Here is a 57,671-nt window from a genome sequence, read left to right on the forward strand (position 1 = left end):
TTTTAATTTTAGCGGATCCCGAAGGAAAACTAGTTGAAATTATAGATGACTCTGATTTGAGTATTGCAGTTAAAACTAATTTAAATGCATTTGTTGCAGATCTTATTAACAGACAGCAAGATGACTATGATGAGGTCTACGAACATATTGTATCCTATGAAGCTGCAGTTGTAGTTGATTCAATTTTGGAAGAAGATGAAAAAGATACAATTCTAAAAGTTTCTTCTATTTCAAGATACTCCTTATATGCAGAAGCTAGACAACGTGATCCTGATTGGCAGACTTCTGTAACAAACAGACCATCAGCTTCTTTCTTGAAAAAGAGCCAGATGACTTTTGTTAATCTCGCAGTTCTTTTAAACGCAATCAAATAAAATTTCTAAGATTTTTAAAATCCTATAAAATGAAACTGCGAAGCATTTTATTTACACTTCTGATTTTAATAAATCTGACAGGTCTCTATTTCATCATAGGTCTTTTTACCTATGATGGGATGGAAGCCGAAAATCATAGTGCGCTGATTTTAAGAAGCAATCTTAGAATCTCTGCGTATGTACTTTATATAACAACTCTCTCCAATCTTTATTTCTTTTTTTTTCTCATTATTCGAAGAAAATTTAAAGATTGAATATTAGGGTGCATATTAAAAATGTTAAGAGTAAAATAATGATAAAGAATTTAATCAATACAAAACTGGAAAACCGTCCTATTGAGGGATTTGATATTCATCTTATTAAAAAGTATGAAGCGGTTACTAGTGGAGAAGATGAATTTAGATCTGAAAATTTAGCAATATTGCTAATTAGGTCAGGTAGTTTTAAATTAAAACTTGAAGATGTTATTCAAGATTTGTCTGCACGAGATTTAATTATAATTCCTAAAGACTCTGATTGTAATATTCTTGAAATTCGAGATAGACTGCAGCTTTACCTAGTTACATTCTCTTCAGAATTTGCAGTTAAAAACTGTCTGAAGAAAGAGCTTATTGATTCGTTTTATTTTTTTATCAGAAAAGAAATGATGAAAGCTTCTCTGGATGAAAACGAATACTCAGTTTTATCTCTTATTTATAGGCTTGTATATTATGTAAATCTGGATGCAAATAGTGGAGGATGTGAAAGTGAACTTCGTCGCATAAGTTTAAATTTATTCCTTTACGAACTTCAAGTTATTTATACGAAGCATCTAGGGAATTCAATAGCTAGCTTCACAAGAAAAGAAAATATTGTTATGGAGTTTTTGACAATATTATCAATTCATTATAAAAAGCAACATCATGTTCAATTTTATGCTGGTGCTCTTTTTATCACTCCAATTTACTTAAACAGAGTAGTTAAAGAAGTAACTGGTAAGAGCGTCAAACTTTTAATAATAGAGGCAATTGTAAGCGAGGCTAAAATTCTTCTTGAGGATATTCAGCTGAGTTTGGTAGAAATAGCAGAGGAATTGGGATTCGATAATCTGTCAATTTTTAGGATATTCTTTAAAAAGTACACTTTATTATCGCCTTCTGACTATCGATCTAATTTTTTTGACAAATTGAACGGAAGCTAATTGTTGACGCAATTATAGAAAAAAAACTATGCTATGATGAATACTATATATCCACTAGAATGGTTTGATTCTTTGATACTGCAGACTTTTGATCCATTAAGCATTAATGTTGATAGTTTAACCGATAATGATATAGCAGCTATTACAGAAAATATTTCCAAAGAATCTATTAAAGTACAAGTACATCTAAAAAATGAAGTCTTCTCACTAAAAAAGAAAAGACATATTCGTGTCACAGTCAGACAATATCATTCAACACTAGTTTTTCTGCTGGACAGTATTATTGAGAATCGAACAGAAAGAGTCATCCAATCAGAGAAAATAATGCGGCTAGCGGATCTTCTCATTTCAAGCCTGGATTATCTGATTTCTTTTATCGAGGATAGGTTCTCTTATTATCTTAGTCTAGATGAGAGAGTTCCAATTACCTATCTTATGGTATGCAGAAAAGAACTAGCATTAAAACTGCAAAGAATCAGTAAAAGGAATTTAAACACTGAGTCTGATAAATTAACGATGAAGCGAGTTATAAAAATACTGCAGAATGCTATTGAAGCTGATAATGGAAAAAAACTTACTTATCGTCGGATCCTTTATTTCCGGGAGCTTTTAAAGCAACTTGAAGAACATAATGACGATCTGGAAAATCCTTCCATTTTCACTCCTCTTGATGAACTTCTAATTGATCATAACTTTAATTCGGTGCAATACATTTCGATACTTACGGAGAGAATGACTGAACATATTTACAATGCTGAAAAACAATCAGCCAAATTAAACCTGCTTTTGTTCTATTTCAAGGATTTCAAACAGCTTCACTCTAACGTAAAAATAACATTTGATGCCAGCCACCAGAACGTTAAGGATGTTTTGGAGAACTGGTTTATATCAGAGATTAGTTTCCTCCAAAACCGGGAAGAAGCTGTAGGATCAGATATTTTATCTTATAAAAGAAAAGCAAATAATTCACATTTAACTGATGAAAACAAGATCCAGTGCACCCTTTCCTCTGATCAAATGGGGCTTATTTTGAGAGCAACCGATGAAACAAGAATATTGAAAGCAAGATCAATGAGTCTGATTTTTAAAACGATTGTTCCTTATCTGTCCACGCCTTTTAAACGAAATTTATCTTATCAATCCGTCAGAAGCAAGTCCTATAATCCTGAGGAAAAAGATAAAGAATTTGTGATTAAAACCTTAGAGAAAATTATTAAGCATATAAAAGAATATTAATTTAATTTTTGAGATTATGAAAACATTATTAAAAATAGTGCCAGTGCTTCTGCTTCTTTTTATTTCATGCCAGAAAAAAGAACTGGATCCTAAGACTGCTGAAAATATGATTATTAATAAATATAAATATCCCTCAGTTATTGATTTTGAAGTTTTCCGGAATGATCCTGCCCATGCAAAAAGAATGCTGGATGCGGGACTGGAAGAAAAAGGCCTCGTGCAGATAAGGAAAGTAAGGGAATTTAAAGATCGTGACAAACCTTTGGTAGAATTTACTGATTTATCGAAACCTTTTCTGCTTGAAAGGACATCAGAGGATAAAGAATATAAAATTCAGAAGTTGAAGATAGGAACGAAAAGGTTCAGTAAAATCATTAAAGTGACTGCGGAAACAAGTAATAAAAAGATTGTGTACGTTGAGTATATTGTTAAATATGAAATGAATGATTTTGGAGTATTATGGCCTGGCCTTCCTGCTGAAAAAAAAGAAAAAGCATATTTTATTTATTCTGAAGATGGCTGGCAGATCATTGACAAATCAGATTTGTATTTATGAAAAAAGCAATTTAACATGAATAAAAATGTAGGAAAAATAATTAATGTACGAAGCAAATCAATATAAGATAATTCTTAAAAATTAATAAGGGTGTTTTATCGTTATTTTAATTGTTTTTTTTTACACTTGTAAAAGTTTTATTATTAATTAACCCATAAATCAATTATTATGATTAAGAAATTTATTTTAATTAAAATTTTTACTTTTTTTTTAGTTCTTATTTCTATCATTTCATGCAGCAGCGATAACACTGCAGAAGAAAATGTTAGTTCTGAAAAGAAAGATATAACAGCATTGGAAGCAAAAAGCTTTTTAAATGCTTATACATCTGCAAAATCAGAAGACAAAGAATTACTAGTCAGTAATTTTAGCAAAAAGAATAAAATTGATGTTAACGAATCAGAAACATTAACAGCTGCTGCTCTGGATACTTACAGCCCGGAAGAAATGGCAGCGATTATTCCTACTCCGGGAGGTGCCCAGCCAGGAGAATTAAGGACAGATGATATGGGGGGAAGTCTTTTTTACAGAAGGGTAGAATGGAAAGTGGCAGAAAATCCATACGGAATGTGGCGAATTAAATCCTTTGAAGATGTTGTACATAATATGTATCAGGTCTTACAGGTATCCCATTTCGGTACAAGGTTTGAAGGACTTACATTTGGTGTAATATCATGGCAGGAGTTTAATAGTGCGGGAAATGTACGAATAGTGGGGACACAAAATCAGATTTTGTCACAGGTTCAGGGCACCCTGCATGTAACAGGCTGGTATGACACGCCAATTGATAATTATTGTATTTTTACAATTTACCCATAAATCATCTTATCTATGTTATATAAATTTTGCTTTTTTATTTTTCTGCTTTTTGTTAATTTTTCGTGCTCACAAAAACGAGATGATTTATCCGGTTACATTACTTTACAGAGTGAAATTTCATCCAGTAAAGGCAGCGAATCTTTGACTCCTGTTTCAATTTTAACTATAGATAATAATAAAAATGTTTTAGAATTTAACGTTAAATTAAAAAGATTTAATGGAGAATTCGCAGGGGCAGATACCTTAAATGTCTTTTTTATAAACACACAGAAAGGGATTTATTCTGCTTATAAAAAAATCGGGATCGATGAAAAACCTTATTTAAGCGAGAGTATAGAAAACAAGAAAGAAGGATTAAGCTTTTTAAAAAGAGATGTTGACTTTTTTGCAGATGTGAAGGATATTAAAATTAAGGATACAATTCTAAATGGCAATAACTATAAGCTTGCCATTGGTTTTAAGAAAGCAGATAATTCAGAACTAAAATATGAGGCTTACATAAGCAAAACTCCAAGGTATTTTCCTGTTCAGATTAGTAAAATTGTATCTAAAGAGACAGATGGAGGATTTGTTGAGAAAGTCAGGATTATAGATAAAGCAAATGATCGAATTATAACTTTTAAAAGTTCTTATGAAAAGAAAGAGCTGCCAAAAAGTATTGATAAAATAATGAAAGCCTGGAGCAGGAATTAATTATTTACGGCTTATAAAACTTAGTTTTTAATTTAAGGGATGAACATGAGTTCATCCCTTTTTTTGTTTTAAAATATTTTATATGCTGATACCTCGATTTTATTGAAAGGGACAGGGGTACAGCTGGGGTACAGAAAAAGTTGTACTTGTAGAAGTTTTATTTTGGAAGTTACTTTGGAATGTAAAATAAACCATAATTGTTCTTCGTGGTTTATTCATAGTATGAGATGATGTTGAATGAAAAATGAAAAATGCTATGTTAAATTCTATTTCATGGAACAGTTACCTAGTGACTGTTGTTATTCTATTAGTTTTGTGGTATCTGTATATAGGCGTCCGCTATTATTCTTCTGAAATAAAGCAGATTCTCTCAGGCAGAAAGAAAATCGGTTTTCCGTCATTAGGAAAAAAAACAATAAATGATTCCTTGTCTTCTTCTGACCAGGAAGATGGTAATCCTACAAATCTCAATGAAGCATTTCAAGAATCTTTTGCTACCCTTGATGAGGTTAAAGAACTGTCAGCACTACTGACTGGAGCAGTTTCAGAAAGCGCCGAACTGCGCCGTCCAAAACAGGAGTTCAATAATTACATTAGATTAATACTCTCTGAATACCCTTATGTGAAGATCTCTTCTTTACGCAGCAATGTGAATAATCTGCTTGCTTACGAAACGAAAAAGCACCCCGAACTGCTTCTCACTTCTATTGAGGCAGACGAACTATGGGAGGAAAATAATTAAATGACAGCAGAGGAACTTTCCCCGTCCGCTCTAGTGCGGTATGGTAAAATGTGACAAGGAGAATAGATGATGCGACGGCGCTGTTCCTCTGCTTTTTGAATTAGTATTAATCTTTAAAATGATGTAAGATGTTGGATGATGGAATAAAGTTAAAGCGTTTTTTTAAAACTAACAAGGCATTAATAAGCACTATTCTTTTGGTTATGATAATTAATGGGAATGGATATGCCCAAGACGGTGTTGCCGGAATAAATGAAGCCAACCAAAAGGTGAGAAGCTATTTTGATGCAGGCACAGAACTTATGTATGCAGTAGGAGCAATACTCGGACTAATAGGAGCGGTGAAAGTATATCAGAAATGGAATGCAGGAGATCCCGACACAGGTAAAGTGGCAGCAGCATGGTTTGGCAGCTGCGTGTTTCTGGTAGTAGTTGCCACTGTGATCAAATCTTTCTTTGGAGTATAAGCAGCTTTAAAATGAGCAGTGTTTATCAGATTAACAAAGGGATCAATCAGTCAATGGAATTTAAAGGCCTAAAAGCTCAGTACATATGGTATCTGGGCGGAGGTGTCGTGGGACTGATGATTGTTTTTGCAGTGCTTTTCATAGTCGGCATTCCATCACTTGTCTGTGTAGCTTTAATTGGTACGGCAGGAACTGTGATGGTGATTAAGATCTATAAAATGAGCGGGCAGTATGGTGAATTCGGCATGATGAAGGCTTTAGCAGCCAGGCAGATTCCTAAATGTGTTAAAGTGCGGAGCAGGGCAGTTTTTATTAAGTGATAGTTATAGAACGTTGTTTAGATGAAGGTGAATTATGAAGGTCTTAAACTTATATGCCGGGCTTGGCGGAAATAGAAAAAACTGGGATGAGGTATCAGTTACGGCAGTTGAGCTGGATCCTGCACTGGCAGCTTTGTACGCGCAGAACTTTCCAGATGATAAAGTTATTGTAGGGGATGCACATCAGTATCTTTTGGATCATTATAAAGAATTTGATTTTATCTGGTCATCACCGCCGTGCCAGTCACATTCCTCTTTCAGGCAGAATATCTGTGTGAGATTCCGAGGCACACCTGCTGTATTTCCCGACATGAGGCTGTATCAGGAAATTCTATTTCTGCAGTATAATGCCGATTGTTTATGGGCTGTTGAAAATGTCAAGCCTTATTACAGTCCACTCATTGAACCTGATGCTGCTCTGCAACGTCATCTTTTCTGGTCCAATTTTCAGATTACAGAATCGGAATTAAAGGCAGTGATTAAAATACGTCACGCTCAGATTCCTGAACTGGAAGAATCTTTAGGTTTCAGTTTAAAGGAATCTAATATTTCAAACAAAAGGCAGGTTCTTCGAAACTGTGTGGATCCAAATCTTGGGCTCCATATTTTAAATTCGGCCAGAAGTATCATTATGAATAAAGTGAAAATTAGTAAAACTAGAAAAAATGCAAAAGGAGTTAGATGATGTTTTACCGATTATGGATGTGCAGCATGACTGCATTTTATCAAAGCAGGGTGATATAACAGTGGTTTTTAAGGCGGATCTGCCGGAAATTTTCACAATGTCTGACCAGGAATACGAGGCTTTTCACCAGTCATGGATCAAGGCTGTAAAAATACTTCCGAAGTTCACAGTTTTTCATAAACAGGATTGGTTTTTAGAAAGCAGTTATAAAGCAGATTTTGAGAATGAAGACAGCAGTTTTTTGACCAGAAGCAGTGAGCGCTTTTTTAATGAAAGACCATTTCTTGACCACTGCTGTTATATAATGATTACCAAGAAACCAGCAGGGAGAAAAAATTCCAGTTCGTTATTTTCTAATCTTATAAGGAATAATCTTGTGCCTGACGAAACTCTCAATTTGCAGTTTCTCCAAGATTTCATTGACAGCACGGGACAGTTTAAAAGAATCATGGAGGACAGCGGATTCATAAGGCTGAAAAGACTTCGCAACAATGAGCTGAAAAGTCAGAGCAGAAAAACGGGGCTCATAGAAAAGTACTGCTTTTTATCTGAAAAAGAAAATTCGTTCGTGTACAATGATCTCAAGTTTGCAGATGGGATGCAGATTGGGGATAGACACACCCAGCTGTATACATTGGGTGATGCAGCAGATCTGCCGGCACTCTGCGGTTCAAGGATCAATTTTGACAGATATTCAACCGATAAGACAAAGTTCAGCATTGGATTTGCCTCAACACTCGGCCAGCTGCTGTCCTGCAATCATATATACAACCAGTATATATTCATTGAAGACGCGCAGAAAACAATCCAGAAGCTGGAGAGTAAAAGATTGCGGCTTCAGTCACTTTCAGCCTACAGCCGGGAAAATATGATTGCAAGGGATGCCACAAATGATTTTCTCAATGAAGCGATTGCACAGCAGCGCCTGCCAGTAAAAGCACATTTTAATGTACTTGCCTGGACATCTGAAAAGGAAGAACTCAAAGACATAAAAAACAAAGTGTCATCTGCTTTAGCGCAGATGGATGCGGCGGCTAAACAGGAGACAGTTGGAGCTCCGCAGATTTACTGGGCGGGAATTCCTGGCAATGCGGCTGATTTTCCGATGAATGATGCCTTTGACACTTTTACCGAGCAGGCTGTCTGTTTTCTGAATATGGAGACCGGTTACCGATCCTCACTGAGTCCCTGCGGAATACGTCTTGGAGACCGTCTGACTGGCAAGCCCGTTCACGTGGATATAAGCGACGAGCCGGTGAAGATGGGAATCTGCACTAACCGAAACAAGTTTGTCTTGGGGCCTTCTGGAAGCGGAAAATCCTTCTTTACCAATCATATGGTCAGAAGCTATTACGAACAGGGAACTCATATTGTCTTGGTGGATGTTGGTCACAGCTACAAAGGCTTATGCGATATGGTAAACGGCTATTATTTTACCTATGACGAGAAGAATCCGATTCGTTTCAATCCATTTTATATTGGGGAAGGAGACAGTCTTGATACCGAGAAAAAGGAAAGCATCAAAACGCTTTTGCTGGCTTTGTGGAAGAAAGATGATGAAACATTTAACAGAAGCGAATACGTGGCGCTTTCCAATGCCCTGCAGCTGTATTTCGATAAATTGGATAAGGATGAATCCATCTTTCCCTGTTTCAATACTTTTTATGAGTTTTTAAAACAGGAATTTGTAACAATTCTTGAAGGTGATAATGTAAAAGATAAGGATTTTGATGTGAATAATTTCCTTTATGTGCTTCGCCCTTATTACAGCGGAGGAGAGTTCGACTATCTGCTCAATGCTACTGAAAATCTGGATCTTCTAAAAGAGCGCTTTATTGTATTTGAACTGGACAACATCAAAGACCATCCGATTCTTTTTCCGGTAGTGACCATAATAATCATGGAAGTTTTCATCAGTAAGATGAGAAAGCTGAAGGGTATACGAAAAATGATCCTTATTGAGGAAGCATGGAAAGCTATTGCAAAGGAAGGAATGTCAGAATATATCAAGTATCTTTTTAAAACTGTGCGTAAGTTCTTTGGCGAGGCGATAGTAGTGACGCAGGAGGTTGAAGATATTATCTCTTCACCCGTGGTAAAGCAGGCAATCATTAATAACAGCGACTGCAAAATTCTTCTGGACCAGAGCAAATACCAGAATAAGTTTGACCAGATTCAGGAACTGCTTGGGCTGACCGATAAGGAAAAGGCTCTGGTGCTTTCGGTAAACAAAGCAAATGATCCTTCCAAGAAATACAAGGAGGTTTTTATCTCACTTGGAGGAATGCTGTCTAAGGTATACAGGACAGAAGTATCTCTGGAAGAATATCTTGCCTACACTACAGAGGAAAGCGAGAAAGTAAAAATGAATGCCTACGCCCAAAAATTTGGAGGAGACATCAAAAAAGGAATTGCCGCTATGGCTAAGGAATTAAGAAGCGGAACTTAAATTAGTGTAAAAATGAAAACGAAAATTAAAGCTGTCACATTTTTAATGTGCTTCTTTTTAGTAAGCATGCCTGCAAGACCTGTAGAAAAGACAGCAGCCCTGCCTATACTGGAGATTGTAAAGGCAGTTACCAAGAAAGTAATTAAGGCAATTGACCTGGGGATCCAAAGGCTTCAGAACAAGACCATCTGGCTTCAGAATGCACAAAAGCAGATTGAAAATACACTTTCGAAACTGAAACTCAATGAAATTTCTGACTGGACAAAAAAACAGCGTGATCTCTATAAGGACTATTACGACGAGCTGCAGAAGGTGAAATCTATTATTGCCTACTATCAGAGGATTAAAGAAATTTCAGCAAAACAGAACCGCCTGATTGCGGAATATGAAAGGGCCTGGAATCTTTTTAAAAGAGACGACCATTTCAAGATCTCTGAACTTGAATACATGGAAAAAGTATATGATGGAATTCTTGAAGAAAGCATGAAGAATATCGACCAGATATTTTTAATCATAGAATCTTTCACCACGCAGATGAGCGATTTGAAAAGACTCGAAATTATAAATACAGCAGCGGATAAGATAGATTCAAATTACAATGATCTGAGGCTTTTTAACCAGCAGAATGTACTGCTCAGCCTCCAAAGAGCCAAAACAGATGCTGATACAAATAAAGTGAAACAATTTTACGGAATTCAGTAATCAACTCTAAAACTAATGAAAAAGATAATAATGCTTCTTGCGGTTTTATGTTTATCTGTATGCCAGCTTCAAGCTCAGCAGGCAAAACAGAAAAGAATGCTGCTGCTTCAGATAGCAGCCCTGCGAACTTATGTGGATTATGCTGCAAAAGGCTATAAGGCCTTTAAAAACGGACTTAACTTTATATCAGATGCAAAGAAAGGAGAAGTGAATCTGCACAGCGATTATTTCATATCACTGGTATCGGTTAATCCTAAAGTAAAAAGCTATGGCAGGGTAGCTGAAATAATCACTCTTCAGATTGAAATTTTTAAGATATATAAAAATACTTTAGCAAGCCTCCCTCAGGATGATCTGTTTCACGGAAATGAACTTGAATACATTGAAAGGACTTTCAGGCGACTGGCGGACAGCTGTGATGACAATCTTGATTTGCTGCTTCTTATCACAACCAGTACTTCACTTGAAATGAAAGATGATGAACGTATTGAACGCATTGATAAGCTTTATGAAGCCGCGCGGGAAGATTATTCTTTCTGTAAAAAATTCAGCGGTGAGATTAAACTTCTGGCATTATCAAAAGCAAGAGAAAAAAATGATGTCAAACAAGCCGAAGTTCTGCTTGGCTTATAAAATAACAAATCATGAAAAAGATACTTATATTTTTTGCAATGCTATTTCTGTTTTTTATGCCTTTTACTGGAAAGGCACAGTCAGCTGAAATCCAGCAGCTTATTTTAAATATCGAAAAGCTGTCGCAGTTTAAAAAGATATTAAGCGACATGAAAAAAGGATATGATATTCTAAGCGGAGGGTATAAGGCCGTCAAAGATATGTCAGAGGGGAATTTTTCACTGCATAAGACTTTCCTGGATGCCCTGATGCAGGTCAGCCCAGTTGTAAAGAATTACAAAAGAGTCGGGGACATTATCGACTATCAGTTAACGCTCATGAGGGAAAGCAGAAAAGGGATAGACCTTATAATTAAAAATGAAAAGTTCAGCCGTCAGGAAATTCAGTATTTTGAAAAAGTGTATTCTAATTTAAGCAGGGAAAGCCTCAGAAATTTAGACGAACTGACTTCCATCGTAACAGCTGATAAACTCCGAATGAGTGATGACGAAAGGCTTGCAGCTATAGATAAGATATATGAAGATATGCAGCAGAAGGTGCTGTTTCTAAATGATTTTAACGGATCAACATCAGTGCTTGCGCTGCAGCGTTCTAAGGAAGCTAATGATGCGAATGCGATTCGGAACAGTTATCGGTTTAAAAATTAACTCTGGCCTTATGATAAATATTTTCAAATCAGCTGTATTAGTATTAATGCTCTTTATGTTCCCTGAAACAGTTTCTGCACAGGGACTCGGAGATAATATTGGCAGTCTTCATGCAGTTCTGGAACAGCTTTACGATGAGATGATGCCGCTTTGCAGCAATCTGATTGGAGTCGGGCAGGGGCTGGCGGGATTTGCTGCAATTTTCTATATCGCTTCAAGAGTCTGGCGTCATATTGCCAATGCGGAACCGATTGATTTTTATCCGCTCTTCAGGCCCTTTGTGATCGGTTTCTGCATTATGATTTTTCCTTCTGTTCTGGCGCTCATAAACGGGATCATGAAACCAACCGTTACTGCCACAGCTTCTATGGTTGAAGGGGCAAACAAAGCAATCGAAGTGCTGCTGAGAGAAAAAGAAAAAGCAGTCAAAGAAAGCGCACCCTGGAAAATGTATGTCGGAGTGCTGGGCACAGGCGACCGCGACAGATGGTATAAATACACCCATGACGGTGCAGATCCTTCAGATGAAGGACTGATGGAAGGAATCGGAAATGATGTAAAATTTGCAATGGAGAAAGCTTCATATAGTTTCAGGAATTCTGTAAAGGAATGGGTTAGCGAAATTTTGAGAATTCTCTTCGAAGCTTCTTCATTGTGTATTGATACTCTCAGAACATTTCAGCTTGTGGTGCTGTCCATCTTAGGGCCTTTGGTATTTGGTATCGCAGTCTTTGACGGATTCCAGCATACCTTGACGGTCTGGCTTGCCAGGTATATAAACATTTATCTCTGGCTTCCCGTTGCCAACATTTTCGGCAGCATTATCGGGAAGATTCAGGAACAGATGCTCAGGCTGGATATCTCTCAGATTAATACTTCGGGAGACACTTTTTTCAGCAGGACCGATATAGGATACTTAATTTTCATGATTATTGGAATTGTGGGGTACTTTACTGTGCCTTCTGTGGCCAATTATATCGTGCATGCATCAGGAGGAAGCGCATTGGGACAGAAAGTGACAAGCCTGTTTGGCGGATCGACTTCCTCAGTGATTGGAGGAGCTGCCACAGGAGCAGGAATGGTAATGGATTCAATGGGAAATGCAGCAGGCAGAATGAGCCAAAGCATGTCATCTTCAGCAGCTACTTCGCCTTATTTTGAAGAAAAGGGAAATTATATGAGTGACAGGCTCAAAGGAAATTCTAAAAGTTAAATACACTAGATTATGTTTACGAAGATGAAAAATTTAGATACGGCTTTCCGCCATGTCAGGGGATTTACTATGCTGGTCGTTCTTGCTTGCGCTGCCATAACCTGTTATGCATTATATAAAAGTTTCAGCTCTGTTGCTTTAATGCAAGACAAGGTTTACATCCTGGCAAATGGAAAAGCGCTTGAGGCATTTGCATCAGACCGTAAGGATAATGTACCTGTTGAAGCAAGGGATCATGTCAGGACATTCCATCAGTTTTTCTTCAGCCTTGACCCAGATGATAAAGTAATTAAAGTCAATGTTACCAAGGCCTTGTATCTGGCTGATAATTCTGTCAAGCGCATATACGATGATTTAAAAGAAAACGGATATTATTCGGGAATTATATCAGGAAATATAAGCCAGACTGTTATTGTAGACAGCGTCCGCATTGAAATTAATGAATATCCCTACCGCTTTAAATGCTATGCCCGGCAGAACATCATAAGGACAACAAGCATATTGAACAGAAATCTGATTACAGAAGGAACGCTGCGAAATGTTTCAAGGAGCGATAACAATCCGCATGGTTTTCTGATTGAACGCTTCAATACTCTTGAGAACAAAGATCTTGGAACAGTAAACCGAAAGCCATGAGAAGTCTGATGCGAAAACAAAGACAGAATGTAAAGTCTTCAAGGTCATATATGATAATCAGATTCTGGTGGGTAACAAAAATGAATAGGCTGACTAGAGACCTTTCAAATTCACAGCTTAAGTTTTCAGTAATCATTTTTGCTGCCCTTGGAACGATTTTATGTGTTTCTAACGCATTGAGCGGTTTTCTGTCAGAAAGTCAAAAATCAATGAACATTGATGCAGTAAAAGTGATTAAGCCTGCTTATAGTGATGAGGGAGGCCATATGCATTCTCTGGATCTGCCATTTATCAAATATGCTGAGAGATCCAATATCAGCAGATATATTGACAGTGTGATAAATGCAGCAGACTTAACCGATTTGTCTAAAAATCAAAATTCCAACGCTGAAGATTTTAGCATCAGTCCGAAACTCAAGTCAACTAATTCATCTAACTATAAAAAATAAGATTATGGAAAATAAAACACTTTCAGCCAGAGAGAAAAAGAATCGCAGTATGATGCTGGTTCTTCCACTGCTTGTTCTTCCATTTATAACCATGCTTTTCTGGGTGCTTGGAGGAGGCAAAGGAACAGAAAATCCAATTTCAGGAACTGAAAAAAAAGGATTTAATATGCTGCTTCCAAATCCAAAACTAAAGGAAGATTCCAGTTTGGATAAAATGAGCTATTATGACCAGGCATCAATTGATTCTATAAAACTGCAGGAACAAAAAAAGAAAGATCCTAATTATTCGGTTGTTGCGGAAGATAATGATAATCTTGAATCAAAACGTTTTTTTGATACGGATGAGGTTGCATGGAATGATAAACAAAACGGACTGAAAACAGACTATCTAAAACCAGAGAATGAAAAGAAGATGTACCAGAAACTTGAAGCGCTCCAGAAAGCTATTGCGGAGCCTCCAAAAGAATATCAGAGCGGTCAGGAAATGAGGGAATTTCAGTACCAGAAAATGCCTCACGGTGAATCAGCCGAGTTGAAAAATCTTGAACAGCTCATGGCAGCCATGAGTGCGCCTTCTGAGCCTGATCCTGAACTTGCTCAGCTTGGCGGCATGCTGGAAAATATTCTGGATATCCAGCACCCAGAACGTGTACAGGAAAAACTGCGTCAGAACTCAAAGCTTCAAAAAGGAAAAGTTTTTTCAGTGAACAGAAAAGCTGAAGAGCAAAACCTGAGCTCTCTTCAGACCAACAAAGTAAATTATGAGCAGTCAGCAAATTCATTTTATTCGCTTGATGGTGAAATCAACGATGAACAAAATCAGAACGCAGTTGAGGCAGCTGTTCATGAAACGCAGACGATTGTCAACGGTTCTATTGTAAAAATCAGACTTGCAAGTGACGTTTTTATCAATGGCGTACTAATTCCCAAAAACAGTTTCGTTTTTGGGACAGCGTCACTTAAGGGAGAAAGGCTTGAAATAAAGATCAATACCATAAAATACCAGAATTCCATTTTCCCGGTTGAACTATCCGTCTTTGATATAGACGGCATTAAAGGCATTTACATTCCTGGAACCATAAACAGGGATGTAGCAAAAGCATCCGCTGACAGGTCCATGCAGAGTATTGGACTGGCAGGAGTCAGTGATTCTTGGGGAGCCCAGGCAGCAGGAATGGGAGTGGAGGCAGCCAAATCACTTTTAAGCAGGAAAGTTAAGCTGATAAAAGTAGGAGTCAAGGCAGGTTACAAAGTGCTTCTCTACGATGAAAAAGAAAAGAATGAAAGATAACTTTAAACTAAAAGAAAATGAAAAATTTAGAGACACTAATTATCACATTTATTTTTCTGGCTGGTCTTTCAGTTTCTGCACAGTATGATGCTAAAGCCGAATTTAATAATATACAGCTCAGCTATACAAAAACCACCAGTATTTTATTTCCGTATGCAGTAAAAAGCCTTGATATCGGAAGCCGTGATGTTCTGGTGCAGAAAGCAAAGGGAGTGGAAAATATCCTGCTTCTTAAAGCCGGGAAACAGAATTTTCCACAGACTAACCTGACTGTTGTAACTTCCGACGGTAAACTTTACAGTTTCATTTTAAATTTTGATGATCTGTGTCCTACATTAAATGTGGATGCACGGTTAGGAATTGGTGACGATAAATCGCTGCTGTTTTCCCTTGAGAACGAAAACCAGAAAGAAATAAAAGAATATGCCCTGCTTGCTCTATCCAAGAAAAATAAGGTAAGCGGACTGGGTTCAAAAAATGCAGAAATTGAGTTTAAGGTTGACGGCATATTTATTCATCAGGACGTGATGTATTTCAGAGTGTTTTTAGGGAATGATTCCAGAATTAATTACGATGTGGACCAGCTTCGTTTTTTTATCCGAGACCAGAAAAAATCCAAAAGAACTGCAGCTCAGGAAATAGAACTGACACCGCTTTTATGCACCGGAGAATTTAGCAGGATTTCCGACAAATCAGAAACTACAGTAGTATTTGCGATATCTAAATTTACGATACCGGAAAAGAAGAAATTCACAATGCAGGTCTTTGAGAAAAATGGAGGCAGGAATCTTGAACTTAATATAAAAAACAGGCACCTGGTAAATCTTGAAATACTGGGTAACTTATAATCAGTACTAATTTTAAATGTGAATATCATGAACGAGAAAAATGTACAGTATCTGAAAGACCAGTTAAAATATACTGGATTCGGAGAAACTTTTGATGCTGAATTAAGAGAGAATATTCAGAAGGGGGATAAGGACTTTAAATTGATGCATACCGGTATTATGAACAATGGTGTCCCTAACAAAGATACAGTAACCGTTAAACTGAATTTTAAAAAGTCCGACCAGAGCGATATGTATTTTTTCAATAGCTATCAGGTTAATCTCCAGAAAGAGGATAATAAGCCCGGATTGGAACAGACTTTTTATATTAATAATGATAATACCAGCATCACTCTCAAAGAGGCGTATAATTTGATGGAGGGCAGATCGGTCAATAAGGATTTAAAGAATAAGGACGGTGAAGCCTATAATTGCTGGATTCGTATGGACTTCAAAGAAAGTGACGACCGTGGAAATTTCAAATTGCAGCATTATCATCAGAACTATGGATATGATCTGGAAGCTTCGCTGGAAAAGCATTCTATTAAAGAACTGCTGACACCGCAGTACAAGGAAGATCTGATGAACTCTCTGAAAAAAGGCAATCTGCAGTCCGTAACTTTTGTGGTAGGAGGAGAGGAGAGAAAACAGTTTGTGGAAGCTAATCCCCAGTTTAAGACTATTAAGGTTTATGATTCTTCTCTGCAGAGAATAAATGACCGAGAAAGCAAGACCGAGAAACAGTCACAGTCCAAAGGAAAGAGTGCAGACCTGGCTGACAGCGCCGATGAGACTTCTCAGAAAGAAAAAAAAAGTAATTCCCGTTCAAAAAAAGCGGGCAGATCGGTTTAACGCGCTTAAATAATTAAAAAAGTGTTATGTCTTCTGAAAACAATAGAGTAGAAAACGAGATAAAAGTCTGGATGTCCAAGGAAGAAAAATTAAAGCTTTTATTTCAAAACAGCCCTCCGATAGAACGCTCTTTTGGCTTAGAAAAACTCAAGTTTTTTAAAATGCTTCTTTTTAAATATAAAAAGACTAAAGCCGTAGACGAAAAGATAACTTTGAGATTTCTTAAGCATGAGTATAATAATTTGAGACGTCAGGTCTACCCCAATATCATTGACCGGTTTTTTAATGAAGCGCTTAAAGCTGTTGTTTTTGAAAGTGTAGATAAACGTCATTATCTTAGAGATCTGGAATTGAACAAAAAGACTTTAGAGGATCAGCTTACAAAAAGCGGTTTTCGTGATGCTTATGGCAAAGTGTTGGAGCATATGAAGGAACAGCAGTTAAATTTTGCTGTTCCCGTTTCTTATCACATCTCAGAAAATGAACGGCTTGAACATTGCCTGCAATTTGTAAAAGATGTGCAGGGGGCTTACCAGTTTGATGGATTCAGATCAATTCTTTATACAGATTCGTCGCCATCCAGCCGCTGTACACATTACTTTAAGAATGAAAAACCTGAGAGCTTCAGCGCTGCAGAAGCATACGAAATGCTTGCAGGAAGAGCAGTTCTAAAAAGCGGAACCTGGAAACAGTTTAACTTCAACGACAGGGATCTTAATGACAATTATCGGATGCATGAATTTCCAGATGCGTATGGATACAATGTGAGCAATGCTTTACGGACTGTTCCTCTTAAAAATGATGACTATGAGACATTCGAATCCCTGGCCGATTCTTTGAAAAAGGGCAGGAGGGAAGAAGTTGTTCTTATGATACAGGGGAGAGAAATGAAAGTTTTTTTGGAAGCAAATCCACGCTTTAAAACCTTGAATTTTTATAACGACAGGATGCAGAAACTTAGTTTGGTGGAAATTAAAAACGGCTGTAAAATTAGCCCGCTGAAACCGCGGCAGAATATTGAGACTCAGAACGCAAAAAAATCTCATCATATGTGATTTTTCCAACACATGTACAGTTATGGAAAACCTTAAGCTTTTATCGGGATTTTTTCAGGCAATTGAAAATGACTTCAGGATCAGCACAACTCACATTGCAATTTTTGCGGCCCTGCTTGAATTTCGCGCAAGCAGGAATTTTATAAATCCAATACAGGCATACAGTATTGAAATCCAGAATATCGCTAAGGTCGTATCTCCAAAAACTTATCATAAATGCATGCGCGAATTAGATGATTACGGTTATCTTATTTATGTCCCGACAAAGAATAAGAATAAAAGAAGCAGTGTTTATTTTTATCTGGAATAAGCTTTGCCGCAATTTTTTTGGAAACAGGAAGATCTTTTTTAAGTATCTGATTTATTTTTTTGTAACGATTTAAGCTGGTATTTTATGGAAGAATTTATAACAAAAGATGATTTAAGGCAGTTTGGACTTTTAATGACCGATACAATCCGTAATGCGGTTGCGGAAGCTTTTAATGCAGAAAATATTGTAAGGGAACCTGAGTGGCTGAAGAGTAAGGCAGTCCGCAGGATGCTCGACATTTCTGCCGGATCTGTGCAGACTCTTAGAACATCACAAAAAGTACGTTTCAAGAAAGTGCTTGGATCCTATTATTACAACAGAGAAGATATTCAAAAACTTTTTAGTGATGAAAAAGACTAAGAAATTAAAAGAAAGCAATATCATGAAATATCTTTCAGTTTATATTGCTGATCCAAAGCTTAATGTGTGGCATTTGTCAATTTTAACGGCAATATTGGGCTTGGGTTACAGACAGGGGCAGAGTAGGAGGATACAAGTCAGCCGAAGTAAGATAATGGAAATGGCGCATGTAAATACAATACCCACTTATCACAAATATTTTAAAGAGCTGCAGGATTTAGGTTATATTAAATACAGCCCGTCTTATCATCCAGGTTATAAAAGTGTAGTTAAACTATATAAAAAGAGGCTATCTCAGAATTGTTGAGATAGCCTCTTTGATTTTAATTACCATCTGAAAGCAAGTTTCAAAAAGTTATGTTGTATTTCTTTTTAATTGCCTGGATTTCTTTTTCAAGTCTTCCGAGAACCGCTAAATCTGGTTTTGAAATCTTGGAAGCGTTTTTGTTCAGCTTTTTATTGAGAATTGACATTTCGCGTCCAATTGTTTTCTGCTCTGTGATGGCATAAGCTTCAGTCTGCTTTACTGATGCATGGCCGAGCAGTTCTTTAACCACGTTTATAGGAACATTGTTGTTGAGTGTGACTGTGCTTCCAAAAGTGCGGCGTGCTATGTGGGTATTTAACGTAAAAGGGAACCCGCACAAGACTGCAACCTCTTTCAGGTACTCATTCATTTTCTGATTCGATGATACAGGAAGTACAGTTCCACGCTGTATGCAGAGCGGGTGTTCTTTGTATTTTTCAACTATCTGCAATGCTTGGGGAAGAAGAGGTACATTAGTGGTAGAATTTGTCTTCTGTCTTTCGGACATGATCCATAAATTGCCGTCAATGCCTTCTTTTATATCTGTTTTCTTCAATTGATAGGCATCGATGTAAGCCAGGCCAGTGTAGCACTGAAAAACGAATACATCCCTTACGACATTTAGCCTGTCAGTTGTGAAATAATGCCTTTCTAGTTCGTGCAATTCCTGAGTGGTGAGCGGTTTTTTTACCAGTTTTGTTTTACGTCCTTTGAAGTTCTTAAAAGGATCTTTAGTGATTAATTCCTTATCAATTGCACGGATCACAATCTTTTTGAAATTTGCAATGTATTTGAGGGTAGTGTTGTTGCTGCAGTCGCGTACTGTTCTAAGATAAAATTCAAAGTCCTTAACAAATTCGAGATTCAAATCTGCAAATTCAACATCCTCTTTTTTAAGTTTGAATCTGATAAATGCTGTTAAATGGTTTTTAGTGATTGTAAATCTGTCGAGAGTACCTTTGGCATATCCTCTTCCAAGAAGCGCCTTCATTTCATCATTATGTTTTTGAAATTCTTCCAGTACCTTAATCTTCGGCGCTGTCCTGCCGAGAACCTCGTCCATAATTTTCTCAGCGGTTATAAGTTTGCCGCTGTACATCATTTCGGTTTTGATTTCATTGATTTTTAAAGTCAGAGAATCCAAAAAGAAGTTTATTGACTTTGCATCTTCCTTTGAGCCGACTGCTCTTTCAAACCTTTGATCCCATCGCGTATTATCCCATTTTCTCTTTGTTGAGCTTTCCTTGCGGATACCGTCAACAGTTATTCTGAAATATACGATCCATTCTTTACTTTCTATTTTGGGTCTTTTTAAAAAGAATCCCAAACCAAAACTGCTTTCCAACATAATCCTACTTTTTAAATTAATAAATGTAGAATAATATTACTGCCAAATCAAGTCGTTAATCTCGTTAACCCCTGTAAAATAAGGGGTTTTTGCTGTTTCTGGTGCACTTTTCTCTGCGCCTGAAAGTGCACCGATTCTGCACCTTTAATTTTGTGAGCTTTTATAAATATTGAAAATAGGCTTAAAACGAAAAAAACCTGCAAATCCTTGAATTTGCAGGTCTTCAGACATTTTTTGTGGCTTTTTAAAAAGAATGAAAACTTTAAGTTTTCCGCCTTTTAGGCCTTTCCGTGGGGAGAGCAGGATTCGAACCTGCGAAGTTCACACAGCAGATTTACAGTCTGCCCTCGTTGGCCGCTTGAGTATCTCCCCGATCTCAGCTTGTTGTGCTTTGTTGTTCTTAGCGGTGGCAAAGATAGGAACTCTTTCTACATTTCCAAACAAAAAAATGACTTAATTTTAAGTTATTTTAAAGTTATTTTTTAATCCGCTGGAATTGAATTAAATAAAAACATGTTAATTTGAAGTTTTTTTGGGTTTAATTCAAAAAGTAAGAATAGTTTTATGGTAAATTTATGGTTTCTACTTTGGATTTTGCATTGAATAAAGATGTCAAGCACTGCTTTTATTGGTGTATTAAATAAAATTTGATGGAAAATATTTAGCTGATATTGTTTTGCAATTGGCTTTTCTAAATTTCGAAACATTACTTCAACTTAATTAATCTTTGTAAAATCTTTTTTTAGCCAAGTTTTTATTTCTTTAAGGAGTGAAATTTCATTTTTAAGTCGGATATGTCATAAAACAAAAAAATCTCCACAAGGGAGATTTTTTTGTTTTAAAGGAGGGATTATTTAGCTAGTAATTCTTGAATCTTTGCTTTCAATTCATCACCTCTCAAATCTTGTGCTACCACTTTTCCTGACGCATCAAGAAGAAAAGTTGCAGGAATAGATTCAACATTATATTGTCTTGCAATTGGCTCGTCCCAAAATTTCAAGTTAGAAACATGAGTCCAAGTTAAACCATCTTTTGCAATAGCTTCCTTCCATTTTGCTGCATCTTTGTCTAAAGATACCCCAACAATGTTTAATCCTTTTGAGTGAAGCTCTTTGTATAAAGCCACAACATGAGGATTTTCTTGTCTGCATGGTCCGCACCATGAAGCCCAGAAATCTACAATAGTTGCTTTACCTAAGCTTTCTTTAAGCGAAACTACTTTTCCTTCTGGATTAGGAGCTGAAAAATCAGCTCTTCATTTAGCGCTACCTACTGCTGGAGCTGTTGCACCAACAGATGGCATTTTTGCTTGACCAAATCTAGTTTTGATTTCTTTTCCTGGAGCAGTACTTTTTAAAGGCTCTTCTAAAGTATTGTAAAGACCTTCCAATTTTTTCATGTCTGCAGTTGGGTCATTCAATAAACTTTGAATAATTAAAACTGTAAGGAAAGATTTTGGGTGATTTTCAGCGTAAGCTAAATATTTCTTTTTGCTTCCTTCTTGAACTTCTTTTTGGATTTCCATGTATTGTTTCATCAAGCCATTGATAGTTGCTGTATCTTGAGCTTGTTGAGCTTGCTTCATTTTATCGTTGTTCTTTTTCTGGAAATCAATTAAACTTTTTTGAGTTTTGTTCATATCTTCCATGAAAGTAACGTACTCATCATTGTTGTAAGTTCCAGAAATTTTAGATTTGTGGATACTATCTTTATCAATAGCAATTTTAATTTCTCCTGTTTCAAGGATAAATGGGATAGGTCCGTTAGCACCTTGTAATATTAAAGTATGGAAAGCTGGCTCAGTAACTTTTCCTTTTATTTCAAATTTTCCGTTTTCAACTTTTACTGTATCAAGAGAAAGTGGCATTCTTGTAGCAGGGTCCTGACCTTGTAAGATAATAGTTTTTCCATTTTCAATCCCTGTAGCAGTACCAGTAATAAGGTATTCTCCATCTTTAACTTTACTGCAAGAAATGATAGCTGCAGAAGCTGTAAGTACAAAAAGTATTTTTTTCATTATAAAAAATTAATTAGTTAATTGATTTGTGCAACAAAAGTATCTAAAATTATAAAACATACAGAATTTTGCAACCTAAAATTTTGTTATAGTTTTTTTTGGTTTAAAACGCCTAAAATCAGCGTGTTTGTTGGCTTGATTTGATTTAAAACTCTTAATAGGAAACTTATTTGAGCTATCTGTGTTGAAATATTTGAATTTTAAGCATAAAAAAAGCACTCGTTTGATAGAGTGCTTTTTCGTAAAATATAGTAGTATAAAACTATTCTTGATTTGTTTTCTTTCTCCAAGTAAAAGAGTTTAAGATATGTCTTTTAGCGAATCTAGCTGGAGAATCTGCATTTACCATTTTCACGTAAGTTGCTTTTGGAACACTGATGTATTCGTAAACACTTCCGTTAGAAAAATCAATAATTAAACGACCTTCCACAAATTTATAATCTGTAATAGAACAAGTTGAGATTGTTTCTGTATACTCAGGTAAATTTAATTTGATAGTATCAGGATGAATACTTACTAAAAAGTGGTAAGCTTCGATAATCGTTTTACTTTTTTCTTCTGCTTCTTTTAAACCAGCTTCATTTCCCACAAATTTATCAGGATGAGATTCTTTCATCGCATTACGATAAATTGTCTTTAAATCTTTTAACTCTGCAGTTTTTTCTACGTTTAGTAACTTGCGGTATTCAACTATTTTTTTCATAAATAAAAGGTAACTACTTGTCTATTAGTTTGAAATCGTTTTGTTTTAGTTCAAATCGACAAATTTTTTGCAAAGGTACACTTTTTTTTAACTTTTTAGTTTTGATGCAAAAAATATTCAGGAAAGTTGGTTTATTAAAATGTTAACTTAAGATTCTTGGATGTTTTTTTAACCGCAAAGAGCGCAAAGGGCGCTAAGATTTTTTTGAGAGTCATTAAAATGAAAAGTTCGCAAAGCTCTGTGTCGACAAAGCTTTGCGAACTTAATATTTAGACATGCTTAGATTCTTAATTTTAAAAAACTTAGCGCCCTTTGCGGTTAACAAACGTCCCAACAATCAACTCGAAACAAGAAAAACCTGAAACCTGAAACAAATTACTCAGGTTTATGATTCGCTTTATCGAAGTTTCTTGATTTTTTTGGATACTGTTTGTAGCTCATGTCGCTTGGGTTTTCAATAACAGACTTTATTGTAATCCAATCACCTTCCTTAAATTTGGCTTGAACCATTTTATAGTCTAAAAGATATACGCCACAGAAATAATTATTATTTTCATCTTTTTCGATAATGCCAGTAAAAACTCCTTTTTGAGGCATTTTTTGTTCTAAATCTTTAGACATGATTTTTTTGTTTTGAATTAAAGGAGCAAAGGTAAGCAATTTAGGTTTGGTTTGGGGAGTTCGCGCTAATCTGAGTATATTTGCACATGCAGAAAAATTTTAAACCACATCCCAATTCTTTTAAAAATACGTTTTGTGCTTTTAATGAAGTACTTCCAGATTCAATTCAAGGATTAAAAAAGCAATTTGAAAGTAAAGCAGGAAGTACCTATTATTATACAGAAGAAGGTATGTATCGCGTTTCAAATCATTGGGGAAGATTGGCGAATAGCAAATGGCGCTTAATTGCTCGAAATCCAGAAACGGAATCGAAAACTAAAATTGGTTTTGCAAAATGGGATGAGTTTTACCCAGATAATGCCGAAGAAAAATTGTACTATATAAAAGCCGATTTCGAAAACAATCTTGCGAATTACGAACATAAAAATAATCCAGAATACGACGGAAAAGCAATTTTAAGAACGAGTTTTGAAACCACAAAAAGATTAAAACAAGTTCGAAATTTGCAGCAACTAACTTCTTGGGCCAAATATTTCGATTATGATGATATTGATGAATTGCGAAAAGAAATCATCAACGAATTGATTTTTACAGAAAAAACGTTAGAACAAATTAAAAGAGAGGTGTAATGGGAAGAAATAACGAAAAGAACATCAAAAAGCACAACGATAAATTGCATAAAGCTCAAGCGAAAGCCAAACAAGCTGAAATTTCACGCAAAGAAAAGTTGAAAGAAATAATGAAGAAATTCAACGAAAGTAAAAACGAAGAATAAAATATTTGTTTCAGGTTTCAAGTTTAAAGTTGCAAGTTAAAGCAACGAACCTGAAACCTGAAACTTGAAACAAAACAAACAAAAAAATGAATAGTAAATTCGAAGAATTAAAAGCAAACGTGCAGGAAATCATTGATTTGATTGCCGCGAAAAACGACAGAGAAGCAAACAATAAATTATTGGAAGTAAGTGAAACATTAGACGAAATGATTGATTTTGCTGAAGAAGACGAAGAAGTTCGCGAAATAACTCGTTATCAAGTTTTATTGAATCAGCTTCACGTTAAAATTAATGGAGAAGAACCAGTTGATGGAGAGTAAAAAATGCTTCTGCGACACGGGATTGCTTTTTGAAAATTGCTGCGGATTATATTTGAACAACAATCAAAAAGCGCCTTCAGCATTAACTTTAATGCGATCGAGATATTCGGCGTACGCCACTCATAATGCTGATTATCTAATGGAAACAACTTATATTTCTGAACGAAAATATTATTCGGAACCAGAAATTTTAAGATGGGCAATTTCTAATAAATGGCAGAAATTGGAGATTTTGAGTTCTTCTGAAAATACTGTAGAATTCAAAGCTTACTTTTTAGATTCAGATAATAAACCGCAAGTTCATTACGAATTCTCTACTTTTAAATTCGAAAATGGCGCTTGGTATTATTTGGACGGAAAGTTTGAATAATTATTATATCTAACACTGTTAGTCCCGATTTTTGGTTAAATATTTTAACTAAAAATTAATAAACGATTCGTTTTTCATAATTCTAAAAAGATGTAATTTTAGATTTATGAAAAACGAATTTAAAAAAGGCTTTTATTTTAAGACTTACGAAGCTCCTTTTCAGTCTCCGTTTGACAAACTTTTTACGATTTTTAAAGAGTTGATCACTCATACTTCGGGTGATTTTGATGAAGCAATCAACTGGCTTCGGGAACTGGATATCGAATACAAACTTACCGACGAAAATTATACTATTGACGATTTTATCGAAGATCTCAAGAAAAAAGGATACATCAGAGATGAAGTAAAAGGGGATGGAAGTAACGGTTTTGGAATAACTGCAAAGACCGAAAGAGCAATTAGACAACAAGCTTTAGATCAGATTTTCGGAAATCTGAAAAGATCTGGAAGCGGAAATCATAAAACAAAACATGCTGGAAATGGCGATGAACATACTGGCGAATTCCGTGATTTTAATTTTGGTGATAGTTTGGAAAGAATTTCGTTAACCGAAAGTCTTCGAAATGCTCAAATTAACAACGGTGTTGAAAGTTTTATGTTAACCGAAAATGATTTGGTTGTTGAAGAAGCGCAGTACAAAGCACAAATGAGTACTGTTCTGATGATCGACATTAGCCACAGTATGATTTTGTATGGCGAAGACCGAATTACTCCTGCTAAAAAAGTAGCAATGGCTTTGGCAGAATTAATCACAACAAGATACCCTAAAGATACGTTAGATATTTTAGTTTTCGGAAATGATGCTTGGACGATTCCGATCAAAGATTTACCTTATTTGCAAGTTGGACCTTATCATACGAATACGGTCGCTGGTTTGCAGTTAGCGATGGATATTCTTCGCAGAAAGCGAAATACCAACAAACAGATCTTCATGATTACCGATGGAAAACCAAGTTGCGTTCGCGAACGTGACGGTTCTTATTATATGAATAGTAATGGTTTGGATGAATATATTGTCGATAAATGTTACACGCAAGCACAACAAGCCAGAAAACTTCATATTCCGATTACGACTTTTATGATTGCTCGAGATCCGTATTTACAGCGTTTTGTGAATCAGTTTACAGAAGCAAATCAAGGAAAAGCATTTTATACTGGACTAAAAGGTTTGGGTGAAATGATTTTTGAGGATTACGAGGCGAATAGGAAGAAAAGGATTAAATAAGGTCGAAAGGCTCTGAGAACAAAGGGACAAAGGTTTCTAAACACGGTGCTCATTTCTAAAAAAAAAAACAATAAAAATTTACATTTCAATACAATGGAAATAAATACTATAAAGACTTTAGGTCAATTAAAAGCCGCTGGATATAAAAGTACAAGCATAAAAGACGAATTGCGTAATAATCTTCGTGAGAAAATCAAATCGGGGAAACCTGTTTTTGAAGGAGTTCACGGATTTGAAAATACAGTAATTCCAGAATTAGAACGTGCGATTTTATCTCGCCATAACATCAATTTGCTAGGACTTCGTGGACAAGCGAAAACTCGTTTGGCGCGCAAAATGGTGGAATTATTAGACGAATATATTCCGTTTGTGGAAGGTTCAGAAATTAATGATGATCCATTAAATCCAATTTCTCGTTTTGCGAAGGATTTAATTGCTGAAAAAGGAGACGAAACTCCAATTTCATGGTTGCACAGAAGCGAACGTTTCTTCGAAAAACTGGCAACTCCAGACGTAACCGTTGCAGATTTAATTGGAGATGTCGACCCAATTAAAGCAGCAAATTTAAAATTATCTTATGCAGACGATCGTGTAATTCACTTCGGAATGATTCCGAGAGCGAATCGCTGTATTTTTGTAATTAACGAATTACCTGATTTACAAGCTAGAATTCAAGTTGCTTTATTTAATATTTTGCAAGAAGGCGATATTCAAATTAGAGGATTCAAATTGAGAATGCCTTTAGATATGCAGTTTGTTTTCACGGCAAATCCAGAAGATTATACCAATAGAGGAAGTATTGTAACGCCTTTAAAAGATAGAATTGGTTCGCAAATTTTGACGCATTATCCTGAAAGTATTGAGATTGCGAGAACGATTACAGAACAAGAATCTAAATTAGATCAAAACCAAAGTGATGCTGTTTATGTTCCGAGTTTAGCGAGAGATATTTTAGAACAAATTAGTTTTGAAGCTCGTGAAAGCGAATACATCGACAACAAAAGTGGTGTAAGTGCGAGAATGAGTATTACAGCATTCGAAAACTTAATTAGTACAGCAGAACGTCGCGCTTTGATTTCTGGCGTTGATAAAACGTCATTACGCTTATCAGATTTTGTTGGAATCATTCCAGCAATCACAGGAAAAGTAGAATTGGTTTACGAAGGAGAGCAGGAGGGAGCTGATGTTGTAGCAGAAACTTTAATTGGTTCTGCAATTAAAACGTTATTCCCAGAATATTTCCCTAAAATTGAAAAATTGGAAAAGCCAGACGAAAAAACGCCATATTCTGATGTTGTAGAATGGTTTTTTGCGGAAAGCGGTTTCGAATTATTGGACGATGCTTCAGACAAAGAATACAAAAGTATTTTAGACGAAGTAACTCCGCTTGACGAATTATTGAAAAAATATCAGCCTCAATTGGCAAAAGAAGATATTTACTTTATGAAAGAATTCATTCTTTGGGGATTGGTTGAATATAAAAAACTGAGCAAAGACCGTTTTGCAAAAGGAAATCAGTTTAGAGATATTTACGGAAGTTACATTAGTAAATTCTAAAAAAGATAGGATTAAGGTTTAATCAATAAAAATCTGCTTTGATCTGTCTAAATCTGCGTGAAAAATCTAAGCGTAAAAGTTATTTCACGCAGATTTAGACAGATTAAATTGGATTTTTTTACTAAAAGCCTGAATATACAATCTGGTCTAGCTGGTTTTTTAAAACCGGCTGGGCTTTTTTATTTTGCAATAGTTACTTTTACAGTCCAAAAATAAATTTATGTTATTCCTTATATTAAGTATTCTTTGCAGTGTTATTGTGGGTGTTATATTCAAGATTTCTAGAAAATATAATGCTAATCCGTCACAGATTATTTCATTCAATTACATTGCCGCGATTACGCTTTGTTACTTTACTTTTACGCCAGATCTTAACGCTTTAGACAATAATGCACCTTTAGAAATTTACACTTCTGTTGGAATTTTACTTCCAATATTATTTCTTTTTCTGGCACTTTCGATAAAATATATGGGAATTGCAAAAACCGATGCAGCACAAAGATTATCATTGTTTATTCCGATTTTGGCAGCTTGGCTTTTATTTAATGAAGGATTTAATACCTATAAAGTTATTGGAGTGTTAGTTGGTTTTGCAGCACTTTTATTCATTTTAAAAAAGCCATCAGACAATACAGAAAACAAATGGGTTTATCCAGCTGCAGTTTTACTTGGTTTTGGAGTTGTCGATATTCTTTTTAAGAAAATTGCCTTATATACGGTTGTTCCTTACACAACATCTTTATTTTTCGTTTTCCTAATTGCTTTTGCAGTTTCTGTTCTATTAGTGGCTTACAAGCTATTTATAGCAAAAGAAAGTTTTGTTTTAAAAAGCATTCCTTTTGGAATATTGGTTGGAATCTTCAACTTCGGAAATATATTATTCTATTTAAAAGCGCATAAAGCATTTGCAGAAAATCCGTCAACGGTTTTTGCCGGAATGAATATGGGCGTAATTATTTTAGGAACTCTGATTGGAGCTTTTTTCTTCAAAGAGAAACTATCTAAAATCAATATTTTAGGTTTGTTTTTAGCTTTAGTTGCAGTTGTTTTTATTGTTTTATCGCAATTGTAGTAAATTTTTTTAAGGCTTAATCCTTTAGTTTACAGTAGTTTTAATAAGTGATTATGTTTTCCTTTAAAATAAACTCGACTAATTCTATAGAATTTATAAATATATTTTTGTAGATTTGTCTCAACAATGGAAAACTATAGCCGAAATATTATGACGTCTTTCAAATGCAGCTTTGCGATGTGCTGTATGATGAATCACGTTTTGAAATGGCGTTAATAGAGAAAGTACTTGTTAGTTATTTTTTTTTTTTTAGCCTTTCATTGCACCATGAAAGGCTTTTTTTTGAATCGTTAAAAAATCTAGATATGAGAACCAACAGAAATATGAAAATTTTGATGCGCAGATGCTTAATCAAGATTCCGTGTTGCAACTAAATTGAAGAATAAAGAGAAAGTATCTTCAAAAAGTGAAGATCATTAAAACATAAAAAGATAACCCAAACCAAAAAACTATATACTATGAGCTCAGAAATTATAAAACATAATCCGTTTCAATCGATGATTGATCGTTTTAATATCGCTGCAGATATTTTGAATTTAGATGATTCTATCAGACAGAAATTGCAACGCCCAGAAAAACAAATTACAGTTAACTTTTCTATTACTTTAGATAATGGAAACGTTCAGAATTTCGAAGGTTACCGCGTAATTCACAACACAGCTTTAGGACCTTCAAAAGGCGGAATTCGTTACGATACTGCTGTAAATATTGATGAAGTAAAAGCACTTGCCGCCTGGATGACCTGGAAATCTGCTGTAACTGGAATTCCCTTTGGTGGTGCAAAAGGCGGCATTATTTGCGACCCAAGAAAGCATTCTAAAACAGAATTAGAAAAAATTACAAGAGCTTACACCAAAGCTTTAGCCGATATTTTCGGACCAGAAAAAGATGTTCCCGCTCCAGATATGGGAACTGGTCCAGATGAAATGGACTGGCTGATGGATGAATTTTCGTTATTGCACGGAAGACCAATTCATGCCGTTGTAACAGGAAAACATCTTCATTCTGGAGGATCTTTGGGTAGAGTAGAAGCGACAGGAAGAGGAGTTAGCATTATTACACTTTTAGCACTTCAAAAACTAAAAATCAGACCTGCGAGAGCTACGGCAGCCATTCAAGGATTTGGAAATGTCGGATTACATTCTGCTTTATTTCTGCACGAAAAAGGAGTGAAAATTGTTGCTGTAAGTGATGTTTCAGAAGCTTTTTATAATCCAAATGGAATTAATATTCCAGAGTTGATTTTGTACTATAATTTGAATAACAAAACTATAAAAGGCTATCCAAATTCGGTTGCAATTAAACACGAAGATTTATTGCTTTTAGATGTTGATGTCTTGATTCCAGCTGCGAAAGAAGATGTGATTACACAGAAAAACGCAAAAGATATTCAGGCAAGAATTATTATTGAAGCGGCAAATGGCCCAGTTTCTTCAGATGCAGATCAGATTTTACATGATAAAAATATATTAGTTGTTCCTGATATTTTAGCCAATGCAGGCGGTGTTACCGTTTCTTATTTCGAATGGCTTCAGAACTCACTTTTGGAGTCTTGGAGAATTCACCAGATTAACAAACGTCTGGAAGATATTTTAGAGAAAGGTTTTGATACTGTTTTTAGAGTTGCAGTAAAACACGATGTAACGCCTCGTATTGCGGCTTATATTATTGCTTTGAAAAAAGTAGCCGAAACACAGTCGGTTAAAGAAGTTGCTTTGGAAGCTCCTTTATTTAAGCAGAATTAAAAATCAGGTTTACTTCGTAAAAGATCATTTTCGTTGATTACGTTTTTTGTCTCTCGCAAAAGAACGTAATTGATGGAAGTGTCTTTTTCGTTTGAGCTTTTAAATATAATTTTTAAACCGTTAGGTGATTCTAACACATAGAAACATTCCCGATGGCTATCGGGATTGCAAGTCTAGAAAAGGCGTTTCACTAATTTCAATACACATAGCTATGTGTTGAAGCTTGCTTTTTTTATAATCTCAAGCGGAAGCAAATAAAAATCTATGTCTCTATGTGTTAAAATTAAATGACTCAATATATAATTTTTTAGAATCGAAAAGTATCATACAAAATGAAAAACATCAATTTTCTAGCATTTGCCATGCCGGCCTTTTTTCTTTTTTTATTTTTAGAATATAAGCTTGCTCAACGCAGAAAAAGGCCTGAAATTTTTAATTATGAAAGTTCTGTTTCCAATATTTCCATCGGAATTGCAGAGCGTTTGATTAACTTATTTGTTGCGGCGAGTTTTTACCAATTGTATTATTTGATTTATGACGATTATAGAATATTTGATATTCCAAGTAATGCTTTAGTTTGGTTTGCATTAATCCTTGCAACCGATTTTGTTTGGTATTGGTATCATCGTTTAGGACATGAAGTCAATTTTTTCTGGGCAGCGCATATTGTACATCATCATAGCGAAGAATTTAATTTTACGGCTGCAGTCAGAATTACAACCTTTCAAGCAATTATTCGAACAGGATTTTGGTGTATTTTGCCTTTTGTTGGTTTTCATCCTACAATGGTCATTACAATGCTGATTGTTCATGGTGCTTATTCTTTCTTTACACATACACAGCTTATTGGGAAAATAAAATGGCTGGAATATGTTTTTGTAACGCCTTCTGTTCACGGAGTTCATCATGCTTCTGACGAAAAATATCTAGATAAAAATTACGGTGATATGTTCACTTTTTGGGATCGTCTTTTTGGAACTTTCCAAACTGAAGAAGAAAAACCAAAATACGGATTAACACATCCGCTAAAAAGCTATAGTTTCTTGTGGCAGCATTTTCATTATTACTTCGAAATCTACGAATTATGGAAACGCTCCAGCGGATTCAAAGCAAGATGGAATGCCATTTTCGGAAGCCCAGCCGATATGGATCAAGATATTCGTCCGATTTTAGAAAAGCGTTTTCTACAAGATAAAGCGGCTCCAAATCAACGACTTAGATTTAAAAATTACCTTTATATACAGTTGGGAATCTGTACGTTAATTTTAACCGTTTTTACTTATTATTTCGATTATTTAGAAAGCTATGACAAGATATTTGTGCTTTCGCTAGTCATTATAACCTTAATCAATTGCGGTGCTTTATTAGAACAGCGCAAATGGATTTACTATTTAGAATATGCTCGTCTCGCCTTGATTTCGACTTATTTTTTATACGAAGAAGATTTGCTAATATTTTTCTTTGTTCCAATCGCAATTATGATTTTTGTGGAGCAGTTGTTTTCGTTGAGTAAAATTTATCAGAATACAATTTTGCAATTGGAAAGTGCTGATTAAAAAATAGCCACGAATTCACGAATTTTCTTTTTTTTATCAATTCGTGTAATTATTGCGCATAAATTTCACGTATAATTTTGAATAAAATTCGTGAATTCGTGGCTAAAAAAAAATTAAATGGTTTTAATCTCCATAATCTTCTGCTCAAAAGTATCTTTAAAATCAGATTTGCTTTTAATTCTGGTTTTGTACGTGTAGATTGTAGCTACAGAAAGTTCAAGAAATTCGGCCATTTGACTGCTGTCTTGAATTCCTAATCTGTACAAAGCAAAAATTCGCAATTCCGTATTCAAAAGTTCGCCTTTTTTGACAATGCATTTATGATCATTTGGGAATAAATTATTGAAATCCGTTACAAATGTTGGAAACAGTTTCAAGAAGATTTCATCAAACTGATGGAAAAGATTTTCTCTTTCTTCCTTTACATTATATCGCTTTAAACTCGCAATAACTTCATCTGTTTTTTTAGTGATGATTTTATGCAACGTGCTTTTCTGAATATGATCTATTTTATTAATGAAAGCCGAAGTTGCTTTTATAAAATACGTAATATATTCTTCTTTAATCGCATTGGCTTCGCTTAAACTCACATTCATTTCTTGTAATTGCAAGTACGAATCGGCCATGATTTTTCGGGCTTTATTTTTCTCTTTCAATTGTTTGAAAATGATTCCGAGGAAAACGAAAATAATAACCGTAAGAATCGTCAATAGAATAATGATCTTCTCCAGTTTGTCATTTTTATCTTTTACATTATTCAGTTGCGCTTTTTCGATAATAGGAAGAATCGACGAAATTTCAATCTTTCGATGCCTTGCATTGTAAAAAGTTGCGTCGTCCATTGCGATGTTTATGTATTCGTTGGCTTTATCCAAATATCCCATTTTAAAGAGTTCGTTGGCTAAATTTCGAAGCGCAACGGTTTCTTTAGTTGCATTTTTAACATCGGCAATTGCGGCAAGCGCCAAATATTGAATGGCTTTTTTTGTGTAACCTCGCTCTGAATAAATATAACCAAGGCTCGAAGTTGCGATTCCATAATAATCTGGAGGCAGCTTGTAGTTGTTAATCCAATAACTGAAAGCAAATTCAGCACCGCGCCAATCTTGCTGTTTCAAGCGTTTTAAACTTTCTGCTGCCCAATATTCATTTGTATTCGTTTCGATTAATTGTAATGCTTTTTTCAGAAAATAATTTCCCTGCTGTATGTAATGAATATTAAACCGTTTATCGCTACTATAATCGGCTAAATCGTAATAAGCACGCGCTTTGATGCTATAGTATTCAAATCCATTTTTGATATCCAATTTGCTTTCATCAATCACATTTAAAGTATCAATTGCTTCTTTAAAAAGTCCAGAAGAAAGCAGAACAAAACCTTCTTTTATTCGACTTTTAGCTAAATACTTCGGATTTTTTAAAGCTTTTGCCTTGATTTTTGCTTCATCTAAATAATAATATGCCGAATCGTATTTAAACGATTTGTATTCATCAAATAAAGACATATAGCAATTGTAGAGCTCTTCATTATTTTGATTGAGCGTAAACTTGGATACATTTTTCTTTAAAGCTTCTATTTTTCGATATTTCTGTTTCAGGTAAACCTCTTTTTTCAAGAGAGCCTGATCTAATTCTTCTAAATAAGGATTTGTCTCTTTCGCAGTAAGAGAAAAGCCTACTAAGAAGAAAAGCAGCATCAATATTATTCGCATGATTTTGTTTTGGTTTAGGGAAAAGGTGGGTTGGTTGATATAGTTAGTTAATTCGATTTAAAATTAAGAATAAGTTTGAGATTAAGCTAAATCTGTTTTTGCGGAATCTTGTAAATAGTTTAATAACATCGCTTTAAAAGGGGATTTTCGGAGTGAAAACAAGCTGTAAATGTTAAAAATAGGTAATTTATTTGCAATTATACAATAAAAACTACTTATATATATGCATAGTGAAAAAAATATCCCTATTATTTTACATATTGTCATTTTTACCATATAGAAACAGCTAATATTTATCTAAACAGCATCTTGATTTTTTGCTTATAAGTAAAATTATAAAGTATTGACTATTAGTTTTTTATGTTTTTAATTCATTCAATTTGATCTTGATTTTTCTCAGATTTTTTTTTTAGGATTTATTTAACGTCTAGTTTCGCTGTATCCTTTTGAAGGGGATAACAAACTAACGAAAACCAAAAATTTATGAAATGTAAAAGTCTTTATTGGCTAGCTTTTATGATGTGTTTTTTTGCTATTGGATGCGATAACACAGATGACGGAAGCTACGTAGAACCAATTACCCTTTATGAAAAAGTAAATGGAAATTGGGGATTAACAAATCTGAAAATGGTTGATGAAGTTGCGAAAGCAAATAAGATCGAACCAAACGAAGAAAACTTGAGTACTTACTTTAACTACGAAGATTTTAAAATCAAATTTAACGTAGATGGAGACAACAAACCAACAAGTTATGAAGTAACGGGAGATGTTCCTCCGTTATTTGCTCCTAAGGGATATTGGGCACTTAGCTCAGAGTTTCAATCGACAACTGGTGTTGGAACAAAAATTTATCTGTATAGCGATGCTCAGAAAACGCAAAAAACAGATGAACTTAGATTGATTTCAGTTCCAGGTAAAAGCAAAGAAATGCAGATTCAATTGGCGCATTCTTCTGGCGGTGTAGATTTCGTGTCTTATGTGTTTAAATTAAATGCTATTAATTAAAAAGTAATATGAAAAAGTTTATATATACAATTTTACTTGCCTTGTTGATGGCTCCTAATTTTATTCAGGCACAGGAAACTGCTGGATCTGTGGGACCAATGTCATCATTTCCTGTTGTTTACAAATATGATGAACAAGTTACTTGGTATTTTGATATGTCGGCATCGACATTTGCTGAAACAGAAGATTTATATATCTGGATCTGGTCTCCATCTGAACCAGATGCTGGAAACTGGGAAAACTCTTCAGATTTTGCAAAACTGAAATATGAAGGAAATAAAATCTGGAGCTTTACTTTAACCCCGACACTTTATTTTTCTAAAACTCCAGAACAAATTGCAGCGAGTGACGGATTCTGGTTTCGTTTAAAAAACAAAAATGGATCTAAACAAAGTGAAGTTGCCAATATGGCTTACACTGATTTTTCGTCGTTTTATACAGCAAATGAGTTAATTAGATCTTATCCCTCAAAACCTTTAATTGATAAACCAGTAAGTATTTTATTCAATTCTAATTTGAAAGATGGTTTTGCAGGTGTTGAAAGTGTTCATTTTCATAGCGGACTAAACGATTGGGCAGTTTTACAAGAATACCAAGCTTGGCTTCCAGAAGTATCTGAAAAGACAAAATTGAAAGATCTTGGAAACGGTTTTTACAGAATGGATTTGATTCCACAGAAATACTACAATACAGAACCAGGTTTTGTTATGGAAAATATTACTTTCCTAATGGTAGCAAAAGATTGGACAGCAAATTCTGGCGATCAGGTTATTTATGCAGGAGAATTTATTCCGCCACCACCACCAAGTTTTGCTTTCTTTCCATCACAAATCAGTCAAAAAGATTTTCTTGGAATGTCAAGAAAAAATAACGAAGCAGGTGTAAACAAATTAATCTACACGATTACAGCTGGACCAAAAACAATTTCAGGTGAGTTTACTGGAGGAACTGCAGAAATTAAAGGTTTTGTCAATCTGGTTTCAGAACTTAATGGAATTCCAAGTTTAAGTGAAATCCATGTTTTGGTAAAAGACAATAAAGACAAAACGATTTCGGATACGACGATTCCGCTAAAAACTTTAGATAAATAATCACTATTAAATTAAAACACCAATTCTAATGAATAGTAAAAATACAAAAAGCGTCCTGCATCAAATGTGGACTGCTAAGGCAGCGGTATTGATGATTTTTATGCTTTTTCTTACTGCCAATTCTTTCGCGCAGACGAAAAAGATATCAGGAACTGTTTATGACAATACTGGGAATGTATTGCCAGGTACTTCTATCATTGAAGTAGGAACTAAAAACGGAACTACAACAGATTTTGATGGTAAGTTTAGCCTTCAGGTAGCCGTAGGAAGTGCAATCGAAATTTCGTTTATCGGAGCCACAACTCAAAAAGTTCAGATAACGGGTAATACGGCTAATTACGAAGTGCGCCTGCAAAATGACGGATATGCATTGGCAGAAGTACAAGTGGTTTCTGTAGGTTACGGAAAAGTGAAAAAATCAGATTTAACTGGAGCAATTTCTACGGTTGGAGCAGATGAATTGCTAAAAGGAACTATTGGTTCTACAGAGCAGGTTTTGCAAGGAAAAGTAGCGGGATTAAGTATTATTCGTCCTTCTGGAGATCCAGCTGCAGCTTCTACAATTCGTCTTCGTGGAGGAACTTCTTTAACAGCAAGCAACAGTCCGTTAATTGTTGTGGATGGAATTGCAGGAGTTGATATCAATGTGGTTCAGCCTTCAGATATTAAATCGGTTGACGTTCTTAAAGATGCATCGGCAACAGCAATTTATGGTTCTCGTGGAGCAAACGGGGTAATCATGATAACTACAAAATCGGGTACAAAAGGAGTTTCTGTTGTTTATAACGGACAAACAGGTATTGGTTATGTAAACAATAATTTAGATCTTCTTTCGGCAAATCAATGGAGAGGATATGTACGCCAAAATCAAATTGCAGATGCCGTAGATTATGGTGGAAATACTAACTGGCAGAAAGCAATCGAACAGACTTCAGTTTCTCAATCGCACACTTTAAGCATCAATTCTGGAAAAGCAGATAGCGGTTTTAGAACTTCACTTTCGTACTTAAATAACGAAGGAGTTATCAAAAAATCTGGATTAGAAAGATTAAGTGGAAATGTTAGTGCTTACCAATTTCTTGGAGACAACAAAGAAGTGAAATTTGATATGGGATTATTTGCAAACATTGACAAATGGCATCCAATTGATTATAGAATTTTTGAAAGAGCTTACAACTTAAATCCCACGATTCCAGTTTATGATTCAGAAGGAAATTTCAGTGCAGTAGTTGGAAATCTTTATCAAAATCCTGTTGAGATTTTAACAAATAGAACTTTTGATAACGAAAGACATAGACTTTTAGGTTACTTTAAAACAGATGTAAAATTCTTAAACGATTTTACTGCTACAGCAAATATTTCGTTAGAGCACAATGCAGTAAAAGCAGGAACTTACAAACCATCTTACGCGGTTATGGAAGGGCAGACTGAAGGCGGTTTTGCACAAAGAACCTATGCAGAATATACTAATGCACAAGGAGAACTTTATGTAAATTATAGCAAAATTATAGACAAACATAACATCAGCGCTTTGGCTGGATATTCTTATCTAGAAAATATCTATCAAGGTTTTGGAGCACAAAGAGGAGGTTTTGTTACAGATGCATTTAGTTATAATAATTTAGGTGCTGGTTACAACTATCGTTTGACTGATGTTTATTCATACAAAGGAAAATCAAATTTAGTGTCTTTTTATGCTCGTGCAAATTACGGTTACGACGGTAAATATTTATTGACTGCAACTGTAAGACGTGACGGATCTAGCCGTTTTGGAGAAAACAATAAATGGGGAACTTTCCCATCTGCTTCTGCGGCTTGGAGAATTTCTAACGAAGAATTTATGGAATCTTCAAAAGGTTGGTTAGACAACTTAAAACTGAGAGTTGGTTACGGAGTTACAGGAAATCAAGACGGAATTGGTGAGTACAAATCGCTTTCTATTTTAGGAGTTGGAAGCGACAGTTACTACGATCCCGTTACTAAAACGTGGAGTTTGGCTTATTCTCCAAAACAAAATCCAAATCCTGATTTGAAATGGGAATCTACAGAGCAAATTAACGTTGGTTTTGATTTCGGACTTTTCAATAGAATTACAGGATCTTTTGAATATTATTCTAAGAAAACAAAAGATTTATTATACACGTATGAAGTGCCCCAGCCACCTTATTTAGTTGGAACAATGCTGGCTAACGTTGGTGAAATGTCAAATAAAGGAGTAGAGTTAACTTTAAACGCTGACATTATTAAAGGGGATAAATTCAACTGGAATGCGAATTTGACACTTGGACATAACGTTCAGAAAATCGAGAAACTTTCTAATCCAACATATAAAACAGATGTTATCTACAGCGGATCTCTTCATGGTTTAGCAGGTATGTCTGGACAATATTCTCAAATTATTGCTGAAGGATATCCTGTTGGAACTTTCTGGGGATTCAAAAATGCTGGTTTAGATGCTGATGGAAAAATTCAATATTACAATGCTGCAGGACAAGTAGTTGCTGAAAGCGCTTTGGTTGATGCTGATAAAACAGATTTAGGAAACATTCAGCCAGATTTGACTTTAGGTATCGGAATGAACTTTACTTATGGAAATTTTGATCTTGGATTTTCTGGATACGGAATGTTTGGACAAAAGGCTTTAAATGCTACAAATATGATGTTAAACGATCCGAACAGATTACCAGCTTTTAATGTGCCAGATTCTTTCTTAAGCAGCGGTATTACTTCGTCTCCAAAATATTCAGATTACTGGATCGAAGACGCTTCTTTCTTCAGACTTCAAACAGTGACTTTTGGTTATACTTTACCATTGAAATACAAAAAATCTAAGTTTAGAATGTATGTAATGGGCGAAAACTTATTTGTAATTACAGGTTACAAAGGTGTAGATCCAGAGATTGGTTTAAATGCTCAGGACGGAATAAACCAAACTGGAAAAATGGATCAAACTGGTTTGGCAGCTCCTGGAATTGACAGATACAACAATTATCCTCGACCAACTACAATTTCTGTTGGATTAAATTTTACGCTGAATAACTAAGCGAATTGATAACCATAAAATATTAACAATGAAAATCAAAATAACAGCAGCAATACTTTTAAGCATGCTTTTTACGGTATCATGTACTGATTTGAACGAACAGTTGTATGATCAGGTAGAAGATGGAAATTTCGGAAATACATCCAAAGAAATCGATGCGCTGGTAGGTGGAGCTTATTCTTCGTTAAGAGGATTCTCTGATGCAATCTCAAATAATTTCCCGACTTGTGAATATGTTTTCTTTTTGAATGAAGTAGTTTCAGATGAAGCTACAATTCCGACAAGAGGTACAAACTGGTACGATGGCGGACAATATCAAGATGCTCAAAAACATACTTGGAAATCAGATAACAGAATGATTCTTTCGGCTTGGCGTTACAACTATACTGGAATTGCTAAGATCAACGCAATCATTTATCAGATCAATAAATCGTCTCTTAGCGAAAAATCAAAAGAGCCAATTTTTGCAGAATTAAAAGCGCTTAGAGCGTATTACTACTACAATCTTTTAGATTTATTCGGAAATGTGCCAATTGTAACCAATTTTGAAGATACAGATCTTCCAAGCAATTCAACAAGAAAACAAGTTTACGATTTTGTTGAAAAAGAATTGACAGATGCTATTCCGCATTTAAATCCAAATCCAGTGTATTCTAAATTAACTAGAAATGTAGCATATTCTATTTTGGCTAGATTATATCTTAATTCGGAAGCATTTATTGGCCAGGCTCGTTGGCAAGATTGCATCGACATGTGCCAGAAAGTTACAGGATACAGTCTGACACCAGATTTCTTTTCGAATTTTGTGACAGAAAATCAGACTTCTCCTGAAATTATTTTTGCTATTCCTTACGATTCAAAAGCAGGAACAGTTGGAAATTATATGAACTCAATGTCTGCACATTACAACCAAAAATTAGCGATTTCAGCAATTCCAAACAATTATCCTTGGAGCGCAAACGGAATGTGCGCTCAGCCAGGAGTTTATTCTGCTTTTGCTGACACAGACAAAAGAAAGAAATGTATGCTAGAAGGCGATCAGATCAATCTTGCAACTGGAACTGTGATTATGATGGACAACGGAGAACCGCTTACTTATACAGAAAACTTAACAAGTCTGGAAGATGCAAAAGAGAATGAAGGAGTTCGTTTGTCTAAATACGAAATGAAAGCAGGAGAACAATGGGAACGTGATCATGATTTTGTTTTAATCCGTTACTCAGAAATCTTGATGATGCAGGCAGAATGCTACGTTCGTTTAGGTTCGCCAGATTTAGCTAGACCATTTGTACAGCAAGTAGCGTCTCGTGCAGGCGAAGAATTGCCAGCAACGATTGACCTTGCCTTTATAGATCAAGAATTGTTGAAAGAATTTACATTCGAAGGAAGAAGAAGAACAGACAACATTCGTTTCGGAACATTCTTCGAGCCATGGTGGTCAAAAGGTACAACAGAGAAATACAGAGCAATTTTCCCAATTCCAAGTACTGTTTTAACTACAAATAAAAACCTTAAACAAAATCCTGGGTATCCAAATTAGGTTACTAGAATGTCAGTCTTCCATGTTGGTTAGTCGTGGAAGGCTGACATGTTTTTAAACATTGCATTTAAATAGATCTACAATGCTTAAAATGTATTTAACACATAGAAACATAGATTTTTATGTGTAAAAAAAGGAGAAGGAAAGAAACTAGTTTCTCACACATAGCTATGTGTATGTATGTGAGTGAAACGCCTTTTTCTAAGTTTCCAAAGCTATGTTTCTATGTGTTTAAATTATTAAGTATAAATAAAATAGTATCTCAATATGAAAAGATATATCACATCGTTGGTTTTTGGTTTGATGAGCATTGTGATGGTTGCTGGCTGCAGCAGCGATGACAAAGGTTCAGACAAACCAGTAGAACCAGAAAAAACAGAACCTGTTGCGATTGAGAAAACCAACAGCACCAAAATTTATATGCACTACATGCCGTGGTTTGAAACCAACGAAAGCAGTGCCGATAAAAAATGGGGATATCATTGGACAATGGCAAACAAAAATCCGAATAACGTAGGAGCAAACGGCCGAAAAGAAATTGCATCGTACTATTATCCGCTAATTGGACCTTATCACTCAGGCGATAAAAATGTGATCGAAAATCATTTACTGTTGATGAAATATTCCGGAATTGATGGAATACTGATTGATTGGTACGGCACTTACGATGTAAACGATTATGCAATGGTCAAAGAAAATACAGATCAATTAATCGAAATGCTTGACAAAGTAGGTTTGGAATATGCGATTGTATACGAAGACCGATTTCTGACAAATGTTGTTAATGCAGGAAAAGCAATTTCAGTAACTGGCGCAGCAAAAACAGATTTGGCTTATGTAGAGAAAAATTATTTTTCTGATGCTAATTATATCAAAATCAATGGTAAACCGCTATTAATGAATTTTGGACCAATTGTTCTCAAAACCCCAGCTGAATGGACAAATGTCTTTAATACTTTAACAGCAAAACCAACTTTCCTAACACTTTGGGATCATTCTTCATTGGCTGGAGAAAATGCTTCTGGCGAATATGCTTGGGTGTATAAAGACAATAGTTATCTAACAAATTTCTATACCAATACCAAACCAAAATTGGGTGTTGCAATGGGTAGCGCTTATCCTGGTTTTAAAGATTTTTATGCTGAAGGCGGAGGCGGTGCAGCAATCGGATGGACGATTGAACACAACAATGGAGCTACATTGGACGAAACTTTAGCTTTAGCTAAAAATGCAAACATCAACTACCTGCAGCTGATTACATGGAATGATTTCGGAGAAGGAACCATGATGGAGCCAACAGTTGAATTTGGTTATTCTTTCATTGAAAAAATAAAAGCTTTTGCTGGAGTAAAAAATACTGAAAGTGTATTTCCAGATATCAGCAAATTGTATGATTTACGCGTACAGAAAAAAGGAAATGTCGAAGCCCAGAAAAAACTCGACCAAGCGTTTAATTATTTTGTTTCAATGCAGCCAGCAAAAGCGAAACAAACATTAAGCGAAATAAAATAGAGCTGTAATTAATACAATATAAATAATGAAAAACAGAAAATATAGATACTGTCTAATAGCTTTTGCCTCGATGCTCGTTATGGCTTGCAGTACTAAAAAAACGTATAAAATCAGTTCTCCGGAAAAGGTTTCTGAATTAACTTTTGAATTAACTCCTTCTGGACAGCCTCAATATAGTTTTTCGTCTAACGGAAAATCGGTTATTGAACCTTCACTTATGGGATTTGAATTTCAAGGTTTGGCCAAAATGACCGACGGTTTCGAAGTGGTTTCAACAGAAGAAAAATCAGCAGACGAAACTTGGGAACAGCCTTGGGGCGAATTCAAAAAAGTAAGAGATCATCATAACGAACTCATTGTTCACTTAAAAGAAGCAAAAGGCGAGGAGCGTTTGGTTGATATCATTTTTAGAGTTTTTGATGATGGAGTTGGATTTCGTTATGAATTTCCAAAACAGCGTCATTTAGGTAAGGTTAAAATTTCGAATGAAGTAACACAATTTACTTTTAAAGACAATAACGAAGTTTGGTGGATTCCAGTTCACCGCGAAAACAGTTATTACGAAAGTGAATATCGCAAAACTTTAATGAGCAAAACTGATACGATCAATACGCCTGCAACTTTCGAAACTAAAGACAAATTGTACGTAGCGATTCACGAAGCCAACTTAACAGATTTTGCTTCAATGACACTTTTAAAAACTACAGAGAAACAATACAAAAGCGATTTAGTGCCGTGGGCTGATGGTGTAAAAGTATATGCAGAAACTCCTTTTAAAACACCTTGGAGAACTATTGTAGTGGGTAAAACTCCAGGAGATGTGGCAACTTCTACTATTATGCTAAATCTAAACGAACCATCAAAAATTGAAGATTTATCTTGGATAACGCCTTCAAAATATATCGGAATTTGGTGGGGAATGCATTTAGAAAAATACACTTGGGGACAAGGGCCAAAACATGGTGCAACAACTAAAAACACAAAAGAATACATTGATTTTGCTGCGAAAAATGGCTTTGACGGAGTGTTGGTCGAAGGCTGGAATGAAGGTTGGGACGGAGACTGGACAGCAGACGGTTCTGCATTTAGTTTCGTAAAAGCGTACCCAGATTTTAATTTAGAAGAAATCACCAAATATGCAGCTATGAAAAATGTTCGTTTAATTGGACATCATGAAACAGCTGGAGCAACCAAAAATTACGAAAACCAATTGGAAGATGCATTCAAACTGTATCAAAAAATGGGTGTGAACTCGGTTAAAACAGGTTATGTAAATAAATTTTTAGATAAAAAAGAATGGCATGATAGCCAATACGGAGCTCGTCATTACAGAAAAGTAATCGAAATGGCTGCTAAATACCATATCATGATTGATAACCACGAACCAATGAAAGGAACGGGTTTACAACGTACTTATCCGAATTTTATGTCACAAGAAGGCGGACGCGGGCAAGAATATAATGCATGGTCTGTAGACGGAGGAAATACACCAGAACATTTAACCACTTTGCCTTTTACAAGAATGCTTTCTGGACCATTTGATTACACGCCAGGAAACTTCAATTTTGATTACAAAACTCCTTCTGGAGCAAAAGTGCAGACGACTTTGGCAAACCAATTGGCATTGTATGTAATTATTTTCAGTCCGTTGCAAATGGCTTCAGACCTACCTGAAAACTATGAAGGAAAACCAGAATTTCAATTTGTAAAAGATGTGCCTTGCACTTGGTCAGATACCAAAGTTTTAGATTCAAAAATTGGAGAATATACCACAATTGCCCGTAAAGATTGGGAGGAGAAAAATTGGTATTTAGGTTCGATTACCAATAAAAATGCAAGAGATTTAAAAGTGGCGCTTTCATTCTTAGACAAAGACAAAGAATACGAAGCAGAAATCTATGCAGATGGAGAAGGAGCAAATTATAAAACAAATCCGTATCCTGTTACAATCTCTAAACAAAAAGTAAATAGTAAAACGATATTAGATATCAAATTAGCAGCTGGCGGAGGAACAGCAGTGAAATTTTCTCCGATCGAAAAATAGTTTTTTAAGATTCTAAGTTTCTAAGATGCTGAGTTTCTAAGTTTTTTAGATTCTAGTTTATAAAGTTTTATTTTGAGTTAAGTAAGTTTAAGTTTGGTGACAAACCCGATAGCTGAGAAGTTATAGGGTTTGTTTTTTATTTTACCGAAGAGAACGCAATGAAATTTTTATTGAAAATCTAAATAGAGTTTAAAAAAAAGTTCGCAAAGCTTTGTGGATATAGTTTTGCGAACTTTTTCATTTTAATGATTCTTAAAATCTTAGCGTTCTTTGCGTAAATCTAAGCGTTCTCTGCGGTAAAAAAAACTTAGAATCTTAGCGTCTCAGCACCTTAGTAACTTAGAACTTATTTAGTAACTTTTACATGTTTTCCAAAAGTGTAAACAGCAGTAATTGTTGGACCATTATAACCCCATTTTAGGAAGCCGTTTAAACGTTCCTGAACTGTATCTACTCTAAAATTCAATCCAGTATAACCTGCAGTAAGACTAAAGTTTTGATGAACATTATATAAAACAGACAAACCATAACTTATAATTCGGCCGTCGGTATTATCAATTTGTACAGCAAGATAATTTACGTTTGCATATAAACCCCAGCGTTTTCCCAAAACAAATTCACCCCAAATTCCAACATCTGGCAGCGGTGCAGTAAAGTCAAAACTATCATGCTTTTCTATGCTTTGTGTGTTGGCTTCTAATTGCAAACCTAAATCTGCGAAAAGAACATGGGCTCCAACCAATAAACCAGCCTGATACTTTGGTTTAGAAAGAATGGCGTAACCATAAGCAACCCTCATAATTTGAACATTAAAAGTACCTCTAACTCTTCCATTTACTTCATAGGTATTGTCTCCAAAGTTAATATCTCTTTGCAGCGTCTTGGTTGCAGTTCTATCTAATACAAAATATTCAAAACCCAATCTTGATCTCTTAGATATTCTCCAGTCAAATGTTCCTAAAAAAGACGCAGTTGATTTAGAAAAACCTAAATCATTTTCAAGATCAATTTCAGTTCCTATATTTCCGTTGTTGCCTTCAACTTTAACTATGGTATTATTTACAGGAAAAAAACCTCCGGCAGAAACTTTAAATCGTCTATTATGCCAGGGCAGATCTTCTAAGCTAGTATCTTGAAAATCTTTGTTTTCGGTTTTTAAATTTGCTGTTAAATCTTCATTATTAGTGGATTCAGCAACAGTCTGAGCATTTAGCGGAATCCAAAGGAGCATCATTACCAAAAAAATAAATAATTGTTTCATCAGAGTAGTTTTTAAGTTTTTATTAGGTAATATTTAACATTTAAAGTTAGTAAAAATAATCGTTCAATTTTGTTTTTGAAGTTGAAATATTTTTTCGAATCAATTGGATATCAGTAAAATAAGAATTTTATTTAAAAATAGTTGACATGTCAATCTTTTTCGTAATTTTGCATCATGGAAAATAAACAAACAGATAAAGAAGGTTTTTCAAATTTTTGGAAAGAAGAAATATCAGATAGTTTCTTCTTTCAGATTCACCGTATAAAACGAGCAATTTTTAGACGAACAAATGCTTTAATGACAGAAGCAGGAATTACGTTGCAGTTGGAACAATTGCCATTGCTGATGATTTTAAATCAAAAAAGTCTTTCGCAAAGAGAATTGTCAGACAAAACAATGCGTGATAAATCGTCTATCTTGAGAAGTATTTCAGCACTTGAGAAAAAGAATTTGGTTGAGGTGGTAAAAGATAAAGTAGACAAACGCAAAAACATTGTAAGTCTTACTGATGAAGGAATTTCACTAGCAAAAAGCATTCGTTCGCTGATGAAAAGGGCAGAAGAGGAAGTAATGTCTGTTTTTTCTCCAAAAGAAAGAATTGAAGCGTTGAATGCAGTAAGATCTTATGCAGACAAGCTAGAAACTCTTTAATTTTTTTTGAACTTTAAAAGTTGACATGTCAACTGATTTTTAAATTGTTATTTTAAATAAATGAAAAAAAATGAATTGTTAGAAGGGCCAATCCTTTCTTCATTATTAAAATTAGCAGTTCCGATTATGATTGCTAATTTACTACAAGCCGCATATCAGTTGGTTGATGCTTTTTGGGTCGGACGTTTAGGAGGAGATGCCGTTGCAGCGGTTTCGATAAGCACGCCTGTAATATTTTTAACCATTGCTTTAGGAACAGGATTGGCGATTGCTGGTTCTATTTTAATCGCGCAATATTTTGGTGCAGGAAACCAAAAAATGGTCAATCACGTGGCGGCGCAGACTTTATCAATGGTGATTATAGTTTCTATCGTTTTATCGATTATAGGCTATATTTTAAGTCCGTATTTTTTATATCTGCTAAAGGTAGAGCCGGCGGTTTATGTTGATGCATTAGGATTTATGCGTGTAGCTTTTATTGGTTTGGTTTTTAGTTTCGGATTTATGATTTTCCAATCGATTATGCGCGGAGTTGGACGTGTGACGTTGCCGGTTTATATTGTTTTGGGAACTGTGATTTTGAATTTTGCCTTAGATCCATTGTTTATTTATGGATGGAATTTTATTCCGCCTTTGGGCGTAAAAGGTGCGGCTTTGGCAACTTTATTCACACAACTTCTGGCTATTATAATTGGTTTCGCAATTTTGTTTAGAGGAAAACACGGAATTCATCTTCGCATTTCCGATTTTAAACCGGATTATAAACATATTAAAAGAGCTTTTGAAATTGGATTTCCTTCTTCAATCGAACAATCTATGCGCGCGTTAGGAATGATGGCGATTACGTTTCTAATTGTCCGTTTCGGAACTTTAACGGTTGCGTCTTATGGGGCAGGTTCAAACTTAATTCAGCTGATTTTAATTCCTGCTTTAGGATTATCAATGGCAATTGCGACTCTTGTGGGACAAAATATTGGTGCAGGAAATATTGATCGCGCAGGAGAAATTTCAAAACTTGGAGCGTATCTAGGTTTCGGATTATTGACGGGTCTTGGAATCAGCGCTTTTATTTTTGCGCCGTATTTAATCGCATTTTTTGTTCCAAACGATCAAGCGGTTATTAAAGGAGGAACAGAGTTGCTGAGAATTACCTGTCTTTCATGGGGATTTTTAGGTTTGCAGCTTTGCTTAACGGGAGTTTTTCGTGCCGTAGGAAACACAAAATTACCAATGATTCTAACTTTGGTTTCGCAATGGGTAATTCAGTTTCCATTGGCTTATATCTTGTCTCACAATACTTCTCTGGGTAAAATCGGAATTTGGTGGGCTTTTCCAATTGCTTCAGTTGTAACGGCTTTGATTACTTTAATTCTTTACATAAAAGGAGATTGGAAGAAAGAAAAACTTACAGGAAAAACAAATAAACTAATTGATAAAGTTGAACGTGAAATAGTTAAGGAAGGGTATGATATTTCTAAGTAAGGTTCTGAGGTTCTAAGTAACAAAGGGACAAAGTTTTTTTGTAGAGATGCACTGCAGTGTATCTAATCAAAGATTGGCAGATTAAGGATATTCTTTTTGAAAATTTAAAGGCGCGATTTTTTCGCGTCTTTTTTTGTAATATTTTTTTGCTAAAAATAAATTTTCAGTATATTAGAAACCTCAAAAAGACTTAGCATCTTATAAGCTTAGTAACTCAGAACCTTAAAAAAAAGCCATGAATAAAACTCTAAAGCGTTATTTTGTAAAATCTGTTATTGTATTAGCCATAATTCACTTAATATACTTTTTGTATGGTTATTTCACTTTTCAAGGACTAAAAAATATCGATAACCGCACTGAGTTTTATCGATTTAAATTTTACGATGACGTTTCGATTTCGCACTTTTTTGTGAGTGGTTTATTTTTGTTTTTCTTTCTTATTTTTTTGATTCGAAATCATTCTAGAGAAAATTACAAAGGAAGAAATCTGCTTAAAATTAGTGGTTGCTTGTTGTTTATTTCATTTCTGACTTTTTCATTTTTTGTCAGCTACAGTTTCGGAATGAATGCCAAGCTGAAATCAGAATTGTCAGAAAATGATTTTAATAATGACAAAAAACTGCTTAATGTTTTAAATCCGTTTTTGTATGCATATACTTCTTATACTTCGGAGAAATTGTTCAATTATGAAAACATTTTATACCCAAAACCTTATCCTGTAATCAAGGAAGTAGATACAATTGTACCAGGCGAATTTCCTATTACAGAAACCAATTATTATAGTATTGATACCATAAGAGCTTTAACGAGTACTTTTGATAAAACGACAAGTAAGGCAGACAGTATCTTTGATATAATTGGTTTTGATAAAGAAGAATTGCACAAAAGAGTAATCTCAAAAAGGATTGTAGGCGATAGTACAGAAATTATTTTTAAGAGCGTTTCTGTGCGTCCAGAACATGATGAAGATATTTGCATTTTCGTAGAAAACAAATCTTTATTTAAGCCTATTCACGGAGATTCAATTGAGAAACAGCAATATAACGTCGCTGTAGATCGCTATAAATTGCTTTACAATGCTAAGAAAGATTCGTTAACGTATACTTTTCAAAAATTAGATACACTTTTACGAAAATTCAATATAGAAACAAGACTGGTTCCGAAAGAGTTGTCTAAAGATGTATATCATTACAGAGATAATCATGACGAACCGCTCAATGCAATCAGAAATGTTTTCGATAGAAAAACTTTAGTAGAAAAATTTACGGCTTTAGATAGATTATTCTACAATCCAAATTACCTGCATCCAAATATTATTGGAATTTATTTCGCTGTAATTTTTTCAGTTTGGATCATTTTGTTTTTGTTTTATCTTCTTTTCAATAAGAAAAAGGCTCAATAACAATGTCAATTATTAATTGATTTTGACATTGGAATTTACTAAACTCTATGATAATCTGCTTTCCAGTGCACGATTGCTTTTTTGATTGCGTCGCCGGTTAAGCTATTTTTTAAAGCATCTTCAACAAGCGGAACCAATTCATCGTCTGGCGCGAAGCGTAATGCAAATATTTGATCGTCTGTGAGTTTGTATTCAAATTCCTCGAATCTTTTGCCTGTTAGGGTAAAATAGCGGTAACGCATTTCTAGGCGTACAATTCTATTTTGAAGTGTTAATGCATAATGTTGGCGCAACATGTAGGCCAATGCAAAAAGAAATACAAAAGCCACACTGATAAATCCCCATATTAAACGATCTTCAGTTGTAACGGCCAAATAAATACTGCCAATTAGGAACAAAATTAGAACAGGATAATATATAAAATGGTGTGGAATATAAAATCTTATATGATTGCGATATGTCTGAATTTTCATGTTTTCGTGTTTAAGTGGTGGCCTATAAAAACAAAACTACTCTATATTTCTATAGAGTAGCTTTTTCCCAAAAATAAACTAACATAACCAATGTTCTCTTTATAGACTAAACCTTTTACAGTTTGCTTTGTAAATTTTAATAAGAAGAAAGCCTTTTCATTTCGTTCATCAAACCTGCACTATGGCTTATTTTTCTTAATTGTAAAATTAGATTGAGAGCAGCTGTTTTTTGTTATACTTTAAACGGAAAAAGTTACATGATTCCAATATTTGCATTTTAATTATATAAAATGCAACTCTTTATAATAAGGTTTTAATGATATTCCATTCATTCAATTTATCTTGAAAAGTCTTGCCTGCATTGGCCGGACTTGTTGATGGAAGTGTGAAAGTTTTGTATTCTTTTGTCAAGTGAACATACTTTTTGAAAAATGCCGCTGCTTTTTGCCCATTAAAAAGAATGCTTTCAATTTGTGGGTGAGTTTCTAAGAAAGCTTCAAAGTCATTTGCGATTTCGTTTTTAATGGCGCTGTCCAGACTTCCGACACGATCGCAAAATTGTAAGACATCCCACAAGGCGATATTATTTTCAATTAATAAATTTTTTCGCACTTCATAATCATTAGAAAAATCTTTCCCTAGAATTTGAAACATAAACTTCCAAAAGTTATTCTGATTGTGACCATAATATTGATTGAGTTCTAAAGATTTTGTTCCAGGCATGGTGCCTAAAATGAGAATCTTAGAATTTGGCGAACTAATAGGAGCAAACGAAAAACTTTTCATACTTATTTATTAAATGAATTATGATGTACGTTAAAATAAACATTTATAAGGAATTATAAAACAAAACCAAAAAATTATATAACATTCTTGGCGGGTCTTTAAACGAACTTTGGGTTTCAGATTTTTTTAAAATAATCTGTTAGCAAATTATAATTTTAAATCCGGCGAACCATGAAAATAGTTACTATAAATACAGAGAAAACTCAAAATATATTTGATGAACTTCAGACTAGTTTTGGCGGAAAAGTGACTTTTGATTTAGACGAATATGCACTTGAAGTAGAAAGTAGTTTTGCTGAAGGTTCTATTATAGGAGCTTCGTTTAACGATAATATTTCCTATGTTCAGTTTGATATGACATTTTCTGAAGATGTCAGATTGGATTTTCTAAACGTAAAATCGTCACCTATTTATTTTGCTTATTGTTCTAAAGGAAATCTTTCGCATAGTTTTGGATTGAATGGAGAAGAGCGAAAACTGAAAACCTTTCAGACAGCAATTGTAACTTCTAAAGAAAATCAGGATAATGTTTTATTTTTTGAAAAAGGAAAGAAAACAAAACTGACTTTAATTATCGTCGGGACTCAGATTGATGCAACAAATCAAGCGCATTCATTAAACCAACAGGTAAAAGATACTTTTTTTGAAAATAATCTAGTGACAGATTTCTTCTATATTGGTTCGTATAATTTGCAGATTGCAGAAAAAATAGAACAGCTTAACTCTATTACACAAACCGGAATTGTTAGAAATTTGCTGAAAGAAGGAATTATGAGAATTATTCTTGCAATGGAAATTCAACAGCATTCTGATGATTTACACGCTTTCGCGAATGAATCAAACGGACTGACTTTAAGAGAAATGGAAGAAATAAAAGAACTTTCAGAATTTATAAAAACAAGTCCAGAAGAAGCTTTTTCGATTAAATCTCTAAGCAAGAAATCTGGATTATCTCCAAACAAACTTCAAGAAGGCTTCAAGATGATTCACAATCGTACAGTCAACGATTACATCACACACATGCGTGTTTTAAAAGCCGAAATCTTAATTAGAACATCAGATTTAAACATTTCAGAAATAGTGTATTGCATTGGTTTTACTAGCAGAAGCTATTTCTCTAAAATATTCAAACAAAAATTCAACTGCAGCCCGAAAGAATATAAGTTTAATTTGAATTCTTTGGCTATTACTGCGTGATAGAGGTACAAAGGTTCAAAGAAACCAAAGGGACAAAGATTTAACTTGATGTTCACTAAAGAAAACACCGTTTTTTATTTAAAGTCGTTAGCTCTAAAGCATAATATATAAAAGTTGCAAAGGTTCAAAGCAACAGAGTTTCAAAGTTAAAAACTTTGTTCCTTTGTACCACTGAACCTTTGCACCTAAAAAAAAACTTTTGCCAAAAAGTTTTTTTTAAATACATTTGCATAACTAGTTATATAATTAATTATTTATGGAATTTTTTGATAAAGTTGGAAAAGCAGCCCTTGGAAGCCGTTTACGTTTAATGACCGCTATTGTTACTGATGATGCTTCTAGAATTTATGAATTATACGGTGTTGACTTTGTACCCAAATGGTTTCCCGTTTTTTACACGCTGGCTGAAGAACGTGAAATTACGATTACAGAAATCGCAAATGAAATCGGACATTCTCAGCCTTCTGTGAGTAAAATTATTCAAGAAATGATAAGCGCAGGCTTGGTTCAGGAAAGCGAAAAAACAGATGATAAACGCAAAAATAATGTCGTTTTAACCGAAAAAGGAATTGCAATTTCTCAGATTGTAAAACAACAATTAAAAGATATTGATGTTGCAATTGAAGGTATAATTTCTGAAGCGAAACATAATTTGTGGGCAGCGCTTGAAGAATGGGAATTTCTGTTGGAGCAAAAATCATTGATTAAAAGAGTGAGCGAACAGAAAAAACAAAGGGAAAGTAAAGATGTAGAAATCGTAGAATATACTCCGAAATATCATGATGCGTTTAAAGCTTTAAATGTCGAATGGATTTCAACTTATTTTGAAATGGAAGAAGCCGATTATAAAGCATTAGATAATCCAGAAGATTATATTTTGAAAAAAGGAGGGAAAATTCTCGTTGCATTATATGAAAATGAACCGGTTGGTGTTTGCGCACTAATCAAAATGAACAATTCAGATTATGATTTTGAGATGGCAAAAATGGCAGTTTCACCAAAAGCACAAGGGAAAAATATTGGCTGGTTGTTAGGAAAAGCAATAGTGAATTCGGCTAAAGAAATGGGAGCAAAGAAAATATATTTAGAAAGCAATACCATTTTAAAACCGGCAATAAATCTTTACTATAAATTAGGTTTTGAAAAAGTTTTCGGACTTGAAACTCCTTATAAACGTTGTAATATTCAGATGGAGTTGGTTATTTCTTAAGAGGTAAAAGAAGCAAAGGTTCAAAGGAACAAAGTTTTAAAACCTTTGTCACTTTGAACCTTTGCCACTTTGTCCCTGAAAAAAAGCGAAGCTTTTTTATCGTCCAAATCTGTAATAATCTAAATCTGTATTTTTTTTATTGTTTAAAGAATCCAAGATAGAATTCATTCCGATTACGCTGAAAGTGATTCCGTTTCCTCCGAAACCAAGGATATAATGCTCATTTTTCCTCGGATTTGGTTTTCCGAAGTAGGGAAGTCCGTCTTTGGTTTCTCCAAAAGTACCAGCCCACGAATAATCGATTTTAAAGTTTAATCCAGGGAATCTTTTAAAGAATTGTTTTAAAAGATAAACTTCTTTTTTAGGAAGCAATTTATCGCGTTTTGAAGTGTCTTTAAAATCTTCGTCGCCACCGCCCATTATAATTCGATTATCTTCTGTAGTTCGAATATAATGATAAGGCGATGCGGTATCCCAAAAAATAGTATTTTTAAAATTCTCAGGAAGATCAGCCTGACTTTCAGACGCTATAACGTAAGTACTTTTTAAATCAACTACTTTTTCTTTTAGCGTTTCTGTGCTTTCGTAACCTGTACAATGTATAATATGATCAGCCGTGATAACATGTTTAGAATCGGTAGTGGCGATAATTTTACCTTTTTGATGCTGAATTGAAGCGATATTAGTTCGGTCAAAAATCTGCATTCCTTTTTCATGGCAATGAAACAAAAGATCACTTGCCAGCTTAAAAGGATCCATAACCGCAGCAGTTTTAGATTCTACGCCTGCAATTGCATTCAATCCCATTTTCTGCAATTCTGATCTGCTCAGCCAGCTGATTTCAAAACCATGCTGTTTTCTGGCTTTGAATTCATTTTTCAAATAAGGAACATCTTTTTTTAGAGTAGTGAAATAAACGCTTTTTTTAAACTCAAACCCGCAATCGCAGCCGACAGTATCAATTATATTTCGAAGATCAAAAATGGCTTTTTTTCCGTTTTGATAACTGTCTATGGCACATCTAGCGCCACGAAGTTTAATGAGTTGATGCAAAGGAACATCAATTTCATATTGCAATAAAGCTGTACTGGCAGAAGTGCTTCCGCCACAGACATCTCGACGGTCTACAAGTACGATTTTTTTTCCTTCGTTTAATAATTTATACGCTGTTAAAGCTCCTGTTATTCCTCCACCGATAATTAAAATATCAGTGTTAATATCAGAATCTGTTGAAGGATAGCTTTGTTTTATGGCGTTTTTTAAAGGCCAATAGGTTTCAGTAGAGCTCAATTTCATTTTTTGGTTATTTTTTAGAGGTATTTTGGTGTTGTGTTTTTTCTGTTTTTTCGTCTATATACTTGTTTTAGAATTTATTATTATTTGGTTTTCTTTTTGCTAACTTTTTCTTCTCGAATCACTTTGTTGTGTTTTTCATCATAAACAGCAGGATTAATTTCTTGTCCCGTTTTACTGAATATTTTAATTTTTGGAGCTTCGTGTGTTCCGGTAATTACAATCGGAAAACCAATAATTCCGAAGAGCGGAAGACCTAAACGCATTCTAAGATCCAAAAGTCCATCAAAGCTTGTAGTTCCTTTAATGGTTGGCCTAAAACTGGCAACACTAAAGGTAAATGGCTCAATATTTATAAGATTCTTATCTATGGTCGATTTGATTTCAATTCCTTTCATATCAGGATTATTCAAACCGTTTTGTCCTGTTTTAGAACTAATTCCATCAAAAAGTTTGAGGCCTTTAATTTTTACATCACGTAAATTAATCGTTCCGCCACCTTGTATCGATTCATAAATTGGCCCCATATTTCCGTTCAAATCTCCTTTTACTTTGTAGTCTACAGAGATTATTCCATGTGCTTTTTCAGCAGCGGTAACCATATCATGAAATATCGGAATTTCTTTGTATGCTCTTTGAACATCAAAATCTTTTGCTGTAAAGTGCGCATCAAAATGTGCCGAGGTTGGAGATTCGTCCTTGTACAGTGCATTAACTCCTAAAATACAGTCAATAATATTAAAGGTAATGTTTTCTAAGTAAAATCCTTCTTTTTTTATTCCTATTTTTCCATTCAATTTGTTAAATACCAATTTGTTGTATTCAATTTTGTCTGCGCTGGCATCTAAATTGACATTTAGGTTTTTCGGAATAATAACTACACCGCTCATTTTTGGATGATCTTCTTTGGCATATTCAACTTCGATGTTTCGATCTTTATTTTCGCCTTCTTCAAGCGCCATAAATTCGTCAACATTAATCAGTTTTGATTTTAGGTTGAAATTTCCGCTCAAAGTTCCTTTCGATTCTAAGAAATAATTAATCGTATTCAGCAGATAACCATTAATATCAAAATCTGATTTTCCGTACGAAGCATTGAATTTCTCAAACCACATTTTCTCGTTTTGAAAACGGAAATTTCCTTGTTTGATAAAGAACGCTTTCGGAAACAATTCTGAAGTTGCTTTAATATTTTTTAGGATTAATGTTCCTTTATTATCCAGTTTATCATATTGTCCAGTTGTCGCGTAACTCTGTTTTCCTTTTAAAGAAAGATCGGCTTTGGCATAACCCGTTAAATCAAGGCCTTTTTGAGAGAAAACTTGATATATTCTACCAACATTCAGCTCGCCTTTAATTTTGGCATTATAAGCCAAATCGCTAAAATCAGATAAAGTGGCATTTACATAAACTGGATTTCCTTCAAAAACAAAAGAAGCCGGAGCAACCGCAACTATCAAATCCTGATACGTTCCAGCCTTATTAAGCATATTTGCCACAAAAGTGATATTGGTAATCGGATTTGGATAATACTTTGTTTTAAGCCATCCATTTCGAAGTGAGATACCACCAATAGTTTTTGGAAATAATTTTTTAGAAGTGCTAAAAAGTCCGCGCGCTTGAATGTCGGTTTTTAAAATTCCTTTCAAATCGATATTTTCTAAGCCTAGCGCGGCATCAACAACAGCAAGGTCCAAAGCGCCTTTCACGCTTGCATTAATCGACATTTCGCTTAGACCTTTGCTGTGCAGATATGCAGTAAAATAATCTTTTTCGCCAACTTTAAATTTCATCGTTCTCAAATTGACCAATAACTGTTCGGTGTCCAAAGACGGAAGCAAGGCATTCAAATCCATTTGAAAATCGGTTAAAGGGACGGGCGCATTTTTATAATTTACCGAACCTTCATTAATTTTTAAATTGAAAGCCAAGTTTGGTTTTTGCTTTTTCTGAACGTTATAATCTCCTTTAAAACTCAGCAATAAGTCACTTCTTCCAGAGATTTCTGTTTTTTCTAGCCAAGTCAAATATTCAGGAGGCATTACAGAAAGCAAATCTTTTACCGTTGTATTTTCTGAAGCGGCTTTAATATTGATTTTATATCCGTCTCGTAAAATGCTGAAAATGCCAGTAAATTTTAAAGGCAGTTTATTGATATGAAGTTCATTTTTTTGAAGAATAAAAGTAAGGGCGTGCGTATTGATTCGAGTAATTAAATCGGCACTAACTTTTTTTCGTCTCAAATAACCTGTTCGATCATAATAGAAATCCAAATTATCGATTTTGGCATCGGTTGCAAGGTCAAAAATATCTTCGCTAAGATTACCTTTTCCGACATAATTGAAACCTTTTGCATCAATCAGAATCTTTGCAGAACGGTCGTTATATTTTACGTGGCAATTTTTTAAATCAATACGTTCCAATCGAATTGCTGTTCCTTCTTCTGGAGCATTTGGATCTTCTTTTTCGTCTTTTCTATCTTCTGGAGCAACGTAAATATTATAATTCGCCTGACCTTTTTCATTCACCATAACATTAATTAGAGCATCAGAAACATATAGTTTGTTGATTTTAACTTCGTTATCAAAAAGCAATCTTTTTATATCGATTCCAAAAGCAACCTGATCGGCTTTAAGCAAAGTATCGTTGCTGAAAGGTTTAGAACCCGTTAAAGACAATTCGTCAAGCGAAACTGTTAATGAAGGAAAATGCGTAAAAAAGGAAAGCTTAGATTTCGTAAAATCAAGTTTGGTATCCAATCTTTCGTTCGCAATTTTCTTTACTTCAGAAGCAATTTTTCCAGGAAAAAGCAACGGAATAATAAACAACAAAAACAAAATTACCGCAATCGTAATTCCAGTAATTTTTAAAACTTTAAAGGCGGTATGTTTGAATGAACTAGGCATATACTTTTATAATTGTGAATTGTAAACTGTAAATTGTGAGTTGTCTTCCTGAGCGAAGTCGAAGGACACGCACTATATGAATTTAGCATGCTGTCCTTCGACTTCGTTCAGGAGAACATGAAAAGAGGATTGGAATTTGTCTTTTTATTTTTTCTCAGTTTCAGCTTTTTTAGCTTCTTCCTGTTTTTGCTTTTCTTCTTTCTCTTTCTGTTCTTTCTCCTTTTTTTCTTTAGCGGCTTTTTCCTTTTCTTCTTCTTGCTTCTCTTTCGCTTCTTCTTTTTTCTCTTTGGCTTCTTCTACTTTTTTAGCTTTTTCTTTCTCTTTTTTCTTGTAATAACCTCTCAAAAGGAAATTGCTTTTTGCGGCTTCCATATTATCGCTAAATCCTTTTGTTCCAGATTCAAGATTTTCAAGCGTATTCGAAACGCTGTTGGCCATTTTATCGTCTTTAACCAATCTTGCTAAAGCTCCGTTTCCGTTGTTCATGCTATGGCTGAAAATGGCTATTTCGTCTGAAATCACGCCAATATTATCCACGCTTTTCTTCACGCTTTTCATGATGTCGTGCATTTCAATTCCGTCAACAGAAGCAATTTGTCCGTTGTCTTCAATTTCTTTTTGAGATTTTGCACCTGGAGAAATTGTCAAAACTTTGTCGCCCATCAAACCATCAGAACCAATACTGGCTGTGGCATCGGTTTTAATGAATTTTCGAACTTCTTCTTTCATAACCAAAACAACCCTTACAGTCGAGTCATTTTTTAACTGAATTTGTTCTACAGTTCCGACATTAATTCCAGAAAAACGAACATTATTTCCGACTTCTAAACCGCTTACCGTTTTAAATTGAGAACTAATATGAAAGGTAGAACCAAAAAGATTCTGCTGTTTTCCAATAAAATATACTGCCATTATAAAAAGCAGCAAACCTATTGTTACGAACATTCCTAG

55 protein-coding genes, 1 tRNA gene and 1 pseudogene (1 of these 57 running past the window's edge) are annotated in these 57,671 nt (G+C 34.8%); 44 read left to right on the forward strand and 13 right to left on the reverse strand.

Annotated elements, in window-relative coordinates:
• The 24 genes from ACE01P_RS17715 to ACE01P_RS17830 all read left to right on the forward strand — a co-directional run.
• Positions 1–374 (forward strand): hypothetical protein (locus tag ACE01P_RS17715; RefSeq protein ID WP_379700216.1); only part of this gene is annotated, 374 nt, incomplete at its 5' end.
• Between the two features lie 292 nt (positions 375–666).
• The gene (locus tag ACE01P_RS17720) at positions 667–1,554 is read left to right on the forward strand and encodes a helix-turn-helix domain-containing protein (RefSeq protein ID WP_379700217.1); all 888 of its coding nucleotides are present in this window, start codon (positions 667–669) and stop codon (positions 1,552–1,554) included.
• A 33-nt stretch (positions 1,555–1,587) separates the two neighbouring features.
• Positions 1,588–2,790 carry a hypothetical protein gene (locus ACE01P_RS17725; protein ID WP_379700218.1) on the forward strand — a complete coding sequence of 401 codons (1,203 nt, stop codon included), beginning with the start codon at positions 1,588–1,590 and terminating at the stop codon, positions 2,788–2,790.
• Between the two features lie 16 nt (positions 2,791–2,806).
• Positions 2,807–3,346 (forward strand): hypothetical protein, encoded by a 540-nt coding sequence (locus ACE01P_RS17730; RefSeq protein WP_379700219.1) that lies wholly within the window; start codon positions 2,807–2,809, stop codon positions 3,344–3,346.
• Positions 3,347–3,514: 168 nt separating this feature from the next.
• On the forward strand, positions 3,515–4,165 hold the full coding sequence (locus ACE01P_RS17735; RefSeq protein ID WP_379700220.1) for a hypothetical protein: 651 nt from the start codon (positions 3,515–3,517) through the stop codon (positions 4,163–4,165).
• 12 nt (positions 4,166–4,177) lie between these two features.
• Positions 4,178–4,858 (forward strand): hypothetical protein, encoded by a 681-nt coding sequence (locus ACE01P_RS17740; RefSeq protein ID WP_379700221.1) that lies wholly within the window; start codon positions 4,178–4,180, stop codon positions 4,856–4,858.
• A 244-nt stretch (positions 4,859–5,102) separates the two neighbouring features.
• The gene (locus ACE01P_RS17745; RefSeq protein ID WP_379700222.1) at positions 5,103–5,600 is read left to right on the forward strand and encodes a hypothetical protein; all 498 of its coding nucleotides are present in this window, start codon (positions 5,103–5,105) and stop codon (positions 5,598–5,600) included.
• 203 nt (positions 5,601–5,803) lie between these two features.
• Positions 5,804–6,067 (forward strand): DUF4134 domain-containing protein, encoded by a 264-nt coding sequence (locus ACE01P_RS17750; protein WP_281631635.1) that lies wholly within the window; start codon positions 5,804–5,806, stop codon positions 6,065–6,067.
• An 11-nt stretch (positions 6,068–6,078) separates the two neighbouring features.
• On the forward strand, positions 6,079–6,387 hold the full coding sequence (locus ACE01P_RS17755) for a DUF4133 domain-containing protein (RefSeq protein WP_379700223.1): 309 nt from the start codon (positions 6,079–6,081) through the stop codon (positions 6,385–6,387).
• Between the two features lie 34 nt (positions 6,388–6,421).
• Positions 6,422–7,072 (forward strand): DNA cytosine methyltransferase, encoded by a 651-nt coding sequence (locus tag ACE01P_RS17760; RefSeq protein ID WP_379700224.1) that lies wholly within the window; start codon positions 6,422–6,424, stop codon positions 7,070–7,072.
• Entirely contained in the window at positions 7,053–9,521 is a 2,469-nt protein-coding gene (locus ACE01P_RS17765; protein ID WP_379700225.1) for a TraG family conjugative transposon ATPase, read from the forward strand. Before ACE01P_RS17760 ends, ACE01P_RS17765 begins: the two co-directional genes overlap by 20 nt.
• A 12-nt stretch (positions 9,522–9,533) precedes the next feature.
• The gene (locus ACE01P_RS17770; protein WP_379700226.1) at positions 9,534–10,223 is read left to right on the forward strand and encodes a conjugal transfer protein TraI; all 690 of its coding nucleotides are present in this window, start codon (positions 9,534–9,536) and stop codon (positions 10,221–10,223) included.
• A 15-nt stretch (positions 10,224–10,238) separates the two neighbouring features.
• Positions 10,239–10,856: a hypothetical protein gene (locus ACE01P_RS17775; RefSeq protein ID WP_379700227.1), complete on the forward strand. Its 618-nt coding sequence runs from the start codon at positions 10,239–10,241 to the stop codon at positions 10,854–10,856.
• An 11-nt stretch (positions 10,857–10,867) separates the two neighbouring features.
• Entirely contained in the window at positions 10,868–11,503 is a 636-nt protein-coding gene (locus ACE01P_RS17780; protein ID WP_379700228.1) for a TerB family tellurite resistance protein, read from the forward strand.
• A 46-nt stretch (positions 11,504–11,549) separates the two neighbouring features.
• Entirely contained in the window at positions 11,550–12,716 is a 1,167-nt protein-coding gene (gene traJ, locus ACE01P_RS17785) for a conjugative transposon protein TraJ (protein WP_379700321.1), read from the forward strand.
• A gap of 24 nt (positions 12,717–12,740) precedes the next feature.
• The gene (gene traK, locus ACE01P_RS17790; protein WP_379700229.1) at positions 12,741–13,352 is read left to right on the forward strand and encodes a conjugative transposon protein TraK; all 612 of its coding nucleotides are present in this window, start codon (positions 12,741–12,743) and stop codon (positions 13,350–13,352) included.
• Between the two features lie 80 nt (positions 13,353–13,432).
• Positions 13,433–13,801, forward strand: coding sequence for a hypothetical protein (locus ACE01P_RS17795; RefSeq protein ID WP_379700230.1), 369 nt, complete (start codon positions 13,433–13,435; stop codon positions 13,799–13,801).
• Positions 13,802–13,805: 4 nt separating this feature from the next.
• Complete coding sequence (traM, locus tag ACE01P_RS17800) at positions 13,806–15,092, forward strand: conjugative transposon protein TraM (RefSeq protein WP_379700231.1); 1,287 nt, start codon at positions 13,806–13,808, stop codon at positions 15,090–15,092.
• A 17-nt stretch (positions 15,093–15,109) separates the two neighbouring features.
• Positions 15,110–15,940 (forward strand): conjugative transposon protein TraN, encoded by an 831-nt coding sequence (gene traN, locus ACE01P_RS17805; protein ID WP_379700232.1) that lies wholly within the window; start codon positions 15,110–15,112, stop codon positions 15,938–15,940.
• Between the two features lie 27 nt (positions 15,941–15,967).
• A complete protein-coding gene (locus ACE01P_RS17810; RefSeq protein WP_379700233.1) occupies positions 15,968–16,771 on the forward strand; it encodes a hypothetical protein in 804 nt (267 codons plus the stop codon).
• 26 nt (positions 16,772–16,797) lie between these two features.
• Positions 16,798–17,826 (forward strand): hypothetical protein, encoded by a 1,029-nt coding sequence (locus ACE01P_RS17815; RefSeq protein ID WP_379700234.1) that lies wholly within the window; start codon positions 16,798–16,800, stop codon positions 17,824–17,826.
• Between the two features lie 22 nt (positions 17,827–17,848).
• Positions 17,849–18,136, forward strand: coding sequence for a hypothetical protein (locus ACE01P_RS17820; protein ID WP_379700235.1), 288 nt, complete (start codon positions 17,849–17,851; stop codon positions 18,134–18,136).
• A gap of 84 nt (positions 18,137–18,220) precedes the next feature.
• On the forward strand, positions 18,221–18,496 hold the full coding sequence (locus tag ACE01P_RS17825; protein WP_379700236.1) for a DNA-binding protein: 276 nt from the start codon (positions 18,221–18,223) through the stop codon (positions 18,494–18,496).
• A complete protein-coding gene (locus ACE01P_RS17830) occupies positions 18,483–18,803 on the forward strand; it encodes a hypothetical protein (protein WP_379700237.1) in 321 nt (106 codons plus the stop codon). Before ACE01P_RS17825 ends, ACE01P_RS17830 begins: the two co-directional genes overlap by 14 nt.
• 40 nt (positions 18,804–18,843) lie before the next feature.
• On the opposite strand, the gene ACE01P_RS17835 is transcribed toward ACE01P_RS17830, so the two are convergent.
• From ACE01P_RS17835 to ACE01P_RS17860, 6 genes and pseudogenes are all read right to left on the reverse strand, one after another.
• Complete coding sequence (locus tag ACE01P_RS17835) at positions 18,844–20,151, reverse strand: site-specific integrase (protein ID WP_379700238.1); 1,308 nt, start codon at positions 20,149–20,151, stop codon at positions 18,844–18,846.
• Positions 20,152–20,442: 291 nt separating this feature from the next.
• Positions 20,443–20,523, reverse strand: a tRNA-Tyr gene (locus tag ACE01P_RS17840).
• A 478-nt stretch (positions 20,524–21,001) separates the two neighbouring features.
• A pseudogene (locus ACE01P_RS17845) lies at positions 21,002–21,388 on the reverse strand (TlpA family protein disulfide reductase); the annotation flags it as partial.
• An 18-nt stretch (positions 21,389–21,406) separates the two neighbouring features.
• The gene (locus ACE01P_RS17850) at positions 21,407–22,168 is read right to left on the reverse strand and encodes a DUF4369 domain-containing protein (protein ID WP_379700239.1); all 762 of its coding nucleotides are present in this window, start codon (positions 22,166–22,168) and stop codon (positions 21,407–21,409) included.
• 262 nt (positions 22,169–22,430) lie between these two features.
• Positions 22,431–22,871, reverse strand: a complete 441-nt coding sequence (locus ACE01P_RS17855) for a KTSC domain-containing protein (protein ID WP_095931645.1) — start codon at positions 22,869–22,871, stop codon at positions 22,431–22,433.
• A gap of 375 nt (positions 22,872–23,246) precedes the next feature.
• Positions 23,247–23,492 (reverse strand): hypothetical protein, encoded by a 246-nt coding sequence (locus tag ACE01P_RS17860; RefSeq protein WP_379700240.1) that lies wholly within the window; start codon positions 23,490–23,492, stop codon positions 23,247–23,249.
• 86 nt (positions 23,493–23,578) lie between these two features.
• Here ACE01P_RS17860 and ACE01P_RS17865 point away from each other — a divergent pair, with 86 nt between their 5' ends.
• From ACE01P_RS17865 to ACE01P_RS17905, 9 genes are all read left to right on the forward strand, one after another.
• Positions 23,579–24,121, forward strand: coding sequence for a hypothetical protein (locus tag ACE01P_RS17865; RefSeq protein WP_379700241.1), 543 nt, complete (start codon positions 23,579–23,581; stop codon positions 24,119–24,121).
• Positions 24,121–24,267, forward strand: coding sequence for a hypothetical protein (locus tag ACE01P_RS17870; RefSeq protein ID WP_379700242.1), 147 nt, complete (start codon positions 24,121–24,123; stop codon positions 24,265–24,267). The genes ACE01P_RS17865 and ACE01P_RS17870 overlap by 1 nt, the downstream gene beginning before the upstream one ends.
• A gap of 86 nt (positions 24,268–24,353) precedes the next feature.
• Complete coding sequence (locus tag ACE01P_RS17875) at positions 24,354–24,587, forward strand: hypothetical protein (RefSeq protein ID WP_095931642.1); 234 nt, start codon at positions 24,354–24,356, stop codon at positions 24,585–24,587.
• Positions 24,559–24,957 (forward strand): YchJ family protein, encoded by a 399-nt coding sequence (locus ACE01P_RS17880; protein ID WP_379700243.1) that lies wholly within the window; start codon positions 24,559–24,561, stop codon positions 24,955–24,957. Before ACE01P_RS17875 ends, ACE01P_RS17880 begins: the two co-directional genes overlap by 29 nt.
• A 106-nt stretch (positions 24,958–25,063) precedes the next feature.
• The gene (locus ACE01P_RS17885; protein ID WP_379700244.1) at positions 25,064–26,182 is read left to right on the forward strand and encodes a VWA domain-containing protein; all 1,119 of its coding nucleotides are present in this window, start codon (positions 25,064–25,066) and stop codon (positions 26,180–26,182) included.
• A gap of 93 nt (positions 26,183–26,275) precedes the next feature.
• Complete coding sequence (locus tag ACE01P_RS17890; protein ID WP_379700246.1) at positions 26,276–27,739, forward strand: magnesium chelatase; 1,464 nt, start codon at positions 26,276–26,278, stop codon at positions 27,737–27,739.
• Between the two features lie 220 nt (positions 27,740–27,959).
• On the forward strand, positions 27,960–28,811 hold the full coding sequence (locus ACE01P_RS17895) for an EamA family transporter (protein WP_379700248.1): 852 nt from the start codon (positions 27,960–27,962) through the stop codon (positions 28,809–28,811).
• A gap of 458 nt (positions 28,812–29,269) precedes the next feature.
• Positions 29,270–30,556 carry a Glu/Leu/Phe/Val dehydrogenase gene (locus tag ACE01P_RS17900; protein ID WP_379700249.1) on the forward strand — a complete coding sequence of 429 codons (1,287 nt, stop codon included), beginning with the start codon at positions 29,270–29,272 and terminating at the stop codon, positions 30,554–30,556.
• Positions 30,557–30,888: 332 nt separating this feature from the next.
• Positions 30,889–32,112 carry a sterol desaturase family protein gene (locus tag ACE01P_RS17905; RefSeq protein ID WP_379700251.1) on the forward strand — a complete coding sequence of 408 codons (1,224 nt, stop codon included), beginning with the start codon at positions 30,889–30,891 and terminating at the stop codon, positions 32,110–32,112.
• 113 nt (positions 32,113–32,225) lie between these two features.
• Here ACE01P_RS17905 and ACE01P_RS17910 read toward each other — a convergent pair whose 3' ends face one another.
• Complete coding sequence (locus tag ACE01P_RS17910; RefSeq protein WP_379700253.1) at positions 32,226–33,824, reverse strand: DUF6377 domain-containing protein; 1,599 nt, start codon at positions 33,822–33,824, stop codon at positions 32,226–32,228.
• A 483-nt stretch (positions 33,825–34,307) separates the two neighbouring features.
• Between ACE01P_RS17910 and ACE01P_RS17915 the strand changes: the two genes are divergently transcribed.
• From ACE01P_RS17915 to ACE01P_RS17940, 6 genes are all read left to right on the forward strand, one after another.
• Positions 34,308–34,829: a DUF5004 domain-containing protein gene (locus tag ACE01P_RS17915; protein WP_379700254.1), complete on the forward strand. Its 522-nt coding sequence runs from the start codon at positions 34,308–34,310 to the stop codon at positions 34,827–34,829.
• Between the two features lie 8 nt (positions 34,830–34,837).
• A complete protein-coding gene (locus ACE01P_RS17920; RefSeq protein ID WP_379700256.1) occupies positions 34,838–35,920 on the forward strand; it encodes a hypothetical protein in 1,083 nt (360 codons plus the stop codon).
• A gap of 28 nt (positions 35,921–35,948) precedes the next feature.
• Positions 35,949–38,963: a SusC/RagA family TonB-linked outer membrane protein gene (locus ACE01P_RS17925; RefSeq protein WP_379700257.1), complete on the forward strand. Its 3,015-nt coding sequence runs from the start codon at positions 35,949–35,951 to the stop codon at positions 38,961–38,963.
• Positions 38,964–38,991: 28 nt separating this feature from the next.
• Positions 38,992–40,503 carry a RagB/SusD family nutrient uptake outer membrane protein gene (locus tag ACE01P_RS17930; RefSeq protein ID WP_379700258.1) on the forward strand — a complete coding sequence of 504 codons (1,512 nt, stop codon included), beginning with the start codon at positions 38,992–38,994 and terminating at the stop codon, positions 40,501–40,503.
• A 267-nt stretch (positions 40,504–40,770) separates the two neighbouring features.
• On the forward strand, positions 40,771–42,015 hold the full coding sequence (locus tag ACE01P_RS17935; protein ID WP_379700259.1) for a glycoside hydrolase family 71/99-like protein: 1,245 nt from the start codon (positions 40,771–40,773) through the stop codon (positions 42,013–42,015).
• A gap of 25 nt (positions 42,016–42,040) precedes the next feature.
• Positions 42,041–44,059, forward strand: coding sequence for a glycoside hydrolase family 97 protein (locus tag ACE01P_RS17940; RefSeq protein WP_379700261.1), 2,019 nt, complete (start codon positions 42,041–42,043; stop codon positions 44,057–44,059).
• A gap of 346 nt (positions 44,060–44,405) precedes the next feature.
• On the opposite strand, the gene ACE01P_RS17945 is transcribed toward ACE01P_RS17940, so the two are convergent.
• A complete protein-coding gene (locus ACE01P_RS17945) occupies positions 44,406–45,320 on the reverse strand; it encodes a hypothetical protein (RefSeq protein ID WP_379700263.1) in 915 nt (304 codons plus the stop codon).
• Positions 45,321–45,494: 174 nt separating this feature from the next.
• Here ACE01P_RS17945 and ACE01P_RS17950 point away from each other — a divergent pair, with 174 nt between their 5' ends.
• From ACE01P_RS17950 to ACE01P_RS17960, 3 genes are all read left to right on the forward strand, one after another.
• The gene (locus tag ACE01P_RS17950) at positions 45,495–45,971 is read left to right on the forward strand and encodes a MarR family winged helix-turn-helix transcriptional regulator (RefSeq protein WP_379700265.1); all 477 of its coding nucleotides are present in this window, start codon (positions 45,495–45,497) and stop codon (positions 45,969–45,971) included.
• Positions 45,972–46,031: 60 nt separating this feature from the next.
• On the forward strand, positions 46,032–47,453 hold the full coding sequence (locus ACE01P_RS17955) for an MATE family efflux transporter (protein ID WP_379700267.1): 1,422 nt from the start codon (positions 46,032–46,034) through the stop codon (positions 47,451–47,453).
• Positions 47,454–47,688: 235 nt separating this feature from the next.
• On the forward strand, positions 47,689–48,855 hold the full coding sequence (locus tag ACE01P_RS17960) for a hypothetical protein (protein WP_379700268.1): 1,167 nt from the start codon (positions 47,689–47,691) through the stop codon (positions 48,853–48,855).
• A 38-nt stretch (positions 48,856–48,893) separates the two neighbouring features.
• On the opposite strand, the gene ACE01P_RS17965 is transcribed toward ACE01P_RS17960, so the two are convergent.
• Positions 48,894–49,328, reverse strand: a complete 435-nt coding sequence (locus ACE01P_RS17965; RefSeq protein ID WP_379700269.1) for a DUF6526 family protein — start codon at positions 49,326–49,328, stop codon at positions 48,894–48,896.
• A gap of 300 nt (positions 49,329–49,628) precedes the next feature.
• Positions 49,629–50,114, reverse strand: coding sequence for a DNA-deoxyinosine glycosylase (locus ACE01P_RS17970; RefSeq protein ID WP_379700271.1), 486 nt, complete (start codon positions 50,112–50,114; stop codon positions 49,629–49,631).
• Positions 50,115–50,285: 171 nt separating this feature from the next.
• Between ACE01P_RS17970 and ACE01P_RS17975 the strand changes: the two genes are divergently transcribed.
• Entirely contained in the window at positions 50,286–51,311 is a 1,026-nt protein-coding gene (locus ACE01P_RS17975; RefSeq protein WP_379700272.1) for a helix-turn-helix domain-containing protein, read from the forward strand.
• A 256-nt stretch (positions 51,312–51,567) separates the two neighbouring features.
• Positions 51,568–52,521, forward strand: a complete 954-nt coding sequence (locus ACE01P_RS17980) for a GNAT family N-acetyltransferase (protein ID WP_379700273.1) — start codon at positions 51,568–51,570, stop codon at positions 52,519–52,521.
• A gap of 96 nt (positions 52,522–52,617) precedes the next feature.
• Here ACE01P_RS17980 and ACE01P_RS17985 read toward each other — a convergent pair whose 3' ends face one another.
• The 3 genes from ACE01P_RS17985 to ACE01P_RS17995 form a co-directional block, all read right to left on the reverse strand.
• Complete coding sequence (locus ACE01P_RS17985; RefSeq protein ID WP_379700274.1) at positions 52,618–53,817, reverse strand: NAD(P)/FAD-dependent oxidoreductase; 1,200 nt, start codon at positions 53,815–53,817, stop codon at positions 52,618–52,620.
• Positions 53,818–53,897: 80 nt separating this feature from the next.
• Complete coding sequence (locus tag ACE01P_RS17990) at positions 53,898–56,720, reverse strand: AsmA family protein (protein ID WP_379700275.1); 2,823 nt, start codon at positions 56,718–56,720, stop codon at positions 53,898–53,900.
• 144 nt (positions 56,721–56,864) lie between these two features.
• Positions 56,865–57,671, reverse strand: the 3' portion of a protein-coding gene (locus tag ACE01P_RS17995; RefSeq protein WP_379700276.1) for an MlaD family protein. The gene runs 30 nt beyond the window's last position; the window shows 807 of its 837 coding nt (coding positions 31–837); the start codon falls outside the window, past its right edge; the stop codon is at positions 56,865–56,867.

The sequence above is a fragment of the Flavobacterium sp. HJSW_4 genome (assembly GCF_042436695.1).
GTDB lineage: Bacteria > Bacteroidota > Bacteroidia > Flavobacteriales > Flavobacteriaceae > Flavobacterium.

What these genes read in the sequence shown, in the direction of transcription:
- ACE01P_RS17955 (WP_379700267.1), top strand. Translation starts at nt 46,032, where the DNA reads ATGAAAAAAAATGAATTGTTAGAAGGGCCAATCCTTTCTTCATTATTA.
- ACE01P_RS17935 (WP_379700259.1), top strand. Translation starts at nt 40,771, where the DNA reads ATGAAAAGATATATCACATCGTTGGTTTTTGGTTTGATGAGCATTGTG.
- ACE01P_RS17780 (WP_379700228.1), top strand. Translation starts at nt 10,868, where the DNA reads ATGAAAAAGATACTTATATTTTTTGCAATGCTATTTCTGTTTTTTATG.
- ACE01P_RS17965 (WP_379700269.1), bottom strand. Translation starts at nt 49,328, where the DNA reads ATGAAAATTCAGACATATCGCAATCATATAAGATTTTATATTCCACAC.
- ACE01P_RS17825 (WP_379700236.1), top strand. Translation starts at nt 18,221, where the DNA reads ATGGAAGAATTTATAACAAAAGATGATTTAAGGCAGTTTGGACTTTTA.
- ACE01P_RS17985 (WP_379700274.1), bottom strand. Translation starts at nt 53,817, where the DNA reads ATGAAATTGAGCTCTACTGAAACCTATTGGCCTTTAAAAAACGCCATA.
- ACE01P_RS17930 (WP_379700258.1), top strand. Translation starts at nt 38,992, where the DNA reads ATGAAAATCAAAATAACAGCAGCAATACTTTTAAGCATGCTTTTTACG.
- ACE01P_RS17775 (WP_379700227.1), top strand. Translation starts at nt 10,239, where the DNA reads ATGAAAAAGATAATAATGCTTCTTGCGGTTTTATGTTTATCTGTATGC.
- ACE01P_RS17830 (WP_379700237.1), top strand. Translation starts at nt 18,483, where the DNA reads ATGAAAAAGACTAAGAAATTAAAAGAAAGCAATATCATGAAATATCTT.
- ACE01P_RS17975 (WP_379700272.1), top strand. Translation starts at nt 50,286, where the DNA reads ATGAAAATAGTTACTATAAATACAGAGAAAACTCAAAATATATTTGAT.
- traJ (WP_379700321.1), top strand. Translation starts at nt 11,550, where the DNA reads ATGCTCTTTATGTTCCCTGAAACAGTTTCTGCACAGGGACTCGGAGAT.
- ACE01P_RS17855 (WP_095931645.1), bottom strand. Translation starts at nt 22,871, where the DNA reads ATGAAAAAAATAGTTGAATACCGCAAGTTACTAAACGTAGAAAAAACT.
- ACE01P_RS17990 (WP_379700275.1), bottom strand. Translation starts at nt 56,720, where the DNA reads ATGCCTAGTTCATTCAAACATACCGCCTTTAAAGTTTTAAAAATTACT.
- ACE01P_RS17925 (WP_379700257.1), top strand. Translation starts at nt 35,949, where the DNA reads ATGAATAGTAAAAATACAAAAAGCGTCCTGCATCAAATGTGGACTGCT.
- ACE01P_RS17960 (WP_379700268.1), top strand. Translation starts at nt 47,689, where the DNA reads ATGAATAAAACTCTAAAGCGTTATTTTGTAAAATCTGTTATTGTATTA.
- ACE01P_RS17885 (WP_379700244.1), top strand. Translation starts at nt 25,064, where the DNA reads ATGAAAAACGAATTTAAAAAAGGCTTTTATTTTAAGACTTACGAAGCT.
- ACE01P_RS17815 (WP_379700234.1), top strand. Translation starts at nt 16,798, where the DNA reads ATGTCTTCTGAAAACAATAGAGTAGAAAACGAGATAAAAGTCTGGATG.
- ACE01P_RS17720 (WP_379700217.1), top strand. Translation starts at nt 667, where the DNA reads ATGATAAAGAATTTAATCAATACAAAACTGGAAAACCGTCCTATTGAG.
- ACE01P_RS17920 (WP_379700256.1), top strand. Translation starts at nt 34,838, where the DNA reads ATGAAAAAGTTTATATATACAATTTTACTTGCCTTGTTGATGGCTCCT.
- ACE01P_RS17850 (WP_379700239.1), bottom strand. Translation starts at nt 22,168, where the DNA reads ATGAAAAAAATACTTTTTGTACTTACAGCTTCTGCAGCTATCATTTCT.
- ACE01P_RS17950 (WP_379700265.1), top strand. Translation starts at nt 45,495, where the DNA reads ATGGAAAATAAACAAACAGATAAAGAAGGTTTTTCAAATTTTTGGAAA.
- ACE01P_RS17940 (WP_379700261.1), top strand. Translation starts at nt 42,041, where the DNA reads ATGAAAAACAGAAAATATAGATACTGTCTAATAGCTTTTGCCTCGATG.
- ACE01P_RS17860 (WP_379700240.1), bottom strand. Translation starts at nt 23,492, where the DNA reads ATGTCTAAAGATTTAGAACAAAAAATGCCTCAAAAAGGAGTTTTTACT.
- ACE01P_RS17895 (WP_379700248.1), top strand. Translation starts at nt 27,960, where the DNA reads ATGTTATTCCTTATATTAAGTATTCTTTGCAGTGTTATTGTGGGTGTT.
- ACE01P_RS17905 (WP_379700251.1), top strand. Translation starts at nt 30,889, where the DNA reads ATGAAAAACATCAATTTTCTAGCATTTGCCATGCCGGCCTTTTTTCTT.
- ACE01P_RS17750 (WP_281631635.1), top strand. Translation starts at nt 5,804, where the DNA reads ATGATAATTAATGGGAATGGATATGCCCAAGACGGTGTTGCCGGAATA.
- ACE01P_RS17875 (WP_095931642.1), top strand. Translation starts at nt 24,354, where the DNA reads ATGAATAGTAAATTCGAAGAATTAAAAGCAAACGTGCAGGAAATCATT.
- ACE01P_RS17910 (WP_379700253.1), bottom strand. Translation starts at nt 33,824, where the DNA reads ATGCGAATAATATTGATGCTGCTTTTCTTCTTAGTAGGCTTTTCTCTT.
- ACE01P_RS17755 (WP_379700223.1), top strand. Translation starts at nt 6,079, where the DNA reads ATGAGCAGTGTTTATCAGATTAACAAAGGGATCAATCAGTCAATGGAA.
- ACE01P_RS17725 (WP_379700218.1), top strand. Translation starts at nt 1,588, where the DNA reads ATGATGAATACTATATATCCACTAGAATGGTTTGATTCTTTGATACTG.
- ACE01P_RS17880 (WP_379700243.1), top strand. Translation starts at nt 24,559, where the DNA reads ATGGAGAAGAACCAGTTGATGGAGAGTAAAAAATGCTTCTGCGACACG.
- ACE01P_RS17980 (WP_379700273.1), top strand. Translation starts at nt 51,568, where the DNA reads ATGGAATTTTTTGATAAAGTTGGAAAAGCAGCCCTTGGAAGCCGTTTA.
- ACE01P_RS17740 (WP_379700221.1), top strand. Translation starts at nt 4,178, where the DNA reads ATGTTATATAAATTTTGCTTTTTTATTTTTCTGCTTTTTGTTAATTTT.
- ACE01P_RS17730 (WP_379700219.1), top strand. Translation starts at nt 2,807, where the DNA reads ATGAAAACATTATTAAAAATAGTGCCAGTGCTTCTGCTTCTTTTTATT.
- ACE01P_RS17735 (WP_379700220.1), top strand. Translation starts at nt 3,515, where the DNA reads ATGATTAAGAAATTTATTTTAATTAAAATTTTTACTTTTTTTTTAGTT.
- ACE01P_RS17835 (WP_379700238.1), bottom strand. Translation starts at nt 20,151, where the DNA reads ATGTTGGAAAGCAGTTTTGGTTTGGGATTCTTTTTAAAAAGACCCAAA.
- ACE01P_RS17760 (WP_379700224.1), top strand. Translation starts at nt 6,422, where the DNA reads ATGAAGGTCTTAAACTTATATGCCGGGCTTGGCGGAAATAGAAAAAAC.
- ACE01P_RS17810 (WP_379700233.1), top strand. Translation starts at nt 15,968, where the DNA reads ATGAACGAGAAAAATGTACAGTATCTGAAAGACCAGTTAAAATATACT.
- traN (WP_379700232.1), top strand. Translation starts at nt 15,110, where the DNA reads ATGAAAAATTTAGAGACACTAATTATCACATTTATTTTTCTGGCTGGT.
- ACE01P_RS17900 (WP_379700249.1), top strand. Translation starts at nt 29,270, where the DNA reads ATGAGCTCAGAAATTATAAAACATAATCCGTTTCAATCGATGATTGAT.
- traM (WP_379700231.1), top strand. Translation starts at nt 13,806, where the DNA reads ATGGAAAATAAAACACTTTCAGCCAGAGAGAAAAAGAATCGCAGTATG.
- ACE01P_RS17945 (WP_379700263.1), bottom strand. Translation starts at nt 45,320, where the DNA reads ATGAAACAATTATTTATTTTTTTGGTAATGATGCTCCTTTGGATTCCG.
- ACE01P_RS17770 (WP_379700226.1), top strand. Translation starts at nt 9,534, where the DNA reads ATGAAAACGAAAATTAAAGCTGTCACATTTTTAATGTGCTTCTTTTTA.
- ACE01P_RS17865 (WP_379700241.1), top strand. Translation starts at nt 23,579, where the DNA reads ATGCAGAAAAATTTTAAACCACATCCCAATTCTTTTAAAAATACGTTT.
- ACE01P_RS17795 (WP_379700230.1), top strand. Translation starts at nt 13,433, where the DNA reads ATGAATAGGCTGACTAGAGACCTTTCAAATTCACAGCTTAAGTTTTCA.
- ACE01P_RS17765 (WP_379700225.1), top strand. Translation starts at nt 7,053, where the DNA reads ATGCAAAAGGAGTTAGATGATGTTTTACCGATTATGGATGTGCAGCAT.
- traK (WP_379700229.1), top strand. Translation starts at nt 12,741, where the DNA reads ATGAAAAATTTAGATACGGCTTTCCGCCATGTCAGGGGATTTACTATG.
- ACE01P_RS17820 (WP_379700235.1), top strand. Translation starts at nt 17,849, where the DNA reads ATGGAAAACCTTAAGCTTTTATCGGGATTTTTTCAGGCAATTGAAAAT.
- ACE01P_RS17745 (WP_379700222.1), top strand. Translation starts at nt 5,103, where the DNA reads ATGAAAAATGCTATGTTAAATTCTATTTCATGGAACAGTTACCTAGTG.
- ACE01P_RS17915 (WP_379700254.1), top strand. Translation starts at nt 34,308, where the DNA reads ATGAAATGTAAAAGTCTTTATTGGCTAGCTTTTATGATGTGTTTTTTT.
- ACE01P_RS17890 (WP_379700246.1), top strand. Translation starts at nt 26,276, where the DNA reads ATGGAAATAAATACTATAAAGACTTTAGGTCAATTAAAAGCCGCTGGA.
- ACE01P_RS17870 (WP_379700242.1), top strand. Translation starts at nt 24,121, where the DNA reads ATGGGAAGAAATAACGAAAAGAACATCAAAAAGCACAACGATAAATTG.
- ACE01P_RS17970 (WP_379700271.1), bottom strand. Translation starts at nt 50,114, where the DNA reads ATGAAAAGTTTTTCGTTTGCTCCTATTAGTTCGCCAAATTCTAAGATT.